Origin of the sequence: Massilia aurea (assembly GCF_024753205.1) — a bacterium.
Lineage (GTDB): Bacteria > Pseudomonadota > Gammaproteobacteria > Burkholderiales > Burkholderiaceae_D > Telluria > Telluria aurea.
Map to the genome: position 1 here is coordinate 917694 of NZ_JANUGZ010000003.1, position 57671 is coordinate 975364.

The 57671-nt window shown below is 64.3% G+C and carries 50 protein-coding genes (2 of these 50 cut by a window edge); 22 read left to right on the forward strand and 28 right to left on the reverse strand.

Features of this window, described 5'->3' with window-relative positions; translation table 11 throughout:
- Nucleotides 1-1049: the 5' portion of a tyrosine--tRNA ligase gene (gene tyrS, locus NX775_RS14690; protein WP_258836670.1), read on the reverse strand. It extends 181 nt beyond the left edge of the window; the window shows 1049 of its 1230 coding nt (coding positions 1-1049); the start codon lies at nt 1047-1049; its stop codon lies beyond the left edge, outside the window.
- Nucleotides 1050-1229: 180 nt separating this feature from the next.
- On the opposite strand from tyrS, the gene NX775_RS14695 reads away from it, so the two are divergent.
- Together NX775_RS14695 and NX775_RS14700 are read left to right on the forward strand one after the other, a co-directional pair.
- The gene (locus tag NX775_RS14695; RefSeq protein ID WP_258836671.1) at nt 1230-2594 is read left to right on the forward strand and encodes a M23 family metallopeptidase; all 1365 of its coding nucleotides are present in this window, start codon (nt 1230-1232) and stop codon (nt 2592-2594) included.
- Between the two features lie 89 nt (nt 2595-2683).
- Nucleotides 2684-3781, forward strand: a complete 1098-nt coding sequence (locus tag NX775_RS14700) for an anhydro-N-acetylmuramic acid kinase (protein ID WP_258836672.1) — start codon at nt 2684-2686, stop codon at nt 3779-3781.
- A 67-nt stretch (nt 3782-3848) separates the two neighbouring features.
- On the opposite strand, the gene erpA is transcribed toward NX775_RS14700, so the two are convergent.
- The 4 genes from erpA to rplM all read right to left on the reverse strand — a co-directional run bounded on the left by erpA (nt 3849) and on the right by rplM (nt 6481).
- Nucleotides 3849-4217: an iron-sulfur cluster insertion protein ErpA gene (gene erpA / locus NX775_RS14705; protein ID WP_183556750.1), complete on the reverse strand. Its 369-nt coding sequence runs from the start codon at nt 4215-4217 to the stop codon at nt 3849-3851.
- 229 nt (nt 4218-4446) lie between these two features.
- Entirely contained in the window at nt 4447-5484 is a 1038-nt protein-coding gene (gene argC / locus NX775_RS14710) for an N-acetyl-gamma-glutamyl-phosphate reductase (RefSeq protein WP_258836673.1), read from the reverse strand.
- A 166-nt stretch (nt 5485-5650) separates the two neighbouring features.
- On the reverse strand, nt 5651-6043 hold the full coding sequence (gene rpsI / locus NX775_RS14715; protein ID WP_183556746.1) for a 30S ribosomal protein S9: 393 nt from the start codon (nt 6041-6043) through the stop codon (nt 5651-5653).
- A gap of 9 nt (nt 6044-6052) precedes the next feature.
- Nucleotides 6053-6481, reverse strand: a complete 429-nt coding sequence (gene rplM / locus NX775_RS14720) for a 50S ribosomal protein L13 (RefSeq protein ID WP_183556744.1) — start codon at nt 6479-6481, stop codon at nt 6053-6055.
- Between the two features lie 262 nt (nt 6482-6743).
- Here rplM and NX775_RS14725 point away from each other — a divergent pair, with 262 nt between their 5' ends.
- The 4 genes from NX775_RS14725 to NX775_RS14740 are packed head-to-tail and all read left to right on the forward strand — an operon-like array spanning nt 6744 to nt 10587.
- A complete protein-coding gene (locus NX775_RS14725; RefSeq protein ID WP_258836674.1) occupies nt 6744-8183 on the forward strand; it encodes an alpha/beta fold hydrolase in 1440 nt (479 codons plus the stop codon).
- A 14-nt stretch (nt 8184-8197) separates the two neighbouring features.
- Nucleotides 8198-8929, forward strand: a complete 732-nt coding sequence (locus NX775_RS14730; RefSeq protein ID WP_258836675.1) for an ABC transporter ATP-binding protein — start codon at nt 8198-8200, stop codon at nt 8927-8929.
- Nucleotides 8926-10110 carry an ABC transporter permease gene (locus NX775_RS14735; RefSeq protein WP_258836676.1) on the forward strand — a complete coding sequence of 395 codons (1185 nt, stop codon included), beginning with the start codon at nt 8926-8928 and terminating at the stop codon, nt 10108-10110. Before NX775_RS14730 ends, NX775_RS14735 begins: the two co-directional genes overlap by 4 nt.
- Nucleotides 10111-10164: 54 nt before the next feature.
- Nucleotides 10165-10587, forward strand: a complete 423-nt coding sequence (locus NX775_RS14740; RefSeq protein ID WP_258836677.1) for an OsmC family protein — start codon at nt 10165-10167, stop codon at nt 10585-10587.
- Between the two features lie 9 nt (nt 10588-10596).
- Here NX775_RS14740 and coq7 read toward each other — a convergent pair whose 3' ends face one another.
- The gene (gene coq7, locus NX775_RS14745; RefSeq protein WP_258836678.1) at nt 10597-11241 is read right to left on the reverse strand and encodes a 2-polyprenyl-3-methyl-6-methoxy-1,4-benzoquinone monooxygenase; all 645 of its coding nucleotides are present in this window, start codon (nt 11239-11241) and stop codon (nt 10597-10599) included.
- Nucleotides 11242-11256: 15 nt separating this feature from the next.
- Entirely contained in the window at nt 11257-11688 is a 432-nt protein-coding gene (locus tag NX775_RS14750; protein ID WP_258836679.1) for a hypothetical protein, read from the reverse strand.
- 230 nt (nt 11689-11918) lie between these two features.
- On the opposite strand from NX775_RS14750, the gene NX775_RS14755 reads away from it, so the two are divergent.
- From NX775_RS14755 to NX775_RS14765, 3 genes are read left to right on the forward strand one after another with little or no spacing between them, the layout of a single operon-like run.
- Nucleotides 11919-12812 (forward strand): ABC transporter ATP-binding protein, encoded by an 894-nt coding sequence (locus NX775_RS14755; RefSeq protein ID WP_258836680.1) that lies wholly within the window; start codon nt 11919-11921, stop codon nt 12810-12812.
- Nucleotides 12813-12814: 2 nt separating this feature from the next.
- The gene (locus NX775_RS14760) at nt 12815-16420 is read left to right on the forward strand and encodes an ABC transporter permease/M1 family aminopeptidase (protein ID WP_258836681.1); all 3606 of its coding nucleotides are present in this window, start codon (nt 12815-12817) and stop codon (nt 16418-16420) included.
- A gap of 43 nt (nt 16421-16463) precedes the next feature.
- Nucleotides 16464-16670 (forward strand): addiction module protein, encoded by a 207-nt coding sequence (locus tag NX775_RS14765; RefSeq protein ID WP_183557532.1) that lies wholly within the window; start codon nt 16464-16466, stop codon nt 16668-16670.
- A gap of 70 nt (nt 16671-16740) precedes the next feature.
- Here NX775_RS14765 and NX775_RS14770 read toward each other — a convergent pair whose 3' ends face one another.
- The 4 genes from NX775_RS14770 to NX775_RS14785 form a co-directional block, all read right to left on the reverse strand.
- Nucleotides 16741-19410 (reverse strand): DNA topoisomerase III, encoded by a 2670-nt coding sequence (locus NX775_RS14770; protein WP_258836682.1) that lies wholly within the window; start codon nt 19408-19410, stop codon nt 16741-16743.
- 244 nt (nt 19411-19654) lie between these two features.
- The gene (locus tag NX775_RS14775; protein ID WP_258836683.1) at nt 19655-20113 is read right to left on the reverse strand and encodes a Smg family protein; all 459 of its coding nucleotides are present in this window, start codon (nt 20111-20113) and stop codon (nt 19655-19657) included.
- A 213-nt stretch (nt 20114-20326) separates the two neighbouring features.
- A complete protein-coding gene (gene dprA / locus NX775_RS14780) occupies nt 20327-21457 on the reverse strand; it encodes a DNA-processing protein DprA (protein WP_258836684.1) in 1131 nt (376 codons plus the stop codon).
- A 7-nt stretch (nt 21458-21464) separates the two neighbouring features.
- On the reverse strand, nt 21465-22586 hold the full coding sequence (locus NX775_RS14785; protein WP_258836685.1) for a LysM peptidoglycan-binding domain-containing protein: 1122 nt from the start codon (nt 22584-22586) through the stop codon (nt 21465-21467).
- A gap of 281 nt (nt 22587-22867) precedes the next feature.
- Between NX775_RS14785 and def the strand changes: the two genes are divergently transcribed.
- Entirely contained in the window at nt 22868-23407 is a 540-nt protein-coding gene (def, locus tag NX775_RS14790) for a peptide deformylase (protein ID WP_183556720.1), read from the forward strand.
- Nucleotides 23407-24354, forward strand: coding sequence for a methionyl-tRNA formyltransferase (gene fmt / locus NX775_RS14795; RefSeq protein ID WP_258836686.1), 948 nt, complete (start codon nt 23407-23409; stop codon nt 24352-24354). Before def ends, fmt begins: the two co-directional genes overlap by 1 nt.
- A gap of 96 nt (nt 24355-24450) precedes the next feature.
- Here the strand turns inward: fmt and NX775_RS24245 are convergent, their stop codons facing one another.
- Complete coding sequence (locus NX775_RS24245) at nt 24451-24681, reverse strand: BrnA antitoxin family protein (RefSeq protein ID WP_258836687.1); 231 nt, start codon at nt 24679-24681, stop codon at nt 24451-24453.
- Between the two features lie 236 nt (nt 24682-24917).
- On the opposite strand from NX775_RS24245, the gene metH reads away from it, so the two are divergent.
- Nucleotides 24918-28688, forward strand: a complete 3771-nt coding sequence (gene metH, locus NX775_RS14805) for a methionine synthase (RefSeq protein WP_258836688.1) — start codon at nt 24918-24920, stop codon at nt 28686-28688.
- Nucleotides 28689-28946: 258 nt separating this feature from the next.
- On the opposite strand, the gene NX775_RS14810 is transcribed toward metH, so the two are convergent.
- From NX775_RS14810 to rsmB, 8 genes are all read right to left on the reverse strand, one after another.
- Nucleotides 28947-30224, reverse strand: a complete 1278-nt coding sequence (locus NX775_RS14810; protein WP_258836689.1) for an EAL and HDOD domain-containing protein — start codon at nt 30222-30224, stop codon at nt 28947-28949.
- 97 nt (nt 30225-30321) lie between these two features.
- Complete coding sequence (locus tag NX775_RS14815) at nt 30322-31110, reverse strand: class II glutamine amidotransferase (RefSeq protein ID WP_258836690.1); 789 nt, start codon at nt 31108-31110, stop codon at nt 30322-30324.
- Between the two features lie 80 nt (nt 31111-31190).
- Nucleotides 31191-31448 carry a BTH_I0359 family protein gene (locus NX775_RS14820; RefSeq protein ID WP_183556710.1) on the reverse strand — a complete coding sequence of 86 codons (258 nt, stop codon included), beginning with the start codon at nt 31446-31448 and terminating at the stop codon, nt 31191-31193.
- A gap of 126 nt (nt 31449-31574) precedes the next feature.
- On the reverse strand, nt 31575-32039 hold the full coding sequence (locus NX775_RS14825) for a GTPase (RefSeq protein ID WP_258836691.1): 465 nt from the start codon (nt 32037-32039) through the stop codon (nt 31575-31577).
- On the reverse strand, nt 32039-32809 hold the full coding sequence (locus tag NX775_RS14830) for a response regulator (RefSeq protein ID WP_183556706.1): 771 nt from the start codon (nt 32807-32809) through the stop codon (nt 32039-32041). The genes NX775_RS14825 and NX775_RS14830 overlap by 1 nt, the downstream gene beginning before the upstream one ends.
- A 194-nt stretch (nt 32810-33003) precedes the next feature.
- Nucleotides 33004-35304 carry a sensor histidine kinase gene (locus NX775_RS14835; protein WP_258836774.1) on the reverse strand — a complete coding sequence of 767 codons (2301 nt, stop codon included), beginning with the start codon at nt 35302-35304 and terminating at the stop codon, nt 33004-33006.
- A 4-nt stretch (nt 35305-35308) separates the two neighbouring features.
- Nucleotides 35309-35884 carry a DUF4390 domain-containing protein gene (locus NX775_RS14840; RefSeq protein WP_258836692.1) on the reverse strand — a complete coding sequence of 192 codons (576 nt, stop codon included), beginning with the start codon at nt 35882-35884 and terminating at the stop codon, nt 35309-35311.
- Nucleotides 35885-35927: 43 nt separating this feature from the next.
- Nucleotides 35928-37523 carry a 16S rRNA (cytosine(967)-C(5))-methyltransferase RsmB gene (gene rsmB / locus NX775_RS14845; RefSeq protein ID WP_258836693.1) on the reverse strand — a complete coding sequence of 532 codons (1596 nt, stop codon included), beginning with the start codon at nt 37521-37523 and terminating at the stop codon, nt 35928-35930.
- A 209-nt stretch (nt 37524-37732) separates the two neighbouring features.
- On the opposite strand from rsmB, the gene argS reads away from it, so the two are divergent.
- The 7 genes from argS (at nt 37733) to NX775_RS14880 (ending at nt 44166) form a co-directional block, all read left to right on the forward strand.
- Nucleotides 37733-39445, forward strand: coding sequence for an arginine--tRNA ligase (argS, locus tag NX775_RS14850; RefSeq protein ID WP_258836694.1), 1713 nt, complete (start codon nt 37733-37735; stop codon nt 39443-39445).
- A 33-nt stretch (nt 39446-39478) separates the two neighbouring features.
- The gene (locus NX775_RS14855; protein ID WP_258836695.1) at nt 39479-40165 is read left to right on the forward strand and encodes an SPOR domain-containing protein; all 687 of its coding nucleotides are present in this window, start codon (nt 39479-39481) and stop codon (nt 40163-40165) included.
- A 6-nt stretch (nt 40166-40171) separates the two neighbouring features.
- Nucleotides 40172-40957, forward strand: coding sequence for an SDR family oxidoreductase (locus NX775_RS14860; RefSeq protein ID WP_258836696.1), 786 nt, complete (start codon nt 40172-40174; stop codon nt 40955-40957).
- On the forward strand, nt 40954-41718 hold the full coding sequence (locus NX775_RS14865; protein WP_258836697.1) for a biotin--[acetyl-CoA-carboxylase] ligase: 765 nt from the start codon (nt 40954-40956) through the stop codon (nt 41716-41718). The genes NX775_RS14860 and NX775_RS14865 overlap by 4 nt, the downstream gene beginning before the upstream one ends.
- Nucleotides 41715-42452: a type III pantothenate kinase gene (locus tag NX775_RS14870; protein ID WP_258836698.1), complete on the forward strand. Its 738-nt coding sequence runs from the start codon at nt 41715-41717 to the stop codon at nt 42450-42452. The genes NX775_RS14865 and NX775_RS14870 overlap by 4 nt, the downstream gene beginning before the upstream one ends.
- A complete protein-coding gene (locus NX775_RS14875) occupies nt 42446-43183 on the forward strand; it encodes an SPOR domain-containing protein (protein ID WP_258836699.1) in 738 nt (245 codons plus the stop codon). The genes NX775_RS14870 and NX775_RS14875 overlap by 7 nt, the downstream gene beginning before the upstream one ends.
- Before the next feature lie 206 nt (nt 43184-43389).
- Nucleotides 43390-44166: a PEP-CTERM sorting domain-containing protein gene (locus tag NX775_RS14880; protein WP_258836700.1), complete on the forward strand. Its 777-nt coding sequence runs from the start codon at nt 43390-43392 to the stop codon at nt 44164-44166.
- A 27-nt stretch (nt 44167-44193) separates the two neighbouring features.
- Here NX775_RS14880 and NX775_RS14885 read toward each other — a convergent pair whose 3' ends face one another.
- The 6 genes from NX775_RS14885 to NX775_RS14910 all read right to left on the reverse strand — a co-directional run bounded on the left by NX775_RS14885 (nt 44194) and on the right by NX775_RS14910 (nt 51206).
- Complete coding sequence (locus NX775_RS14885) at nt 44194-45240, reverse strand: septal ring lytic transglycosylase RlpA family protein (RefSeq protein WP_258836701.1); 1047 nt, start codon at nt 45238-45240, stop codon at nt 44194-44196.
- A gap of 18 nt (nt 45241-45258) precedes the next feature.
- Nucleotides 45259-46377 carry a rod shape-determining protein RodA gene (gene rodA / locus NX775_RS14890; protein ID WP_183556686.1) on the reverse strand — a complete coding sequence of 373 codons (1119 nt, stop codon included), beginning with the start codon at nt 46375-46377 and terminating at the stop codon, nt 45259-45261.
- Nucleotides 46378-46380: 3 nt separating this feature from the next.
- A complete protein-coding gene (gene mrdA, locus NX775_RS14895) occupies nt 46381-48369 on the reverse strand; it encodes a penicillin-binding protein 2 (protein ID WP_258836702.1) in 1989 nt (662 codons plus the stop codon).
- A gap of 35 nt (nt 48370-48404) precedes the next feature.
- Nucleotides 48405-48923 (reverse strand): rod shape-determining protein MreD, encoded by a 519-nt coding sequence (mreD, locus tag NX775_RS14900; RefSeq protein WP_183556682.1) that lies wholly within the window; start codon nt 48921-48923, stop codon nt 48405-48407.
- A gap of 6 nt (nt 48924-48929) precedes the next feature.
- Complete coding sequence (mreC, locus tag NX775_RS14905; protein WP_258836703.1) at nt 48930-50063, reverse strand: rod shape-determining protein MreC; 1134 nt, start codon at nt 50061-50063, stop codon at nt 48930-48932.
- A 99-nt stretch (nt 50064-50162) separates the two neighbouring features.
- Nucleotides 50163-51206: a rod shape-determining protein gene (locus tag NX775_RS14910; protein WP_183556678.1), complete on the reverse strand. Its 1044-nt coding sequence runs from the start codon at nt 51204-51206 to the stop codon at nt 50163-50165.
- 316 nt (nt 51207-51522) lie between these two features.
- Between NX775_RS14910 and gatC the strand changes: the two genes are divergently transcribed.
- Genes gatC through gatB form a run of 3 tightly spaced genes read left to right on the forward strand, consistent with a single transcriptional unit; the run spans nt 51523 to nt 54840 of the window.
- Nucleotides 51523-51822: an Asp-tRNA(Asn)/Glu-tRNA(Gln) amidotransferase subunit GatC gene (gene gatC, locus NX775_RS14915; protein WP_183556676.1), complete on the forward strand. Its 300-nt coding sequence runs from the start codon at nt 51523-51525 to the stop codon at nt 51820-51822.
- 49 nt (nt 51823-51871) lie between these two features.
- Entirely contained in the window at nt 51872-53347 is a 1476-nt protein-coding gene (gatA, locus tag NX775_RS14920; RefSeq protein WP_258836704.1) for an Asp-tRNA(Asn)/Glu-tRNA(Gln) amidotransferase subunit GatA, read from the forward strand.
- Between the two features lie 32 nt (nt 53348-53379).
- Nucleotides 53380-54840: an Asp-tRNA(Asn)/Glu-tRNA(Gln) amidotransferase subunit GatB gene (gene gatB, locus NX775_RS14925; protein WP_258836705.1), complete on the forward strand. Its 1461-nt coding sequence runs from the start codon at nt 53380-53382 to the stop codon at nt 54838-54840.
- Nucleotides 54841-55308: 468 nt separating this feature from the next.
- On the opposite strand, the gene pyrE is transcribed toward gatB, so the two are convergent.
- Both pyrE and NX775_RS14935 read right to left on the reverse strand, forming a co-directional pair.
- Nucleotides 55309-55980 (reverse strand): orotate phosphoribosyltransferase, encoded by a 672-nt coding sequence (pyrE, locus tag NX775_RS14930; RefSeq protein WP_258836706.1) that lies wholly within the window; start codon nt 55978-55980, stop codon nt 55309-55311.
- 32 nt (nt 55981-56012) lie between these two features.
- A protein-coding gene (locus tag NX775_RS14935; RefSeq protein ID WP_258836707.1) for a hybrid sensor histidine kinase/response regulator crosses the window boundary here: on the reverse strand, nt 56013-57671 show its 3' portion. The gene runs 303 nt beyond the window's last position; 1659 of the gene's 1962 nt are visible here — the last part of the coding sequence; its start codon lies off the right edge, out of view — the gene reads right to left on this strand; it ends in the stop codon at nt 56013-56015.

A 57671-nucleotide genomic window follows, 5' to 3' on the forward strand; every position in this document is an offset into this window, starting at 1 on the left:
ACGCCCATCGGGGCGCCTGACAGCGCCACTTCCGGCACGTCGTCGGGAATGCCACCTTTGGAACGGTTGACGAAGTCGGCCAGCGCATCGTCGGCCGCCTGGGCCGAATGGAAGCGCGTCACGATTTCCTTGCCCAGCGCCACCTTGGCGTCGCGCGGGTTGGCGCCGCCGTCGATCGTTGCCTTCAATTGGGCGATGTCGTCCAGCGAGCGGAACGACAGCAAATTGAAGTACTTCCACATCATGTCGTCCGAAATACTCATCAGCTTGCCGAACATGGTGTTCGGTGCTTCGGTGATGCCGATGTAGTTGTTTTTCGACTTGGACATCTTCTCGACGCCATCCAGGCCTTCGAGCAGCGGCATGGTCAGGATGCACTGCGGCTCCTGGCCGTAATCCTTTTGCAGTTCGCGGCCAACCAGCAAGTTGAATTTCTGGTCCGTTCCACCCAGCTCAAGGTCGGACTTCAACGCGACCGAATCGTAGCCCTGCATCAGCGGATACAGGAACTCATGCACGGCGATCGGTGTCCCACTCTTGTAGCGCTTGGTGAAATCGTCGCGCTCCATCATGCGCGCTACTGTATAGCGTGACGCCAGCTGAATCATGCCGCGCGCGCCGAGCGGGTCGCACCACTCCGAGTTGTAGCGCATCTCGGTGCGGCCGGCGTCCAGCACCAGCGATGCCTGACGGAAGTACGTCATTGCGTTTTCTTCGACCTGCTCGCGCGTCAGCGGCGGCCGGGTGGCGTTGCGCCCCGACGGGTCGCCAATCATCGACGTGAAGTCACCGATCAAAAAGATCACCTGGTGACCCAGATCTTGCAATTGACGCAACTTGTTCAGCACCACAGTGTGACCCAGATGCAGGTCTGGTGCCGTCGGGTCCAGACCCAGTTTGATGCGCAGCGGGGTGCCGGTTTGCTCCGACCGCGCCAGTTTTTGCGCAAAATCGGCCTCGACCAGCAACTCGTCGACACCCCTTTTCGCTATGGCGAGGGACTCGAGAACGCGGTCAGTCAGAGGAAGGCGCACAGGCGCATTTACCATGGAATTGCCGCCAGGAACTGCTGTTGAGGTCATAAATTCGTGTAGGAAATTGGCTAAAACGGTTGTAGGACCACATCTTTTGGTATAATTCACGATCCTGTTTTCGTTTCCCAAAGAAAACTTTGTTAAACGTCATGAACATGGCCCTTGAAAGTTCAGCCGCAAATTTTAACTGATTGCATGAACCCTATACAGAAAATTACCCGTCAGACACTGCTGCAGCTGGTGCCGAAGACCCGCAAAGCCCGCGTATTGAGCGCCGGCGCCGTCTTCCTGAGCATGTGCGCCTTTGGCGCAGTAGGTGTCGCCCCGATCGCCAACGATCCTTCCGACCTGCCCGTGACCTCGGTCGCGACGAACCTGGAATTGCCAAATCTGGCATCCCAGATCGCCGCGCTCCAGCAAGACGAGCAGCAATTCATCCACGAAGAACGCATCCGCCGCGGCGATTCGCTCGGCTCGCTCTTCACCCGCCTTGGCATCGAAGATGCACAGGCACAGAAATTCGTTCGTTCCGACAAGCTGGCACGTCGCCTGCTGTCGCTCCAGACCGGCAAGCGCATCCAGGCCGAGACCGATGAAAATGGCCTGCTGCTGTCGATGCGCGCCACCGTCATCGATGACAAGAACGGCAACGCACGCACGATCAGTGTCGAGCGCAAGGGCGAAGCTTTCGTCGCTCTCGAAGCGCCGGCCAAGCTCGAGCGTCGCGTCGAAATGCGCTCGCGTGACATTTCCTCGTCGCTGTATGCAGCCACCGACTCGAACGTCGATGGCGGCAGCCTGCCCGATTCGATCGTTGGCCAGATCATCGAGATGTTCTCGACCGATATCGACTTCCGCACCGACGTCAAGCGCGGTGACCGCTTCAATGTGGTCTACGAGACCTTCTGGCTCGACGGTGAACAAGTCAAGACCGGCCGCATCCTGGCTGGCGAGTTCGTCAACCGTGGCGTGGCGTACCAGTCGGTCTGGTATGAAGATCCGATCACCAAACAGGGCGGTTACTACACCCTGGACGGCAAGGCACTCAAGAAAGCCTTCCTGAAGTCGCCACTCGAGTACTCGCGTATTTCGTCGGGCTTTTCGATGCGCGTGCACCCGCTGTCGGGCAAATGGAAAGCGCACAAGGGCGTCGATTACGCAGCATCGACCGGCACCCCGATTCGCGCCGTGGCTGACGCCACCGTCGACTTCGCCGGCAACGGCAATGGTTACGGCAATATGGTCGTGCTCAAGCACTGGTCGGCGTACAGCACTGCCTATGCGCACATGAGCCGTATCGCGCCAGGTCTGCGCAAGGGCGCCAAGATCAACCAGGGCCAGGTCATTGGCTACGTCGGTTCCACCGGCTGGTCGACCGGCGCGCACCTGCACTACGAATTCCGTGTGGCAGGCGTGGCCAAGGATCCAAACCAGTACAAGTCGCTGGCACAGCAACCGCTGAACCAGGCCGAACTGGCACGTTTCCGCATGGCTGCAGCCGAGATGAATCACCGCTTCTCGCTGCTCGGTCCAAGCGGTTCGGCCATGGCCGCCCGCTAAGACAGCTTTACCCCTGTCCCGACGCCCTCCGTTGCATCTCGATGCCGGAGGGCGTTTTGCTTTGTATGGCCTGATTTTTTCATAACACCATGACCGAGACCCCTTCCCTTTTCATCGGCCTGATGTCTGGCACCAGCCTCGACGGCGTCGATGGCGTGCTGGCCGACTTTTCACAAGGCGCGATCCGCACGATTGCAGCCGCGTTCACGCCCTTCCCTGCCGACTTGCGCGATGAACTGATGGCGCTGCAGGCGGCCAGCCACAACGAACTCGAGCGCGAGGCGCTGGCCGCCAATGCACTGGCGCTGGCTTACGCCGACTGCGTACGTGCGCTGGTGCGGTCCAGCCCCGGCAAGGTCGCCGCGGTGGCCGTGCATGGCCAGACGATCCGCCATCGCCCCGAGCTGGGCTTCACGCGCCAGACCAACAATCCGGCGCTGCTGGCTGAACTGACCGGCCTGGACGTGATCGCGGACTTTCGCAGCCGCGATGTCGCTGCCGGCGGCCAGGGTGCGCCGCTGGTGCCGGCGTTCCATGCAGCCGCGTTCGGGGCGCCCGGCACCGCGCGCGTGGTCGTCAATATCGGTGGCATCGGCAATATCAGCGTGCTGCATGGCGATGGTCGCGTGACGGGCTTCGATACCGGTCCCGGCAATGTCTTGATGGATCTGTGGATTGCACGCCACCAGGGCCGCACTTACGACGAGGATGGCGCCTGGGCCACCAGCGGGACCGTCCACCAGCCATTGCTGGCAGCGTTGCTCGATGAGCCGTACTTCAGCCTGCCCGCGCCCAAGAGCACGGGGCGCGACCTGTTTCATGCCGCCTGGCTCGATGCCAGGCTGGCCGCTTTCCACGATGTCGCCCCGGCCGACGTCCAGGCCACGCTCACGCGCCTGACGGCCGTGACGATCGCACGCGCCATCCTTGATGAAGGCATCGCGCCGGACGCGGTATATATATGCGGTGGCGGTGCCTACAACGGCGCGCTGCTGCGCGCCATCAGCGCCGAGCTCGATGGCGTGACGGTGGCGTCAACGGCCGAACTGGGCGTGGCGCCGAACCGGGTCGAGGCGTTGGCTTTCGCGTGGCTGGGTTGGCGCTTCACGCAGCGCGAGCCGGGCAATCTGCCGGCGGTGACGGGTGCGCGGGGCCTGCGCGTCCTGGGCGCGCTGTACCCGGCGTGAACGTAAAAAGGCCCGCTTGAAGCGGGCCTTTTTGATCCCCGGCGGTTGCCGGGTCGTGCTGCGCTGCTTACGCCGAGAACGACGAACCGCAACCGCAGGTCGAGGTGGCGTTCGGGTTCTTGATCACGAACTGCGCGCCTTCGAGGTCATCCTTGTAATCGATCTCGGCGCCGACCAGATACTGGTAGCTCATCGAGTCGATCAACAGCTGGACACCTGCTTTTTCCATCGTCGTATCATCGTCGTTGATGATCTCGTCGAAGGTGAAGCCATACTGGAAGCCCGAGCAGCCGCCGCCCTGCACGAAAACGCGCAGCTTGAGGTCGGGGTTGCCTTCTTCTTCGATCAGCTGGGCCACTTTCTGTGCCGCGCTGTCGGTGAAGTTGATTGGTACGGGAATCGTGTCGAAATCTACTACTTCGGCGACTGCGGTCATGGAATGCTCCTGGATAATCAAACTCCGCCCATTATAGACGGTTGGGGGAACTCATGCTGCCGACCCTCAGGGAAAGTCGGCAGGATGAGACACCAGTTGTCACTCAGACAGGGTACCGTCCCTTGAAGATATCAAGAGGACATGATCCTTCTGCAAGAGCTGGTGCAGTAGGCTCGAATATGCGGCCAAGTAGCCGCAATTCAAGTCTGGCAGGCACCAGCGACGCCTGTTACGGCAACAGCGCGATCTGCTTCAGGCCAGTCGATTCGTCCAGCCCGAACATCAGGTTCATGCACTGCACGGCCTGGCCTGAGGCGCCCTTGACCAGATTGTCCTGCACCACCAGGATCACGACCGTGTCGCCGCCATCCGGGCGATGCAGCGCCAGGCGCAGCACGTTCGAGCCGCGGGTCGAGCGCGTCTCAGGGTGCGAACCGAACGGCATCACATCGACGAACTCGCTGTCCTTATAGGCATCTTCGAACAGCGCCTGCAGCGCCGCATCGTCGATCTCCTGCGTCAGGCGCGCATACAGCGTTGCGTGCATGCCGCGGATCATCGGCACCAGATGCGGCGTGAAGATCAGGCCGACCTTCTGATCGGTGAAGCGCGCCAGCTGGGCCGTCGTTTCCGGCGTGTGGCGGTGACCGCTCACACCATAGGCCTTGAAGTTGTCGCTCGACTCGGAGAACAGCGTGGCGATCTCGGCCTTGCGACCGGCGCCCGACACGCCCGACTTGCAGTCGGCAATCAGGTTGCCCGCGTCGATGATGCCGGCCTTGAGCAGCGGATAATAGCCAAGCTGCATCGTGGTCGGGTAGCAGCCCGGGTTGGCGATCAGGCGCGCGCCCTTGATGGCGTCGCGGTTCAGCTCAGCCAGGCCATACACGGCTTCTTCGAGCAGCTCGGGCGCCGTGTGGTCGATCTTGTACCACTTTTCAAACGTGGCCTGGTCTTTCAGGCGGAAGTCGGCCGCCAGGTCGATCACCTTCACGCCGGCTGCCAGCAGCTCAGGCGCCTGCGCCATCGCCACGCCGTGCGGGGTGGCGAAGAACACGACGTCGCAGCTTTTCAGGTCGGCTTTATCAGGGCTCGAGAACGCCAGATCGACGCGGCCGCGTAGCGACGGGAACATGTCGGCCACCGGCAGGCCGTCTTCCTTGCGAGACGTGATTGCCGTCAGTTGCACATCAGGGTGCACGGCCAACAGCCGCAGCAATTCCACGCCCGTGTATCCGGTGCCGCCAACGATGCCAACTTTGATCATGTTCTGTTCCTCGAGAATGGTAGATAAGCCCTGCTTTCAGGACGAAGGGTGCATTTTAACAGCCTGGGAAATGCGGGGCGTACCGCTCTGAAAAGCAAAAAAGCCGCCCAACCTTGCGGTGGACGGCTTTTTCGGCACAGCGCCCGAAGGCGCTGGCAACAGCGAATTAACGCTTCGAGAATTGCTTTGCGCGACGTGCTTTGCGCAGACCAACTTTTTTACGCTCGACTTCACGCGCATCGCGGGTGACGAAGCCAGCACGGGCCAGATCTGGCTTCAGTGCTGCGTCGTAGTCGATCAGAGCGCGGGTGATGCCGTGACGGACGGCGCCAGCCTGGCCCGACTCGCCGCCGCCGTGCACGTTGACTTTGATGTCAAAACGCTCGACGTTGCCGGTCAGTTCCAGCGGCTGGCGAATGACCATCAGGCCGGTTTCGCGCGAGAAGTATTCCGAGGCAGGCTTGCCGTTCACGATGATCAGGCCGGTGCCAGTTTTGATGAACACGCGAGCGACTGCACTCTTGCGACGGCCGGTGCCGTAGTTGTAGTTACCGATCATGTCAGTTCCTTAGAGGGTCAGTGCTTGTGGTTGCTGAGCAGCGTGTGGGTGCGAACCTTCCGCGTACACTTTCAGCTTCTTGATCATTGCGTAGCCGAGTGGGCCTTTAGGCAGCATGCCCTTGACCGCTTTCTCGAGTGCGCGACCTGGGAAACGCTGTTGCATTTTCAGGAAGTTCGTTTCGTAGATACCGCCCGGGTAGCCCGAGTGACGGTAGTACGTTTTTTCGGTGGCCTTGGTACCGGTCACACGCAGTTTGCCTGCATTGATCACAACGATGAAGTCACCGGTGTCGACGTGCGGGGTGAATTCCGGCTTGTGCTTGCCGCGCAGTCGGAGTGCCACTTCGCTGGCAACACGTCCGAGGACCAGGTCCGTCGCGTCAATGACAAACCAGTCGCGCTGGACTTCATGGCCCTTAGCGGAAAAAGTTTTCATGTTTATTCCAAAATAAAAAATTGCTCAAATGGTGGTTCCGCCCTGTACTTCAGCGGACTCGGCCTTGTTATCTTTTCCTGAGCAAACGGAAAGCCGACGATCATAACCTGCACCGGCATTGCCGTCAATCGCCATCTGGTGATTTTCAGGCCATCGCGGCCACAATCCCGACCCGGTCCGCATGCCTTGATGCATAGTTGAAACAATGGGTTGACCATAGAAACAACGCGAACTTATCATCGTTGCAACCTGAGGAGATGTCGTGACGATATTCAAGATTTTGCCCGCCCTGCTGGCGCTGCCGCTGCTGCTGGCTGCGGGTAGCGCCAGCGCCGCCGCACCGGCCATGACGGACCGCAGCTGCCACCTGCCCGGCGTGGTCGAGGCGCTGCGCTGCGTGAGCGTAACGGTGCCGCTCGACCATGCGAAGCCACAGGGGCCAACGCTGGCCCTCCACGTAACGGTGGCGCCGGCGTTCCGCCAGGGCAGCCGCACCGATCCGCTGTTCGTGCTGGCCGGCGGCCCGGGCCAGGCCGGCAGCGATGTGCTGGTGCTGCTCAAGGCCGCATTCGACCGCGTGCGCGCCACGCGCGACATCGTCTTCATCGACCAGCGCGGCACCGGCCGCTCGGGCAAGCTCGGCTGCGCCAGCAAGCCCGAACACGAAACCATGGGTGACGCCGAGCTGATGGCCGAACTGCGCGCCTGCATCGCGGCCAACACCTCGCCGCTGAGCGCGTACACGACCCTGGCCGCCGCGCGCGACCTCGAACGCGTGCGCCTTGCGCTGGGCTACGGCCAGGTCAATCTGTGGGGCGGCTCGTACGGCACGCGCCTGGCGCAAACCTATGCCCGCGCCTATCCATCCAGCGTGCGCGCGCTCGTGCTCGACGGCGTGGCTGCGCCTGACCAGGTGATCCCGGCCGGCGGCCGCGACTCGCAGACCGCGCTCGACGGCGTGTTTGCCGCCTGCGCCCGGGACGCCGCCTGCCACAAGGCGTACCCGAACCTGCGCGCCGAATTCGATGGCCTGGTCACCCGGCTCGAAGCGGGCGACCTGCGCCTGTCGCTGCCCAATCCGCGCACGGCCGAGCAGACCAGTTTCACGATGTCGTCCGACCGCTTCCTGGGCACCGTGCACAACATCCTGTATGCGCCAGCCGATGCGCGGCGCCTGCCATTCTTGATCCATAACGCGAGCCAAGGGCGCTGGCAGCCGTTCATCGCGCGCCAGAACCTGGCCGGTGACTTCGGTAACGACGCCAGCATGTCGATGCTGCTGCACTTCGCGGTGGTGTGCGCCGAAGACGTGCCCCGTTTCACGCCCGAGCTGATGAAAACTGACGCTGCCGTACTGGCGCGACCGCTGGCCGAGATGATGCCCAAGCTGTGCAAGGACGACATCAGGGTCCCGGTCGTGCCGTATGCAGAACCGACCCGCATCGATGCGCCGGCCCTGCTGCTCTCGGGCGCGCTCGATCCGGTCACGCCGCCACACCGCGCCGCGAGCGCCGCCAGGTCGATGGCGCACGCCCAGCAGATCGTGGTGACCAATGCCGGCCACGGCGTCTCGCAACTGGGCTGCGCGCCGCGCCTGCTGCGCGCTTTTCTCGACCATCCGCAGGCGAAACTCGACGCAGCCTGCATGGCCGAGATCCCGGCGCCCACCTTCCAGCTCGGCAGCGCCGGGCCGCAACCATAAGATCCGGACACGCCATGATCGAAGTTCACGATGTACGCAAGGCCTTCGGCGCCGTCCAGGCGCTGGGCGGCGTTTCCTTCACCGCGCGCGATGGCCAGATCACCGCGCTGCTCGGCCCCAACGGCGCCGGCAAGACCACCCTGCTGCGCACGCTCGTCGGCCTGCTCAAGCGCGACCACGGAAGCATCCTGATCGGCGGCGTCGACCCCGAACAGGACCCGATGGCGGTGCGCCGCAATATCGGTTTTCTTACCGACCAGTTCGGGCTGTACGAGCGCCTGACCACCCGCGAATACCTGCATTATTTCGGCGAACTCAATGACATGCAGGCCCCGGCGCTGCGCACGCGCATCGGCGAAGTGGCCGAACTGCTGGGCATGGAAGACATCCTGGATCGCCGGGCCAAGGGCTTCTCGCAGGGCCAGCGCATCAAGGTCGCGCTGGCGCGCACGCTGCTGCACCGCCCGCGCCACCTGCTGCTCGATGAACCGAGCCGCGGCCTGGACGTGATGAGCACGCGCGCGCTGCGCACGGCGCTGAACGCGCTGCGCGAGGACGGCAGCTGCGTGATCATGGCCACCCACGTGATGCAGGAAGTGACGCACCTGTGCGACGACGTCATCGTCATCGCCAAGGGCCATACCGTAGCCCAGGGCTCGCCCGAAGAACTGTGCCGGCGCACCGGCATCACCAACCTGGAAGACGCCTTCGTCAGCCTGGTCGGCACCGAAGAAGGTATCGCATGAAGTCCAAGATCCGGATCGTGTTTTTGAAAGAGCTGCGCGAGATGCTGCGCGAACGCCGCACGCTGATGTTCCTGCTGGCCGCCTCGCTGATGTACCCGGCCATCATCGGCCTGCTGCTGAACCAGATGATCGAGCGGAACACGCGCACCGAGCGTGAAGGCATCGAGATGGTCGTCATCGGCGGCGCCAAAGCGCCGACCCTGATGGCCCAGCTGCGCGAGCGCAGCGTGACCGTCACCGAGGCCGCGCCGATGAATGAGGACGCCATTGGCGAGCTGCTGCGCGCCAAAAAGACCGTTGCCGTGCTGCGCGTGACAGACGACTACGTCGCCAACTACCAGGCCATGCGCCCGGCGCGCCTGGAGCTGTGGTTCGATTCGTCCACCGAGAGCGGCCCGCAACGGCGCGACGTCGAAGACATCCTGCAGGCCTACAGCAGCAATATCGCCAGCGCGCGCCTGCTCGCGCACGGCGTCTCGCCCGCCACGCTCTCGCCCATCGAACTGCAGCGCCATGACACCGGTACCAACGCCTCGCGCTCGGCGATGGTCATCGGGGGCATCATCGGCATCCTGTTTTTGCCGGCGTTTTTCCTGAACCTGTCGGCAGCCGTCGACAGCACGGCGGGCGAACGCGAGCGGCGCTCGCTCGAAGTGCTGATGGCGCAGCCGGCCCGCAGCTGGGAACTGGTGGTCGGCAAATGGCTGGCCGCGAGCGTGCCGTCGCTGGTGGGCGTGACGCTGATCCTGTGCGTCGCGCACGCGATCCTGCGCTGGCTGCCGCTCGAGGAAATCGGCATGTCGTGGAACCTGGGCTGGGGTGAGCTGATGCTCGTGTGCCTGGTCACGGTGCCGCTGTCGCTGCTCTCGAGCGCCCTGTACATCGGCCTGGCCATGAACGCGAAGACCTTCAAGGAAGCCCAGACCACGGTCAGCTTCGTGACCATCCTGCCCGTGATTCCGGGCTTCGTGGTGTCGTTCATGGAACTCAAGACGGCGACCTGGATGTACCTGGTGCCGATGCTGTCGAACCAGACGCTGGTCAAGGAACTGGCCAAGACGGGCGACATCGGCCCGCTGCCGTTCGTGCTGACGTTTTCATGCGCGTTGCTCCCGGCGCTGCTGGTGGTGGCGTTTGCGAGCTGGCGCATGAAGAGCGAGAAATACGTGCTGGGTGTGTGATCCCGCCGTACAATCGAAGCCCCTTTTCAAGAACACAGCACAGCGGAGCAGAACATGGATGTAAAAGTCAGCTGGAACGGCCCGTCGGGCATGAGCTTCCGGGCCCAGACGGGCAGCGGCCACATGGTGGCGATGGATGGTGCGCCGGAAGGCGGCGGCCACAATCTGGCGCCGCGCCCGATGGAGATGGTATTGATCGGCACCGGCGGCTGCGCCGCGTATGACGTGGTGCTGATCCTCAAGCGCGGGCGCGAAGACGTGCGCGGGTGCGACGTGACGCTGCAGGCCGAGCGCGCCGAGACCGATCCGAAGGTCTTCACGAAGATTAACTTCCACTTCGTGGTCACGGGCCGCAACCTGAAGCCGGCGGCGGTCGAACGCGCGGTGCAGCTATCGCATGACAAGTACTGCTCGGCGTCGGCCATGCTGGCCAAGACCGCCGAGATCACGCACTCGATCGAGATCGTCGAAGGTTAAGACGGGGCCTCAGATGCGGTAGGCGGCGGTGGTCATGACCTTGGCCATCGCCCGCATCGCCATCTTGACCGGCATCGGCAACGGGGCTGCGCCCATCGCCTGGGCTGCGTTGGCGTGCGCGATTTCGTCGATACGCATCTGGTCGACGATCGCGCGCGATTTGGCGTCCTGCTGCGGCAGCAGTTCGAGGTGGCTGTTCAGGTGCGCCTCGACCTGGCGTTCGGTCTCCACCACGAAGCCCAGGCTGACCGGGTCGCCGATCCGGGCCGCCACGGCGCCCATCACATAGGCGCCCGCATACCACAGGGGATTGAGCACGCTCGGTTGCGAACCCAGTTCGTCCAGGCGCTGCGCGCACCAGGCCAGGTGGTCTTCTTCTTCCTGGCCGGCTTCTTCGAACTGCGCGCGCAGTTGCGGCGTGTGGGCGAAACTGGCCTGCGCATCGTACAGCGCCTGGGCGCACACTTCGCCGACATGATTCACGCGCATCAGGCCCGCGCTGTGACGGCGATCGGTATCGGACAGTTCGCTGTCCATGGCGTGCGTGGCCGGGTTCGGGCGCGACATGGCGGTCACGCCGCCGACGACGCGCAAGGCCTTGTCGACGCCGACAATCAGGTGGTCCAGGGGGCTGATGAAACGATTCGCGGTCATGGCTGGCTCGGTAATCTAGTCGCTGAGGCCTTCATTATATGCCTTAGTTCTCGCGATCCACTCTACCAGCGGCCCTTCGGGCTCAATGCCCGAGATGTTCTTGGCCACGCCCAGGTTCAGTTCGAGCAGGTACGGCACCGACACGATCGGCACGCCGGGACAGTGACGGGAAAAGGCGTCCAGAAAACGACTCGATTCCACGGTGGGCATGACCTTCTCGCCGCTCATGAACTGCAGCACGCTGGTGATCGTGTGGCCCTTGCCCAGCGTGTGATAGACGAAGCGGTTGAATTCGCGGTCGACCGTCTTGAAGTCGATTTCGTCCTTCGTCATCAGGCCGGCCAGATACACCAGGCCCAGGCCGACGCGGAACCAGTCGGTCGATTCGGCCCGACTACGCCCTTCGCGCATCAGGACCAGCAGTTTGTCTTGGGTGGCGGCATCCATGATTCCATTATCCATATTTTGAGCGGGCGTGGGCCGCGCATCCGTTGCGGGGAACAACAAATTTATAGAAAGAAACCCAGCATGCACCCTGTCACCGGATAATGCAGCCTGGGGCCCGCTTTGGCCCGTGTATCGCACCGCGCCTGCCCTCGCCGTGACGATTGAATACAATGCCAGTGTGAAAAAAGAGTAGCTGCGATGTAAATACATCACTGCGGCCAGGAGTTGTCATGCAATTAAAGATCCGCAATTTGTCCAAGACCTACGCCAACGGCGTGGTCGCGCTCGACCGTGTCACGCTGAATATCCCGGCCGGGATGTTCGGGCTGCTCGGGCCGAACGGTGCGGGCAAATCGACGCTGATGCGGATTCTCGCCACGCTGCAGGAATGCGACGCCGGCTCGGTGTTCCTCGACGATATCGACGTGCTGGACGAGAAAGACGCGGTGCGCCGCATGCTCGGCTACCTGCCGCAGGATTTCGGCGTCTACCCGAAGGTCACGGCGTACGACCTGCTCGACCATTTCGCGCAGCTCAAGGGCTTGTCGCACCGGACGCGCCGGCGCGAAGTCGTCGACGGCCTGCTGCAGCAGACCAATCTGTGGGATGTACGCGCGCAGCGCCTGGGCACCTTTTCGGGCGGCATGCGCCAGCGCTTCGGCATCGCCCAGGCCCTGCTGGGCGACCCGCGCCTGATCATCGTCGACGAACCCACGGCCGGCCTGGATCCGCAGGAACGCGTGCGCTTTCACAACCTGCTGTCGGACATCGGCGAAGAGCGCACCGTGCTGCTCTCGACCCACATCGTGTCCGACGTGGCCGACCTGTGCGCCAATATGGCGATCATCAACAAGGGCCAGGTACTGCTGTGCGGCGAGCCGCAAGAACTCATCTACGGCATCGAAGACTTCATCTGGGCGCGCTTCGTCACCAAGGCCGAACTGCCGGCGTTCCAGGCGCGCCACAGCGTGATCTCGAGCCGCCTGCTCAGTGGCCGCACGCTGATCCACGTGTATGCCGAGGACGATCCGGGCGACGGCTTCGAGCCGGCCCGCGCCAGCCTCGACGACGTGTACTTCGCCACCATCGCCGGCCGTCACAATCCCGCCGCCGGGGATTGCTGACCGTGCGCGCGCTGCTCGTCATTGCCCGCTTCGAGGCCAGGCAGCGCCTGCGGCTGCTGTCGACCTGGGTGTATTTTGGCGGCTTCCTGGCGCTCGGGATGCTGTGGATGGCGGCGTCGGGCGGCGCGTTTCGCGAGCTGTCGATCACGTTCGGCACCCGCATCGCGATCGACGGCCCGCGCCAGATCGCGCTGGCCACCGCGATGCTCGGCAGCCTCGGGGTTATTGTCGCCGCGGCTGTCATGGGCCGCGCGGTGCAGCAGGATTTCGAGCACGAGATGCACCACTTCTTCTTCAGCGCGCCACTGCGCAAGGCCGATTACGTGTTCGGGCGCTTCCTGGGCGCGTACGCCACGCTGGCCGTGATCTTCGCCGGCATCGTGCTCGGTCTGTGGCTGGGCACCTTCTTGCCGGGGATTTCATCCGATCGCATCGGCGCCGCGCCGCTGGCGGCCTGGCTCACGCCGTACCTGTTCACGCTCCTGCCCAACCTGTTCATCTTCGGCGCGATCTTCTTCGTGCTGGCCGCCCTCACCCGGCGCATGCTGCCGGTGTACGTGGCCAGCGTGATCATGACGCTCGGGTACACCATTGCACCGTCGCTGGCGCGCGACCTCGATTTCAAGACGCTGGCCGCGCTGATGGACCCGTTCGGCACCACGGCCCTGATTCGCCTGACCGAATACTGGCCGCTGGCCGAGCGCAACATGCGCCTGATCGCATTGACCGACGTGTACCTGGTCAACCGCGTGATCTGGATCGGTTTCTCGCTGCTTGTGCTGCTGCTTGGCTACTGGCGCTTCCAGGCCGTCGGCGAGACCGAGGGCCAGACGCGCGCGCGCCGCAAGCTGGCGCCCGAACTGCCGTCCGGACTGCCCTCCGGACTCACCTCTCCATTGTCGCGCACGGCGCGCGACACCAGCACGCCGCCCGATTTCGCGGCCCGCAGCCTGGCCGTGCTGCTCGTCAAATCGGGCTGGGGCGAGCTGCGCGAATCGACCCGCAACGCGTACTTCGTGGCGCTGGCCACGGCCGGCGTGCTCGCGCTGATCGCCAGCGCGCTCGACCTGGGCGCGATGTATGGCACGCCGACCTATCCCGTCACGTACATGATGCTGGAACTGATCCGCGATGTGACGGGTCTCTTCGTGATCATCACGACCATCTTCTATGCCGGTGAACTGGTCTGGCGCGAGCGCGAGATGCGCACCAGCCAGATCCTCGATGCCCTGCCCGTACCAAGCTGGCTGCCGCTGGCCAGCAAGACGCTGGCGCTGATCGGGCTGCAAGCCTGCCTGCTGCTCGTCGCCATGGTCACGGCCATGCTGATCCAGCTCTTCAAGGGGTATTTCCAGCTCGAACCGGGCCTGTACCTGCAGGCGCTGTTCTCGATCATGCTGCCGCACTACGTGCTGCTCGCGGTGCTGGCGATCGCCGTGCAAGTCATCGTCAACCACAAATACCTGGCCAACTTCGTCATGATCGGCTGGGTGCTGGCGGCGCTCGCCTTCAATGGTGCGGGCCTGGATCATCCGCTGGTCCTGTACGCGGTCTGGCCCGACCTGACCTATTCGGCGATGAACGGCTTTGGCCACTACCTGCTGCGCGAACGCTTCTACCTGCTGTACTGGAGCGGCGCAGCCCTGATGCTGCTGGGCGCGGCGCGCGCGCTGTGGCCGCGCGGCGTCGACAGCGGCTGGCGCGAGCGCCTGCACCTGGCGCGCCGCAGCTTGAGCCTCCCGGTGCTGGCTACAATCGGCGCCGGCGCCGTCGTGTTCGCGGGCAGCGGCGCCTTCATCGCGTGGGAAATGGCGCAGGGCGGCTACCTGAGCGCGCGCCAGACCGAACAGCTGCGCGCCGACTACGAACAACGCTACCACCGCACCGCCTTCCTGCCGCAGCCACGCATCACGGCAGTTACGCTCGACACGGCCATCCATCCGGCCGCGCGCGCGCTGCAGGTCAAGGGCCGTTATCAGCTCGAGAACCGCAATAGCAGGCCTTTGTCGGACGTGGTGCTGTACCAGCAGCGCGGCGCGCGCCTGAACGTGACGTTCACGCAGCCGGCAACGCTGGCGGCCAGTGATCCCGAGCGCGGTTTCTATCGCTACCGCCTGGCCGCGCCGATGGCGCCGGGCGCGCGCATGGCGCTGGACTTTACCGTCGACTACGCGCCGCGCGGCCTGCTGGGCCTGGGCAGCGAAACGCCGGTCGTGGCCAACGGTACGTTCTTCACGAATGATGTCATGCCGCGCATCGGCTACCAGCCGGCGGTGGAACTGCGCGACGAGCGCGATCGCCGCCGTTATGGCCTGGCCCCGCGTGCGCGCATGGCCGCGCGCGACGACCCTGCGGCGCGCGCCAACCACCTGCTGGGCGTGGACGCCGACTGGATCGACTTCGAGACCACCGTCAGCACCAGCGCCGACCAGATCGCGGTGGCGCCAGGCACGCTGGTGCGCGAATGGAGCCAGGACGGGCGGCGCTACTTCCGCTACAAGATGGACCGCCCGATGCTGAACAACTACGCCTTCCAGTCGGCGCGCTACGAAGTGCGCCACGAACGCTGGCAGGACGTAACGATCGACGTGTATTACCACCCGGGCCACGAAGCCAATGTGGAGCGCATGGTGCGCGGCGCCCAGGCGGGCCTCGACTACGGCGCGCGCAACTTCGGGCGCTATCCGCTGCGCGAACTGCGCATCGTCGAATTCCCCCGCTACAGCGATATGGCCGTTGCCTACCCGGGCGTGATCCCGTTCTCGGAAAGCGCCGGCTTCATTGCGCGCATCGATCCCGGCTCGCCGAAAGACCTCGACTACCCGTTCTACATCAGCGCGCACGAGACGGCGCACCAGTGGTGGGGCCACCAGCTCATCGGCGCCAACACGCGCGGCAGCACGGTGCTCAGCGAAGGGGTGTCCGAATACATGGCGCTGATGGTCATGCAGCGTGCCTATGGCGCGGGCAAGATGCGGCGCTTCCTGCGCTATGACCTCAGCGGTTACCTCAGGGGCCGCGCGAACGAGCAGCGCAAGGAAGCGCCGCTCGCGCTCAACGAGCAGCAGCCGTACCTCCAGTACCAGAAAGGTGCGCTGGCGCTGTACCTGATGCAGGACATGCTGGGCGAGGATGTCGTCAACGGCGTGCTGCGTAGGCTGTTGGAGCAATACAGCTACCAGGGCCCGCCCTACCCGACCGCATCAAGCCTGATCGACGGCCTGCGCGCCGTCACGCCACCGGCGAAGGCCTATCTGATCGACGACCTGTTCGAATCGATCGTGCTGTACGAGAACCGGGCCGACAGCGCCACGGCGCACCGGCGCGCCGATGGCAGGTACGACGTAACGATCCGCGCCAGCGCCGGCAAGATGCGCGCCACCGACCAGGGCGAAGAGCAGCCGATGCCGCTACACGACTTCATCGAATTCGGCGTGGACGACAGCGACGGCAATCCTCTGGTGCGCGAACGCCGCCTCGTCAGCCGGGCCGAACAGCAGATTACGCTGGTGGTCGACGGCATCCCGGCGCGTGCCGGCATCGATCCCGATAACAAGCTGATCGATCGAAAACCGCGTGACAATATGCGTGCAGTCGACAAGCCGTAGTTCTCGCGCTATGATCAAATCAAAATATGGGGGAGGAAGCGTCATGTCAAACCTGGTCACGGAGATTACCGAAAAAATCCAGATGCTGAACGCAACAGAAAAACAGCAACTGCTACACATGCTGCTGCAGGACATCGACGGGCCCGATCAGGACGCCGATGAAGCGTGGCGCAACGAAGTCGTGCGGCGCGTGCAAGCCATTCACAACGGCGAAGCTGCCATTCGCGCGTTGAAGGAATGGCAGGACTGACAGCGTTCAGTCCGTCTCACAAAGAAAAACCGCGGCATGCCGCGGTTTTTTTACGCCGGTGGGCGCTGTCTTATTTCGCCGCCGCCTTCTTGGCAGGCGCTTTCCTGGCCGCCGGCTTTTTGGCCACTGCCTTCTTGGCGGCAGGTGCTTTCTTCGCCGCTGGCTTGGCGGCCGCCTTGCGCGCGGCCTTCACCGGTGCGGCTGCACCGTCGACCGTTGCCTCGGCATCTGCGGCGCCATCGGCAGCGCCCGCCTTGACCTTGGCGCCCGGCTTGGCCTTGCGCTCTTCGAATTCGAAGCTGATCTTGTTGTCCTTGCCACGCACCAGGAACGCCTTGAACGCGCGCCGCGTGCGCTGCGACACAAAGCCCGGCAGCAGGTCGGTCTTGCCTTCATTGAGCAATTTGCTCATCTGTTCAGGCAGGATCTCTTGCTGCAGGATGATGCGGCCGCTGCGGAAGTCGCATGTCTTTGGCTTGGCCACGCTGTGTTCGCACACATAGGCCAATGGCATTTCGAACACGCCGCCGGTGCACTTCGGGCACGGACCCACTGGCGTCTGGCCAGTAAAGTCCACGCCTTCGCCGTCGGCGCCTTCATCGTCCTGGCCAAAATCGAACTCGAGCTTGAAGTTCTTGATCTCTTCGTCGCGCACGATGCGCAGGATCGCGGCAAACGGACGGCCCATTTTCGAGCGGAAGCCTTGCAGCGGGCCGATCGTGCGTTTTTCAAGCAGCTCTTCGACTTCGCTGATCTCGAACTGGCGGCTGCCCGGCGTCTTGCTCATCGAGAAATCGCACTTGGTGCAGGCAAAGCGGCGGTAGTTTTCCTTGACCACGTTCGCGCAATTCGGGCACGGGGTGGTGAGCGTCGCGTAGTCGCCCGGGATGGTGTCGTTGCTGTATTCCTTGGCGCGCTTGACGATGATCTGGGTCATCTGGGCAATTTCACGCATGAATTCTTCACGCGAGATCTTGCCCTTTTCCATTTGCGACAGCTTGAATTCCCATTCGCCGGTCAGTTCGGGTGCTGTCAGTTCATTCACACCCAGGCCGCGCAGCAAGGTCATCAGCTGCGATGCTTTGGCGGTCGGCATCAGCTCGCGGCCTTCGCGCAGCAGGTATTTCTCGGTCAGCAGACCCTCGATGATGGCGGCGCGCGTTGCCGGCGTGCCCAGGCCCTTGCCCGCCATCGCGTCGCGCAGCTCGTCCGAGTCGATCAGCTTGCCGGCGCCCTCCATGGCTGACAGCAGCGTCGCTTCGTTGTAGCGCGCCGGCGGTTTGGTGACCAGGCCGTTGGCCGTGATTTTTTCGGTCAGGACTTTCTCGCCCTTGGCCACCGGCACCAGGTTGGCGCCATCCTTGTCGTCGCCCAGGTCCTTGCCGTACACGGCCAGCCAGCCGGGATTGGTCATGACCTTGCCTTCGGTTTTGAACTGGTGGCCCGAGACTTCGGTAAAGCGCGTCGTGACCAGGAATTCGGCCGCCGGGAAGAACACGGCCAGGAAGCGGCGCGTGACCAGGTCGTACAGCTTCTGTTCCGGCTCGGACAGGTTTTTCGGCACGATGCCGGTCGGGATGATCGCGAAGTGATCCGAAATCTTGGTGTTGTCGAAAATGCGCTTGTTCGGCTTGACCCAGCCGCCCTTGGTCACTTGCTTGGCGAACTGATTGTAGTTATTGGTCTCGGCCAGCGCGACGAGCGTTTCCTTGACCGTGGCGATATAGTCTTCGGGCAAGTGGCGCGAATCGGTACGCGGGTAGGTCAGCACCTTGTGCTTTTCGTACAGCGCCTGGGCCAGGCCCAGCGTGTTCTTGGCCGAAAAACCAAAGCGGCCGTTGGCTTCGCGCTGCAGGCTGGTCAGGTCGAACAGCGCCGGCGCCATCGACGTGGTCGGCTTGGATTCTTCGGTGACGGCGCCCTGCTTGCCGCGGCAGGCGGCGGCGATCGAGTCGGCCGCGGTCTTGCTCCACAGGCGCTCAGCGCGTTTTTCGGGGTCGTTCTCGTCCTTCTTGAACTTCTGGTCGAGCCAGCGGCCTTCGTAGATACCGGCGGCGCACACGAACTCGGCGCGCACTTCCCAGTAGTCGCGCGGGACGAATTTCTTGATCTTTTCTTCACGCTCGACGACGATCGACAGCGTCGGCGTCTGTACGCGGCCAACGGTGGTCAGGTAGAAGCCGCCCTCTTTCGAGTTGAACGCCGTCATGGCGCGCGTGCCATTGATACCGATCAACCAATCGGCTTCGGAGCGGCAGCGCGCGGCGTCAGCCAGCGGCAGCATTTCTTCGTCGCTGCGCAGATTGGCGAAACCGTCGCGGATGGCGCCGGCCGTCATCGACTGCAGCCACAGGCGCTTGACCGGTTGCTTGGCCTTTGCGTTCTGCGCGATCAGGCGGAAGATCAGTTCACCCTCACGCCCGGCATCGCATGCGTTGATCAGGGTCGTCACATCCTTGCGCTTGATCAAACGATTCAACACCTTCAGGCGCGATTCGGTCTTGGCGATCGGATTGAGCGCGAAATACGGCGGGATCATCGGCAGGTGCGTGAAGCTCCACTTGCCGCGCTTGACGTCGTGCTCTTCGGGCACGGCGATTTCGAGCAGGTGGCCAACAGCCGACGAGAGCACGAATTCGTCCGATTCGAAGTACTCATCGTGCTTGGTGAAGCCGCCCAGCGTCTTGGCGATGTCGTTCGCGACCGACGGCTTCTCGGCGATGATGAGGGATTTGGTCATAGTGTTTCTCGTCGTACTGTCTATATAGTGTGGGGCTTGCGCATCATACATGCTCGGGCCGGCGCCGGTGAAATTCTGGCCATCATGCCAGTTTGGTAACGTCCTGAATGAAGCGGCCAATGATAAGCGGGTTTTCGCGCTTCCGGCAAGGGGCCGCCCCACGCTGGTGCATTCAGACAGACAGGCCGGAAATACAAAACGGGGCGCGCAGCCCCGTTCGTTTATTACCATTACTGCACCGAATTTAGTGCAATAAACGCGGCTCCTGCTCGTCGTCGTCGCTGAACAGATCGTCGAACATCAGCGCGTCGGATTCCTTGCCCTGACTCCACAGCACCATCAACACAATGATCTTGAGTTTGCTCAATGCAATGGGCGATTCGTCGCAGGCGAGCGCACGCTCGATGACGATTTCGCGCTGGATCGGGCCGAGCACCTTGGCGCTTTCGAGGAAGGCGATGAAGCCGATCGCTGCGCTGCCGAGCTCGATGTATTCTTCGTCGACGTAGTAACGGGTGCCCGTGGACGCATCGATCGTTTCGGGCAGCGGCGCGTCGGTCAACCCGCCCAGCCAGTCGAGCGCCTCCGTGATTTCGATGTCATCGAAACCAACGGCGGAGAGCTTGCGCGCCAGGGCTGCCGGCTCGGGGCAGGCGTCGGGACGGTAGTACGTCTCGTAGAGATAGACCAGGATGTCGAACATAGTGACGCTACTGTAGCAGCTAAACTTCGTGAGGCACAAGTGGAGCACGCCAGCCGCGCCGCACCACGGAAAAACCGTTGTATCCAAGCCTTGTTCAATAAGCCAGCTTATTAATAATGATTAAAAACAAGCACATACCATTCGCATAATACGGATCGGGAAGCATGACCCCGCTGTCATGGTCGGTCATAAATACGCCCTGCCACGGCGCTGTCAGCGCCAGATACGCTGTACCCGCCCACCCGGCAACTGGGTCACGAAACCGGCCAGTTCCAGCTTGAGCAGGCGTGCGCCAAGCATCCCCGGATCGAGCGCCAGGCGGGCCAGCAACTCGTCCAGCGCGACCGGTTCGTGACCCAGAGCGTCAAGCAGGATGGCGTCGTCCTCCGACGCAGGCGCGGCGGCATCGACCTGCGGCAACCCTGCCAGCGGCGACATCCGCATGGCCATCAACACATCGTCCACCGTCTCGACCAGTTGCGCGCCTTCGCGGATCAGGCGATGGCAGCCCTTGGTCAGCGCCGAATGGATGGAGCCGGGAAGTGCAAACACCTCACGGCCCTGCTCGGCTGCCAGCTGCGCCGTGATCAAGGAGCCGGACTGCGCTGCCGCCTCGATTACCAGCACGCCGGCTGCCAGGCCGCTGATGATGCGGTTGCGGCGCGGGAAGTTGGCGGCCAGCGGGGGCATACCCAGCGGATATTCGCTGACGATGCAGCCTTGCGCGGCGATCCGGTGCGCCAGCGCCCGGTTGCGCGCCGGATAGACGCGGTCCAGGCCCGTGCCGACGACGGCGATCGTCGAGCCGGCGCCGCGCAGCGCGCCTTCGTGCGCCGCCGTATCGATCCCCAGCGCCAGCCCTGACACCACGCACAGTCCGGCGCCGGACAGCGCGGCGGCAAACGACTCGGCATCCACCCGGCCCTGCACGCTGGCATTGCGGCTGCCCACGACCGCGATCAGCGGCTGCGCCAGCAATTCCACGCGGCCACTGACATATAACAGCAGCGGCGGATCGGGAATCTCTGCCAGCGCCGGCGGATAGCGTGGATCGTGGCACGTGACGAGATGGTGGTCAGGCGCGGCCAGCCAGGCCAGCGTGGCGTCGATGAGCGCCGCCAGCGCGGGCGTGACGGGGGCGCAGATGGCGCGTGCCTGGGCGGGCGTGACGTGGGCGCCCAGCGCTTGCGGACCGGCGCGCAGGATGGCGCCGGGGGTGCCGAACACGGCCAGCAGCGCGTGCACGCTGCGGCGCCCTACCCCATCGGCCTGTTCCAGGCGCAGCCAGTCGGCGATCGGGGTGGCGTGCTGGTCCGGCGTTGGGCGGGGGTCCGTGGCCTGCACGGCGGTGTTACTCCGGTGATTTGACCACGTCGCCGACTTGCACGGGCGCTGTCACCGTCATGATCAAGCCGTACGAGACGTTCTTGAACACGCGGAAGATGAACAGGCTGCCGTTTTGCTCGTCAGGCATTTTCAACTGGGCACGCCCCATGCCGAGGAAACCCCGGCTCGCCGGGTCGGCCACAGTCTTCCCGACATGATAGAGCTGCAGCACGGCGCCGACATCGAGTCCGTCAACCGCGCCCCGGTTGACAGTCACGACCTGGCTCTGGCCGGCGTAGGTCACGCCGGCGTAAATGGACATCACGCGCGCATCGACCGGTTGCAGCGGCGCATGCGGTACGTAATTACGTACCGGCGTGGGTGGCTGCGGCACCAGCAGGTCGCCCACGCCCATTTCACGCACGGTGTCGACGACCTGGAACGTATGCGCATCGACGCCCGGGCCGGCCGGGGTGACGAGCTTGACGCTGCCCAGGAAGGCTGCTTCGTGCGCCATCACCTTGCCGGTCTGCGGATCGCGCAGCACGGTGCCGGGGCGGAACACCTGGTACACCGTGTCGCTCGTGAGCGCGCCATGCACGTACACGCGGTCGCCCTTGCCAAGATAGAAGCGGCCTTCCTGCGAGGCAACGATGCGCGGCGCGCCGGCCAGCTCATCGGCTTCGACCACCAGCGGCTGGGTCAGATACGGTTCGATGGCCCCGGCGGGGATCGACGGCACCGCACCCTGGCCCGTGCCTTCGCTGCGCACCTGCGGCGACAGGCGCGTCAGCGGTAGCTGGCCACGGCCATCGCCGTCCTCGCCAGGCCGGTTGAACGACAGGCGGCCGCGCGCGCGGTCGAACCAGATCACCTGGCCCGGATAGATCCAATGCGGGTTGCGAATTTCATCACGGTTCATGCCCCAGACCTGGGGCCAGCACCATGGGTTGCGCAAGAACTTGCCGGAAATGTCCCAGAGGGTGTCGCGCTTGACGACGACGTGCTTGTCGGGGGCGTCGGGGCGGAACGCGCAGGCCGCCGACGGGGTGGCAGTATCCGTCTGGGCCACGGCGGCGCCGCTCGCGGCGCAGGCCAGCAAGGCCACCGCTGCAGCATGGGCCATGACTGTGCTAAAATTTTTCATTGAAGACGTCCGTTAAGTCCGGCGTTAAGACAGCGTAAATCCGAATACGATTGCAGGCCGCGCGCGCAGTGCGCCCGGCCGCGGCGCCAGAAGCATCACGACGTACCGCTCCCCGCCCACGGAAGGGTTGCTGTATAGAATCAAATTCTGCACACAATTGCCTGAACTAGCAAGACAAACCGGCGTTTGTCCTGCGGGGCGTGTGGCGCATTTGCTGTCTGAAATTGCCCGCGCTCCAGCACCCCGTCAACCGCACCCACCTCTCGAAATCCGAACTGATCATGGCCCTACTCGACATCCTTCGCTATCCCGATCCACGCCTGCACAAGATTGCCACGCCCGTGACCGAATTCGGCACCGAGCGCCTGCGCACGCTGGTTGCCGACATGGCCGACACCATGTATGACGCGCCCGGCGTTGGCCTGGCCGCGAGCCAGGTGGACGTACACGAGCAAGTCGTCACGATCGACGTCACCGAAGCGCAGGACGATCTGATGGTCTTTATCAATCCTGAAATCACCTGGTCGAGCGACGAACGCGCCGTGTACGACGAGGGCTGCCTGTCGGTGCCGGGCGTGTACGACGGCGTCGAGCGGCCATCGCGCGTCAAGGTGCGCGCCTTCGATCTCGAGGGCAAGGAGTTCACGGTCGACGCCGATGGCCTGCTGGCCGTCTGCATCCAGCACGAGATGGATCACCTTAAGGGAAAGGTGTTTGTCGAATACCTGTCGCCGCTGAAACGCAACCGCATCAAGGCCAAGCTGCAGAAAGAAGAGCGCGGCCTGGCGCGCGAAGCGGCCCAGCGCGGCGCGCGTCGTTGATGAAGGTCGTCTTTGCCGGCACGCCGGAGTTTGCCGCCGTCGCCCTGCGTGCGATCCACGAAGCCGGTTTCACCGTGCCCCTGGTCCTGACCCAGCCCGACCGCCCGGCCGGGCGAGGGATGCAGTTGCAGGCTTCCAGCGTCAAGCAATACGCGCTGGCGCATGGCATGCCGGTGGCGCAGCCGCTGTCGCTGCGCACCGACAGCAATGATCCGGAGCGCGCCGAACAGGCACGCGCAGCCCATGCGCAGCTGCTGGCGCTGGACTACGACGTGATGGTGGTGGCGGCCTACGGCCTGATTCTGCCGCGCAGCACGCTCGACATCCGTCCCTGCATCAATATTCACGGCTCGCTGCTGCCGCGCTGGCGGGGCGCGGCGCCGATCCACCGCGCAATCGAGGCGGGCGATATTGACGCTGGCGTGACCATCATGGAAATGGAAGAAGGCCTCGACACCGGCCCCATGCTGCTGATGGAAGGCTTGCCGATCGAGGCCACTGACACCACCGGCACGCTGCACGACAAGGTGGCGGCGCTGGGCGCGCGCATGATCGTCGAGGCGCTGCACAAGATGGCCGCCGGCGAGCTGGTGGCCACACCGCAGCCGGAGGCCGGCGTGACCTACGCGGCCAAGATCAAGAAAGAAGAAGCCAAGCTCGATTTCACGCTGCCGGCGGACGTCCTGGCGCGCAAGATCCGTGCGTTCAATCCGTTCCCCGGTGCGAATGGCGTGGTCGACGGCGTGGCAGTCAAGATCTGGCATGCCGACGCCGTTGATGGCAACGGTACGCCGGGCCAGGTGCTGCAGGCGGATGCAAGCGGGATCGTGGTGGCATGCGGTGCAGGCGCACTGCGCCTGACCGAGCTGCAGAAACCGGGCGGCAAACGCCTGGCGGCGGCGGAATTCCTGAAAGGGTTCGCGCTGGCGGGCTTGACCTTCAGCTGAGCCGCCACGGGCTCCGCATACGACAAGGCAGCCCGCGGGCTGCCGTTTTTGTCTTCACGCCGTGAAAAAGGCGCCTCGCCGGCGCCTTGCAACTGCTTACTCTGCCTGCGAATTACGCTGGGCATCCATATGTTCACGCAGAACCTGGTTGATGCGGGTCTGATAGCCAGGACCTGCAGTCTTGAACCATTCGAGCATATCCACATCCAGGCGGATCGTGACAATCTGTTTCACACCATTGCTGGCAACTTGCGGCTTCGACGATGCTGCTGACTCCGGGTTGCTGTCAATTGGCTGATCCCAATCCGGTCGGTATTCTTTGTTCATGCGTAATCCCATCTGTTCACGCCACTCGCGGTGGCTTGACTTCATTGTCGTCTCACCATGTAACGTAAAGATTGCTGCTAAGTCGCGAATTGTAACGCCATGTAACACATACCATGTTACATACAAAAGGATACATACATGGGTCCGACTTTCAGCGATATCAACGGCTTGGCGTATAATCGTAGACCGCCCAACAGGCTCCATCTGTCAAGCCGCCCTCCTCGAAAGACCTCACCATGAACGCCCGCTCCAACGCCATCTCGCCGATCGAAACCCAGCTGCGTGACATCCTCACGCGCCGTATCATGATCCTGGATGGCGCGATGGGCACGATCATCCAGCAGTACAAGCTCGATGAAGCGGCGTACCGGGGCGAACGGTTTGCCACCTTTGCCGCGCCCGAAGGCAGCGGCGCGCGCGAACTGTTCGTCAAGGGTAATAACGAGCTGCTGACGCTGACGCAGCCGCAGATCATCCAGGAAATCCACGAGCGTTATCTGGCCGCCGGCGCCGACCTGCTCGAGACGAACACGTTCGGGGCCACCGGCGTGGCGCAGGACGACTATCACATGGCCCACCTGGCCTACGAGATGAATGTGCAGGCTGCCAAACTGGCGCGCGCTGCCTGCGACAAGTACTCGACGCCGGACAAGCCGCGTTTTGTCGCCGGCGCGCTCGGCCCGACGCCCAAGACCGCCTCGATTTCTCCCGACGTGAACGACCCGGCGGCGCGCAACGTGACCTTCGACCAGCTGGTCGCGTCGTACCATGAGCAGGTGCGCGGGCTGGTCGACGGCGGCGCCGACGTGCTGCTGGTCGAGACGATCTTCGATACCCTGAACTGCAAGGCGGCGCTGTTTGCCATCGACCTGTACTTCGACGAACACCCGGACGTGCCGCGCCTGCCACTGATGATCTCGGGCACCGTGACCGATGCGTCGGGCCGCATCCTGTCGGGCCAGACCGTGCCGGCCTTCTGGAACTCGGTGCGCCACGCAAAACCGCTGACCATTGGCCTGAACTGCGCACTGGGCGCTGCCCTGATGCGCCCATACGCACAAGAACTGTCGAACATCGCCGACACCTTCGTCTGCATCTACCCGAACGCCGGCCTGCCCAACCCGATGAGCGATACGGGCTTTGACGAACTGCCCGCAGACACGTCCGCGCTGCTGCGCGAATTCGCCGACGCGGGCTTCATCAATATCGCCGGCGGCTGCTGCGGCACGACGCCGGAACACATCAACGCGATCGCGACCATCCTCGAGCAGCACGCGCCGCGTAAGATTCCCGAGATCCCGGTCGCGATGCGCCTGTCGGGCCTGGAGCCGTTCACGATCGACGAGTCGTCGCTGTTCGTGAACGTCGGCGAGCGCACCAATGTGACGGGCTCGAAAGCGTTTGCACGCATGATCCTCAACGAGCAGTTCGACGAGGCGCTGTCGGTCGCGCGCCAGCAGGTCGAGAACGGCGCCCAGGTCATCGACATCAATATGGACGAAGCGATGCTCGACTCGCAGGCGGCCATGACGCGCTTTTTGAATCTGATCGCGTCGGAACCCGATATCTCGCGCGTGCCGGTGATGATCGACTCGTCGAAGTGGTCGGTGATCGAGGCGGGCCTGAAATGCGTGCAGGGCAAGGCGATCGTCAACTCGATCTCGATGAAGGAAGGCGAAGAAGAATTCATTCGCCAGGCGGTCCTGTGCCGCCGCTACGGTGCGGCCGTGATCGTGATGGCGTTCGACGAACAGGGCCAGGCCGACACCTTCGCGCGCAAGACCGAGATCTGCGCGCGTGCCTACAAGGTGCTGACCGAGCAGGTGGGCTTCCCGCCCGAAGACATCATCTTCGACCCGAACATTTTCGCGATCGCCACCGGCATCGAAGAACACGACAACTACGCGAACGACTTCATTGAAGCGTGCCAGTGGATCCGCGATAACCTGCCGTACGCGAAGATCTCGGGCGGCGTGTCGAACGTGTCGTTCAGCTTCCGCGGCAACGATCCGGCGCGTGAAGCGATCCACACCGTGTTCCTGTACCACGCGATCAAGGCGGGCCTGACGATGGGCATCGTCAACGCCGGCATGGTCGGCGTCTACGACAACCTGGCACCTGAACTGCGCGAGCGCGTCGAGGACGTCGTGCTCAATCGCCGCAAGGACGCCACCGAACGCATGATCGAGATCGCCGGCACCCTGAAGGCCGGCGGCAACAAGCAGGAACAGAATCTGGAGTGGCGTGAAGCGACGGTGGAGAAGCGCCTGGCGCACGCGCTGGTGCACGGCATCACGCAGTGGATCGTCGAGGACACCGAAGAAATGCGCCAGCAGGTGCTGGCGGCGAACGGCCGCCCGATCCACGTGATCGAAGGCCCGCTGATGGATGGTATGAACATCGTCGGTGACCTGTTCGGCCAGGGCAAGATGTTCCTGCCGCAGGTGGTGAAATCAGCGCGCGTGATGAAGCAGGCCGTGGCCCACCTGGTGCCGTTCATCGAAGAAGAAAAGGCGCTCGAAGAAGCGCGCACCGGCATCGTCTCCAAGCCGAAGGGCAAGATGGTAATCGCCACCGTCAAGGGCGACGTGCACGACATCGGCAAGAACATCGTCTCGGTGGTCATGCAGTGCAATAACTTCGAGATCGTCAATATGGGGGTGATGGTGCCGTGCGCCGACATCCTCGCGCGTGCGAAGGAAGAAAACGCGGACATGGTGGGCCTGTCGGGCCTGATCACGCCATCGTTAGAGGAAATGGCGCACGTGGCGCGCGAGATGCAGCGCGATCCATACTTCCGCGACCGCAAGATGCCGCTCCTGATCGGCGGCGCGACCACCAGCCGCGCCCACACGGCCGTGAAGATCGCACCGTTCTACGACGGTCCGGTCGTGTATGTGCCGGATGCATCGCGCTCGGTCTCGGTCGGCCAGTCGCTGGTCACGGACGACACGCGCGACGCCTACATCATCGAACTGGCGCAGGACTACGAACGCATCCGCATCCAGCATGCCAGCAAGAAGGCGCTGCCGATGCTCACGCTGGAGCAGGCCCGCGCCAACAAGGCGCGCCTCGACTTCGCACCGGTGAAACCAAAGTTCATTGGCCGCCGCATCTTCAAGAACGTCGACCTGGGCATGATCGCGCGCTACATCGACTGGGGCCCGTTCTTCCAGACATGGGACCTGGCCGGCCCGTTCCCCGGCATCCTCACCGACGCCGTGGTGGGCGACGCCGCGAGCAAGGTGTTTGCCGAAGGCCAGGCGATGCTCAAGCGGATCATCGAAGGCCGCTGGCTGTCGGCCAACGGCGTCATCGCGCTGCTGCCGGCGAACACGGTGCATGACGACGACATCGAAATCTACACCGACGAATCGCGCTCGCAAGTGGCGCTGACCTGGTACGGCCTGCGCCAGCAGGGCGTCAAGCCCATGGTGAACGGCGAGCAGCGCCCGAACCAGTGCATCGCCGATTTCATCGCGCCAAAGGACAGCGGCGTCGCCGACTACATCGGCATGTTCGCCGTGACGGCCGGCCTGGGCATCGAAAAGCACGAGCAGCGTTTCGAAGCAGCGCACGACGACTACTCGTCGATCATGCTCAAGTCGCTGGCCGATCGCCTGGCCGAGGCCTTCGCCGAATACCTGCACGAGCGCGTGCGCACCGACCTGTGGGGTTACGCCGTCGGCGAAGACCTGAGCAACGAAGCGCTGATCGCCGAAAAATACCTGGGCATCCGCCCCGCCCCGGGCTACCCGGCCTGCCCCGAGCACACAGTCAAAGCCGACATGTTCGCCACGCTGCAAGCTGAAGAAATCGGCATGCAACTGACCGAGTCCTACGCCATGTACCCCGGCGCCGCCGTCTCCGGCTTCTACCTGGCCCACCCCGACTCAAAGTACTTCGTCGTGGGCAAGATCGGCAACGACCAGGTCGACGACATGGCCACCCGCCGCAACATGGACAAACAAGAAGTCGAACGCCACCTGGCCCCCAACCTCTCCTGAACCCCAATTAGGGTCAGAGTAGAATTAATTAGTAATTTTTCCGAAAATCACGCTTTTTAATTAGGGTCAGAGTCGAATTATTGAGCAATTGCTCTCGCCAATAACGGGCTCGTCCATTCGAGGCCGTGCAAATTGGAAAAGTTGTCAAACAATTCGACTCTGACCCTCATTGTTGGGTAATTGCTTTCTATGGCGGGATGCGAAACGGGCCGGCAGTTTGTCCTGGCGGCCCGTTTCGGGGTGGTGTCGCTGGTGACGTCAGATCGCGTAGCGTACGACCTTGTCGCTCCATTCGAATGCGGCTACTTCGAGCTCGGCCAGGTCGTCGCCGTCGAAGGCCAGTGACTTGAGGCCGGCGAGCATGTCGTCCTGCTCGTCGTCCATGCGCTCGATCGATTCAGCCAGCTTGAGCAGCTCGCCAAAGAAGCCCGTGCGGTTCAGGAGCGCGGCGCGCACTTCGTCGATCACGGGGATCTGTTCGACGATGTCGCGCATCGGAATGCAGAACAGCGTATCCATCAGCGACATCATGCCGACCGTAAACGCGATGTCGGCGACGTTGCGCTGCGCCGGGCGCATGCGCTGGGCCAGCAGCTCCATCAGGCGCGCGCGGGTCGTGGCCAGCATCAGGAGCGGGCTCTGACTGTGGCCGCGCACATCAGGCTCGGCAAACAGCAGGATCTGCAGCCAACGCTGCAACTGGCGCCGGCCCAGCAGATTCAAGGCCTGGCTGATCGATTCGATGCGGCGCCCTGCCCCGACTGCCGGCGTGTTCACCAGGCGCAGCAGGTTGAGGCCAATCGTCACTTCGCGTTTGACCACTTGCTCGATCTCGGCATTGTCGGCATCCGACGTGATCAGGTTCATCAGGTCGAGCACCGTTGTCTGCGACGGCGACAGCTTGCGCCCTGCGATGACCGATGGCTTGGCAAAGTAATAGCCCTGGAAATAGTCGAAGCCGACGTCCAGGCAAGTCCGGTATTCGGTGAGGTTCTCGACCTTCGCCGCCACCAGCCGCTTGCCGGTGTTGCGCAGGCACGGTGCGAGCGACAGCATCGTCACGAGCGGCAGCGCGCGCAGGTCCATCTTGACGAAGTCGATCACCGGCAAGAAGCGCGACAGCGCCGGGCCATGGGCCGAGGCTTCGGCAGCAAAACGAAAGCCGTGCGACGCCAGGTGCGTCATGCGTTCGATGACGTCGGCATCGGGCTCGACCGAGCTGACGATGTCCAGTACCGTGCGCTCGCGCGGCATGAACGCAAACATATCGCTCATCAATGCGTCCTTGTCGACATTGATGAACGCCGTCGCATCGCCAATCGCGCGTGGCAAGCCGAGCTGGGAAGCATGGTGGATGACGCTGGCGCTGGCCGACAGCCCGGACTCGAACTCCGCCGGCCCCTGGGCACTGCCGCGGAATAGCAATTCGTAGCCATACAATGCCTGGTTACGGTCCAGCACCGGCTGGCGCGCCAAGAAAAAATTGCGCATGCGCAGTGGCTGGGATGCCTCGTCGAGGCGGGCTGTATCGGTCATATCATTCTCAATATCGCGGCAACCGATCTACTTTACCGCATCCCAATGACAGTTGGGTTTCCTAGCATAAATTTTTTGTGAGAATGTTGGGGAACGATCAACCCGCTGACAAGGTCGCCACATCCTGCGGCAAGCCATCGACGAACACCTTCAGTTCACCCGGCGCGAAATGAGTCCATGCCTCGTTCGTCGTCAGCGGTTCAGTCACGATGATCGCGACCCGGTCATTGGGCGTCGTCACCTGCGAAAAGTCGACCGACAGGTCTTCATCCGACAGGCAGGCCGTCACGAACGGATGCTTGCGCACGACGTAGCACAGCTTGGTGGAGCAATGCGTGTACAGCGCGGTGCCATCGGACAGCATCATGTTGAAGGTGCCATGGGCGGCGATGCCGGGAATGATGCGCTCGAGTGCGCCAGCGAGCGCGGCGCGCGTGGGCGCGGTATCGCCGAATTCGCGGCGCAGGCTTTGCAGCAGGAAGCAGAACGCCAGTTCGCTGTCGGTCGTGCCAACGGGCCGGAATGTGCCATCGAGCACGGGCGCGAACGCCTTGAGGTCGCCATTATGGGCGAACACCCAATAGCGGCCCCACAATTCACGCACGAACGGATGGCAGTTTTCCAGCGCCACCTGGCCGATGGTGGCCTTGCGGATATGGGCAATGACGTTGGTAGACTTGATCGGGTAACGCTTGATCAGCTCGGCGATCGGCGAGGCGACTGCCGCCTGGTGATCGACGAAGTGGCGTACGCCGGTCCCTTCGAAGAACGCGATCCCCCAGCCATCGTGGTGGGTATCGGTGTGGCCGCCGCGGTGAGCGAAGCCGGTAAAAGAAAAGACAATGTCAGTGGGGACATTGCAGTTCATTCCAAGTAACTGGCACATGGGTACAGCTTCGTATGCTACTGAAATGAGAGCGCCATCACCTTGGCTGGCGATGGCGCGGCAGGTACTTCACCAGCGGCTTAATGCAGCACCACCGGTTGGCTCATCAGGGTGTCGTACTCGCCCAGGAACTCGTCGATTTCTTCCATCGTTGGTTCGCTGGCGATCAGGTTGTTGACATCGCGCCGGAACGATTGCGCGAGTCGGCCGCCGATGAACGCTTCGCGCCGGCCGGCCTTGTCGACGATCTCGAAGCCACCAAAGCGCAGTGCTTCGAGTTCGCGGTCGACGCCGAATTCGACGACGCTGTACTGTTCACTGTTATAGATCATGTTCATGTTGACTCCTTCGATCAGAAAGTTGGTGCCAACCTGCCGGATGGATGGCGGCGAATGGCAGGCTGTTCACTTCGATAAAGAGGTGGGGCTGGCCAGCTGGATTTCAAGTGAACGCACCCGTAAAACTCAGGCGTGTACGGTCAGTTCCAGGGCCAACAGCTGATCGTATGGCGGTGCTGCAAGCCACGATCGCAACTGATCAAGGTGTTCGCTGCTCGCCAGACCGATGAACAGGCGCCGAGGGCGTTGGCGCAGCAGACGATTCAATGTTACACGCAAAACCAGATTGCCGTCGCAGCACAGGCAGCCCGGCGCGATGCGCATGACCTGCAGGCCGGGACCCGTTTCAAGGGGTGTGGCCGCCACGCCCAGGCCTTCGAGAATGACAGCGTCGAACGGGATGGCGGGCGCCGGCAGGCGGCTTGCGGGAGAGGTCACTCCGTCAGCAGCGAGACTGCTGACGGACGCAAGAGATACGGACGCAGGAGATGCAGACGCTGCATCGAATGGCGCGGCCAGGAGCGCCGCAATGGCCGCTTCGCGCGCCGCCGCCGTCGGACCGGTAACGAGACTGGTGGCCGCGTGGGCCATCAGCCCCCTTTCTTGGCCAGCTTGCCCGGCTCGACGCCCAGCTGCTTGAGCTTGCGGTACAAGTGGGTGCGCTCCAGGCCCGTCTTTTCAGCCACGCGCGTCATGCTGCCGCCTTCGCGGCCCAGGTGGTGCTCGAAGTACATGCGCTCGAACGCGTCGCGTGCCTCGCGCAGCGGCAGGTCGAACGACAGCGTGTAACCGGTACCCTCGCCCTGCGACATCGCATGCACCATGCGCGCGCCATTGCCAAGGGCCGCGCCGGCGCCCGGCTGCGTATTGGCCGATGCGAACATCGGCGCCGATGGCGAGGCCGATGCGGATGCCGCGCCGCCGCCATCGAGCGCCATGCTTGGCACGCTCGGTGCGATCGGCCGCGGTGGCGCCATCGGTGCACGCGCGACTTCCTGCGCGCGGCTCAGACCCTGCTGCACGGCCTTGAGCAGCTTTTGCAGCGCGATCGGTTTCTCGAGGAAGTTCAGCGCGCCGATGCGCGTTGCTTCGACTGCGGTGTCGATGGTCGCGTGACCGGACATCATGATGACCGGCATGGTCAACAGGCCGTCGCGCTGCCATTCCTTGAGCAGCGTGACGCCATCGGTGTCAGGCATCCAGATATCGAGCAGCACGAGATCCGGGGCGCCGGCCGCGCGCGCCTCACGCGCTTGCTGCGCGTTTTCGGCCAGGGTGATGGCATGACCTTCGTCACCGAGAATCTCGGAGAGCAGCTCCCGGATTCCCATTTCATCGTCAACTACCAGTATGTTCGCCATCTCTTCTACCTTCCTGATCTTCTACCCGACGTGTGTGCAATTTTATAAGTTTTTTGCACTGAAGGGGAGTTCGAAAAACCATTACGAGCGGAGCCACGATCGGCCGGAAAACGCACTGTACTGACAAACGCGGCGCAGTGTACTGCCAGGCGGTGCGATTGGCAGGCAACACGCAGCGGCTTGTTCAGTTGTCCTTAAGCCAAGCTTGCTTCGGGAGCTAACTTTAACAGCAAAATCGACACTGCTGCGCCAGTTCCATCGCTGCGGTTCCCGACATCGATCCGGCCACCGTGTTCGTCGATGATTTTCTTGACCATCGGGAGGCCAAGACCCGTGCCGCGCGCCTTGGTCGTCACGTACGGCTCGAACGCGCGCGCCAGGATGCGGGGCGCGAAACCGGGCCCATTGTCGACGATCGCCAGGCGCACCGCGGTGCCGGCAAAGCCACCGGTGCCCGTGTACTGGATCGCCTCGGTTGTGATGTCCACGCGCGGCGCCGGCGCATCCGGTCCGCGCTCGACCAGCGCATCCTGCGCGTTCTGGACCAGGTTGTGAATCACCTGGCGCAACTGGGTCGCGTCGCCCATCACGCGCGGCAGGTCCGGCGCGAGGTTCGCATGAATGATGTCGCTGCTGTCGTCGGCCAGGTACAGACTGAGGATCTCGGCGATCAGGCCATTCAGGTCGAGCTGGTCGAGCATCGCCGGCGGCGTGCGCGCATAGTCGCGGAAGTCGTCGACCATGCGCTTCATTGCGTCGACCTGGTTGACGATCGTGGTCGTGCCGCGCTGGAGCAGGTCGGCCTGCGCTTGCGGCAGGTGTTCGGCCAGCTTCATCTGCATGCGCTCGGCCGCCAGCTGGATCGGCGTGAGCGGATTCTTGATTTCGTGCGCCAGGCGGCGCGCCACCTCGCCCCAGGCCACCGAGCGCTGGGCCGTGATCACGTCCGAGATATCGTCGAACACGACGATAAAGCCGCTGTCGGCGCCCACCGGCAGGCGCGAACCGCGCGCCAGCAGCACGATGTCGTGCTCGTGTTCGTCGGCGGCGCCGGTCTTGCGCTGGGCGTCGCGCGGGATCTCGATCTGCTGCTGCCAGTGCGCGCGCTTGCGGCGCTCGGCCGCCACGTGGGCGCTTTGCGCCGAAAACGACCGTGCGACCGTGTTCGAAAAATGTTCGAGGCCGGCGATGCGGTTCAGCGGCCCCGCCATCGCGCCCGGTTCGATCTGCAGGATGCGGTAGGCGGCATCGTTCGAGTTGACCACGATGCCCTCGGCATCGAGCACGATCACGCCGGCCGACATGTTCGCCAGCACCGATTCCAGGTGGGCCTTGGCGCTTTGCAGCGCGGCGCGGTTGCGCTCCACGGCGCTCCTGGCTTCGAATAACTGGCCCGTCATCGCATTGAAGGATCGGGTCAAGGTGCCCAGTTCATCGTTGGTCTCGACGATCGGGCGCGGCGACAGGTCGCCCTCGGCCACCGCCTGCGTGCCTTCGGCCAGCACCAGCAGCGGCTGCGCCAGATTGCCGGCAATGAGGAAGGCGCTGCCGATCGCCCCGAAGATCGCCAGCAGCAGCGTCAGGGTCAAGGTCACGATGTACATCTTGCGCAGGCCCGTGCGCGCTTCGAGGCGCAGCCGGTATTCGGTGGAGGCCGAGCGCAGGACCTCGGCGTTCGAGGCCAGGCCCACCGGCACCGCCTGCAGCAGTTGCAGGTAGCGCTGCTGCACGCCCGGTGGTTCGGGCACGGCCATCACGACGCGCAGGCGCAGGCCGGTCACGGCATCGAGCGCGTTCGAGGCGCCGTCTGCGGCCTCGTCGCCCGCATCGGCAGGGCCGACGCCGCCCTCGGCCTGGGCATACCCGCCCGGCATCCCGGCGCTGCGCAGCATGCGTTCATTGGGTGCGTCGGCCGCCAGGTTGGCGCCGCGGTCTTCGGTGGCGGCTGACAGCACGGCGCCGTTGGCGTCGACCAGCATCACGCTTTGCAGACCGCTGGTGTCAGCCAGCAGGCGCGCCAGCACGGGTTGCGCGGTCATGTCGCTCTGCCCTGCCAGCGTGGCGGCCGCGGTCTGCGCAGTGGCGCCCAGCTCGGACAACGATTCGTCAAGTGCGGCGCGGCCCAGGTTCAGGCCCGATTCGATCGCCGATTCGATCTTGACGTCAAACCACGAGTCAATGGAGTGCGACACGAACTGCACCGACACGATGAAGATCACGAGACCAGGCAGGATGCCGATGCCCGCAAACAGCAGCACCAGCCGCGCCATGAGCCGGGAGCCGAACTTGCCGGCCTTGTAGCGGGAATACAAGCGCCAGAGCGCCACGACCACGACGATCAGGAGCAGGAACGCCATCGCGGCGGTCAGGCCCAGTAGCCAGCTGTAGTAGCGGCCGAAGAAGCCCGAATTGTCGGATGCGCCGGCCAGCAGGAACAGCAGGATCGAGACGATGGCGCCGCCAACGATCAGCGCGTAGCGCACCCCACCGCTGATCACTTCACTCCGCACGGTAGTTGAAGGTCTTGCGGCTGGAGGTCAGGCGCCAGTCCGAGTCGTTGAAGGCATTGACCTGCAACGGTTTTTGCAGGTACTCGCGGTCCATGTACATGCGCAGCGAGACTTCATAGACTTCGCCGGCCTTGAGCGCGCCCTTGGGCGCGATCAGCCAGCGCGTCGGGCGCCGGATCATGAACATCGCGTCCTCGAAGGTCTGGAAGCGTTCCTGGAACGAGCCCACCACGACCACGTAATACTGGCGCGTGAGCACGTCGTACGAAATGCGGATGGTGCGTTTTTCCGAGACCGCCTTTTCATCGCGCCAGTACCAGCGCGGGCGCGTGAGTTCGATCTCGGTGGTGAAGTGCAGCTGGACCCCGTGCTGGATCGCGTCCTTCAGGCCGTGGTTCAGCTCGAAGTTGTAGGCCGTGTTGAGGCGGTAGCCATCGTCGCTCGCTTCGATGGTTGCGCGGGTGATGTCGATGTCGTCGGCCGCCTGCGCCGGCGTGCCCATGGCAACGCACGCAATCGCCAGCAGCAACTGACAGGCGAGAAGGCGGAAAAATCGTAACGTCACGGGGGAGCCGGGGCCTTAAATAATGCGCGTAGTGAAAAGAACTTCACGCCGCTTTCTTCTGGAACAGGGCGTAGAACAAACCGTCATGATCCTGTCCGGCGCCACCGACGGGCAGCAGTTGGCCCGGCGCATCGAGGCGGACCGCGTCGTGGCGGGCCGCGAAGGCAGCCGCCTGCGCCTCCGATTCCTGGGGCCAGAGCGAACATGTCACGAATAGCAATTTACCATTCGGCAGCAGCATCTGCCAAAGGTTGTCGAGTATTTTGGCTGAAAGTGTTGCAAGTTGGGATGTATCCGACTTGCGGCGCAACCAGCGGATATCCGGGTGGCGGCGCACGATGCCCGACGCCGTGCACGGCACGTCGGCCAGGATGCGGTCGTATTGACGGCCATCCCACCAGTCGGTCGCGCCGGCGTCGGCCGTCACGAGTTGCGCGGCCAGGCCCAGGCGGCCGAGGTTGTCGCCCACCCGGCCAAGGCGCAGCGCATCGGTGTCGACGGCGGTGAGTTCGACGTTTGCCGTCTCGAGGATATGGCCGCTCTTGCCGCCGGGAGCTGCGCACGCGTCGAGCACGCGCATGCCGTCCTGCAGGTCGAGCAGTGGCGCGGCCAGCTGGGCGCCGGCATCCTGCACCGACACGACGCCCTCGGCAAAGCCGGGGATCTGACTCACATTGATCGCCTGTGCCAGGCGCACCGCGTACGGCCCCACCTGCTCGGCATCCAGGCCGGCATCCTGCAGCGACTGCAGGTAGGCGGCGACCTCTTGCCGGCGGCGGTTCACGCGCAGCGTCAGTGGCGGATGCGCGTTGCCGGCAGCAAGCACCGCTTCCCAGTCGCGTGGGTACGCGGCGCGCGCCGTGTCGATCCACCACTGCGGATAATTCCAGCGCGCCAGTGGCGTGCGCAGCGCTTCTTCGACGAGCGATTCACGCTCGCGCAGGAAGCGGCGCAGTACCGCATTGACCATCGCCTTGGCATGCGCAAAATCGGGATGCGCCGCCGCGCCGGTGACGGCCTGGTCGACCACGGTGAACGCTTCGTACGGCGCCGGCGTGCCGTCGGGCGGGTCGAGCAGCGACAGCGCCGCGCACAACAGCGCGCCCAGCATCGGCGGCTCGGGCGCCTTGCTCGTCATCAGGCCCAGCAGCGTTTCGCTGCGGCCCAGCTGGCGCATCGTGCGGTAGGCGATGTCCTGGATCGCGCCGCGCGTTTGCGGCGTGACGTCATAGGCGCCGAACACGATCGACAGCGCCTGCGGCAGCGCCATGCCGCCCTGCACGCGGGCGACGGCGCTGGCCGCGCCCAGCAGCGCAAGGGCCAACGAGTCGGATTTGAGGTCGGGCTTGTAGTCGCGCTGCGGCGCGACCTTCACTTCATGACTGGCGCGCAGGCGCGGTTCTTCGCGCTGCGGACGCGCCACGTGGTGCTTCAACTGATAGCCGGACGCCGATGCCGGCTGGGCCGGTGCGCGTTCGCCCTGCGCCTGACTGCCCTGCCCCTGCCCCTGCCCCTGTGCGCGTGGTTGCCCGCGCTCAGCGGCCTGGGCCGGCTTGCGGCCTGCCGCGCCGGTGCCGCGCCGGTCGGCTGCCGGCTTGGCCTTGGGTTTCAGGGAGAGCGTTGGACGCTTGTCAGTCATGGCGAATAAAATGTTGCGAAAATGGGCTCCCATTGTAACGGTTATGCCTTTGACGACGCTTAATATAGTGGCCGCTGTGGTTATCCTGATAGTGGGTGATACGCCGGCCGCTGGCGCCGCAGCCCGCCAAAGCGGCCCGTCAAGCTAGTATAATGTGCACTGTTTGCCTGACCTCCAGGCGCCGCCTCATTACATTTTCGACCATTCCCATGCTCGCCCAACAAAAACAACAAATCGTTGCCCTGTTCCAGGCCGCCCTCGCGCCGATCGTTGCCGGTACCGATCTCACCCCGAACGTGGTGCTCGAACGGCCACGCGATCCGTCGCACGGCGACATCGCCTGCAATATCGCGATGCAGCTGGCCAAGCCACTCAAGACCAACCCGCGCGAACTGGCCACGCGCCTGGTCGCCGCACTGCTGGCCGAACCTGGCGCAGAAGGCCTGATCGACGCCGCCGACATCGCCGGTCCCGGTTTCATCAACCTGCGCGTGGCGGCCAGCGCCAAGCAATCGGTCGCGCGCAGCGTGCTCGAACAGGGCGCAGCATTCGGTAGCAGCACCAGCGGCGCCGGCCACCACGTGATCATCGAATTCGTCTCGGCCAACCCGACCGGCCCGCTGCACGTCGGTCACGGCCGCCAGGCCGCGCTGGGTGACGCGATGGCGTCGCTGTTCCTGTCGCAGGGCCATGACGTCACGCGCGAGTTCTATTACAACGATGCGGGCGTGCAGATTGCCACGCTGGCGAACTCGGTGCAGGCGCGCGCGCGCGGCTTCAAGCCGGGCGACGCCGAATGGCCCGAATCCGCCTACAACGGCGACTACATCGCCGAGATCGCCGCCGACTTCCTGGCCAAAAAAACCGTCTCGGCCAGCGATGGCGAACCGGCCACCGCCAGCGGCGACGTCGACGATCTCGAATCGATCCGCCGCTTCGCCGTGACCTACCTGCGCAATGAGCAGGACCAGGATCTGCAGGCCTTCGGCGTCAAGTTCGACAACTACTACCTCGAGTCGTCGCTGTACGCCGACGGCAAGGTCGACACCGCCGTCAAGACGCTGGTCGACTCGGGCAAGACCTATGAAGACGGCGGCGCGCTGTGGCTCAAGACCACCGACTACGGCGACGACAAGGACCGCGTGATGCGCAAGTCCGACGGCACCTATACGTACTTCGTGCCGGACGTGGCGTACCACATCCAGAAATTCCGCCGCGGCTTCGACCAGGCGATCAATATCCAGGGCAGTGACCACCACGGCACGATCGCGCGCGTGCGCGCCGGCCTGCAGGCGGTCGATATCGGCATCCCGCAAGGCTATCCCGACTACGTGCTGCACAAGATGGTCACCGTGATGAAGGATGGCGAAGAGGTCAAGATTTCCAAGCGCGCCGGCTCGTATGTCACCGTGCGCGACCTGATCGACTGGTCGGGCGCGGGCGACGTCACGCGTGGCCGCGACGCGGTGCGCTTCTTCCTCATCTCGCGCAAGGCCGATACCGAGTTCGTGTTCGACGTGAACGTCGCGCTCGAAACGAGCGACGAGAACCCGGTGTACTACGTCCAGTACGCGCACGCGCGCATCTGCTCGGCGCTGGCCAACTGGGGCGGCGATGTCGCTTCGCTCGCCAGCGTCGATTTGTCGCCGCTCACCTCGCCGAAGGAATTCGAACTGCTGGCCAAGCTGGCGTCGTACCCTGAAGTGCTCGAGCGCGCCTTGGCCGAACTGGGCCCGCACCAGGTCGCGTTCTACCTGCGCGAACTGGCCGGCGACCTGCACAGCTACTACTTCGCGCACAAGTGGCTGCTGGACGACGACGAGCCGCTCAAGCTGGCCCGCCTCGCGCTGGCCGCGGCCACGCGCCAGGTGCTGCGCAACGGCCTCGCGCTGATCGGCGTGTCGGCGCCGGACAAAATGTAATCACTGCATCCCACTGCCCAACCAGAAAGCGTCATGACCGCCATTCGATCCTTCTCGCCCCTCCGCCAGCGCGGCAGTACCCTGACGGGCATCATCATCGGCCTGATCATCGGGTTGGGCATCGCAGTGGCGGTCGCCCTCGTGATCACCAAGGGCGCCTCGCCCTTCACCGACCGCTCCAACAAGATGGGACGCCCGGCCGACCTCGAGCCGAGCCAGGCCAACGATCCGAACAAGCCGCTGTACGGTACCCGCACGCCAGTGCGCGAGACGCCCAAGCCGGCGCCGAGTGCACCGGCTGCCGCACCGGCAGTACCAGCCACACCCGCCGCCCCCGCCGCGCCAGCTGCAGCGCCCGCAGACGCCGATCCACTGGGCGCCGCGATCGCCGGCATGCAGGCGCCGCGCCGCGCCGCAACGCCGGCGTCATCGCCGGCGCCCGTCAACACGGTCGCGGCGCCGGCGGCTGCCGCCGTCACCGACGGCTACATCTATTACCTGCAAGCGGGCGCGTTCCGCGAAATGTCGGACGCTGAAAACACCCGCGCCAAGCTGGCGCTGCTGGGCTTCGAAGCCGCGATCACCGACCGCAGCACCGACAGCGGCGTGCTGCACCGCGTGCGCGTTGGCCCGTTCACGCAGGTCGAAGGCGTCAACCGCGCGCGCGCCAAGCTGCTCGACAGCGGCATCGACGTCGCCATCGTGCGCAACCAGCGCTGATCCGGCATGTCGCTGCCGGGCCAGCGCGTCTTCATCACCGGCGCCTCGAGCGGCATTGGCGCCGCGCTGGCGCGCGAATATGCCGCGCGCGGCGCTGTGCTGGGCCTCCTGGGCCGACGGCGCGACGCGCTCGACCAACTGCGGCAATCGCTCCCTGATCCCTCGCGCCACCAGGTGTATGCGGTCGATGTGCTCGATCGCGCGGCCCTTGCCACCGCAGCGCAGGACTTCATCGCCGTGAACGGTGGCGCCGATATCGTCATCGCCTGCGCCGGCATTTCGCAGGGCACGCTGACCGAACAAGCCGACGACCTGGCCGTGTTCGACGCCGTCTTTGCCACCAATGTGAACGCCACGGTGGCGACGTTCGCACCGTTCATCGCCCCCATGAAAACCCAGTCGACGCCGTGCCGCCTGGTCGGCATCGGCAGCGTGGCCGGCATTCGCGGCATGCGCGGCGCCGGCGCGTACTGCGCCAGCAAGGCCGCGCTGCACAGCTATTGCGAAGCGCTGCGCGTGGAACTGCGGCCGTCAAATATTCGCGTCGTGACCATCGCGCCCGGCTACATCGATACCCCCATGACCCGTGCCAACCGCTTCCCCATGCCCTTTTTGATGCGCCCCGAACGTTTTGCCACGCGGGCTGTCGCGGCGATCGCGCGCGGTGACAGTTACCGCGTGCTGCCGTGGCAGATGGGCATCGTCGCCAAGCTGCTGCGCCTGATGCCCGACGCCCTCTTCGACCGTCTCTTTGCGCGCGCGCCGACCAAGCCGCGCCGGGAGCAGCCATGAACGCCGCCGCCATTGCCGCCCTGTCGCGCGCAGGCGTCGCCGTTGAAGTCGTCGCGCAGACCGGGTCGACCAATGCCGATCTGCTCGCGCGCGCCAGCACGCTTGCCGCCCCGTTGCTGCTGATAGCCGAACATCAAAGCGCCGGCCGCGGGCGCGCCGGGCGCAGCTGGCTGTCGTCGCCCGAAGGCTCGCTGACGTTTTCGCTGGCCTGGCGCTTCGACGGCGGGCCGCAGGCGCTGCTTGGCCTGCCGCTGGCGGTGGGTGTGGCGCTGGCCGACACGCTTGGCACGCTGGGCCAGCAGGTACAGCTGAAGTGGCCGAACGATGTGCTCAAGGATGGCGACAAACTGGCCGGCATCCTGATCGAAACCCAGTCCGCCCCTGGCGGCGGCACCTGGTGCGTGATCGGCATCGGCCTGAACCTGTTGATGCCGGATGAGATGGAAGCGCAGCTGGGTCGCAGCGCGGCCGGCATGCCGTGGCTGGCGCGCATGGACCGCGACGCGTTGATGGCGGCGCTGCTCGACGGCCTGGCCGACTGCCTGCGCGAATTTACCGCGCGCGGGTTTGCCGCCTTCAGCGCGCGCTGGAATCTGCGCCATGCGTGGCAGGGCGAGACCGTCGTCCTGCTCGATGGCGGTGTCGTGCGGCACGAAGGGCGCGCGGCCGGTGTCGACGATAGCGGGCGCTTGCTGCTCGATACAGATGAAGGCCGCATCACCGTGATGGCCGGCGACGTCTCGCTGCGGGTGAAAGCATGATGCTGCTGATCGATGCCGGCAATACCCGCGTCAAGTGGGCATTGGCAGAGGACGGCGCGGCGCCTGGCGCCTGGTCGGCCACTGGCGCGGTGGCGCATGCCGAGCTGGATCCATTGGCGTCCGACTGGGCCGGCGCCACGCGCGTACTGGTCTCGAACGTGGCGGGGCCTGCGCTGGCCGAACGCATCGCGGCCCTGCTGCCGGCGCATGCGCAGGTCGAGTGGTTCGCGTCCACGCCGCAGCGCGCAGGCATCACCAACGGCTATCGCGAGCCGGCGCGGCTCGGGTGCGACCGATTTGCCGCTGCCATCGGCGCGCGCGCGCTGGCCCCCGGCCAGGACCTGATCGTGGCCACCTGCGGCACCGCGACCACGGTCGACGCGGTACGCGCCGACGGCCACTTCATCGGCGGCATGATCCTGCCCGGCCTGGCCCTGATGGCCGCCAGCCTGGCGCGCAACACGGCGCAACTGCCGCAGGTCGATGCCGGCGCGCTGCCGCCGCTGTTTGGCGACAACACGCAGGATGCAATCCTGTCCGGTCTGCTCTCGGCGCAGGCGGGCGCGATCGAGCGTGCGGTGGCTGGCCTGGGCGGCGCCTTCTGCATCGTCTCGGGCGGCGCCGGGCCCCATATCGCGCCGGCCCTCAAGGTTGCGCACCAGGTGGTCGATAACATCGTACTGGTCGGCCTGCATGCAGCAGCCACCGGCTCGACGGGAGATATGCGGTGCTGAAATTCGTGTTCTGGGCGCTGCTGGGCGCCAATGGGGTCTTGCTGGCGTATGGCCAGGGCCTGCTCGGCCAGCCGGGTGATGGGGCGCGCGAGCCGGCGCGCCTGAAGAACCAGCTCGCGCCCGAACGCATGCAGCAGCTCACGCCAACGCAGGCCAGGCAGGCAGCGGCGGCGGCAAGCGCTGCACCGGCGCCGCAAGCCGAGGTGGCTGCGCTTCTGCCCGAACCTGCGCCAGCACCAGCACCAGCGCCAGTTAGCCGTGATCTGGTCGCGTGCGTGCAGGCCGGTCCGTTCAGCACGGCCGATGCGCGCCGCTTCGAGGCCCGTGTCGCCCGGCTTGGCCTCACGCCGCGCCAGTCGCGCATCGAGATGCCGTATCAGGAAGTGACGAGCCGCCTGGTCTACCTGCCACCGAACGGGGGCCGGGAAGGCGCCCAGCGCCGCGTCGCCGAGCTCAGGGAGCGCGGCGTGACCAACTTCTTCATCATGCAGAACGACACGTCGCCACTACGCTATGCGATTTCGCTGGGGGTGTTCAAATCCGACGGCACGGCGCAAAAACTTGTGGCCGATCTGCAGCGCCAGGGCGTACGCGGCGTGCGTATTCTGCCGCGCGGACCGCAAGTGACGCGCGCCGGCTACCAGTATCGCCAGATCGACGCTGCCGAGCGCGACCGCTTGACGGGCATCGCCGACGACTACAACGGCGTCGACCTCACCCGCTGCAGCTAAATCTCTTAAGGATCCATCGACAGCGCACCTGTGGGTGCGCTTTTTTTCGTCCCTACGTGTTGCGCGGACGCTAAAACCTGTCGAATTTCTTTACACTAAATTCTTTTAAGAAAATAAGATTGTTTATAATCAATAGGTTGCTGCGCTGGCATAAGTATTGCTATATACAAATTATTGTTTCTTAAATTCAAAACTAGGGGTTTGCCATGAAAAAACTGATCACCACCGCTCTGTTGACCGCACTCTGCACCATCTCCGCTTCAGCCCTGGCCACGCCAATCGCCATGACCGGCGCGTTCGCCTCGAGCGACATGGCAAACAACAATTACAGCGCCGTGTTCAGTGGCAAATCCTTCCTGCCGGCCGACTACACGGTCAACAGCCTGACGTTCTCGTTCTCGTTCCGCGACGATGGCACCGATATGTTCACGACGTCGGCGCCAGTCTCTACCGGCAGCAACATGACGGGCTGGATGCCCCACACGTCGATCAGCTATGCACGCTATCTGACCAATTACGCGACGGTAGAGCGCACGGGCCAGCAGGAAAGCGCGGCCCTGTCGATCGGCGGCGTTGCTCTCGGTACGGGCAGCACGTCATTGCTTGAGTCGAGCACGACCGCATCGAGCCCGCTTCAGGTCAAGTACGAAGGCATGGGCTGCTCTTACTACCAGTGCTACGACTTCTACACGAAGAGCTGGACCGACACCACGACCGTCACCCGCGACTACACCGGCGCCTTCACCATCAGCGGCATCATCTCGAATCAGTCGATCATCGACGAACTGCTGCGCAGCGACCAGTTGACGGTGAACCTGCAGGTCGCGGGTGACCTGATCCTGACCAATTCGCAGCTGCTGCTGGATTACACGAAAGTCGTGGCGTCTGCCGAAGTGCCGGAGCCATCGAGCATCCTGCTGGCGCTTGCCGGTCTGGCCGGCCTGGGCGCCGTGCGTCGCCGCAGCAAGCGCGTGGCGGCATAACGCAGTTTCAGAAAGACTGGCGAGGCGTCAGCGCCGCACGACGATCGGCTTCAACCCCAACGAAGCCGGCAGCGCGTCCATCGCCTCGATCGCCTCGGCACGGGTCGGATACGGCCCGCCATACAGGCGATTGAATGCCCCCACCTTCACCACTTCGAGCGTGCCCACGTCCACACCGGCGCGCGCGATCTGCTCGCTGATCGCTTCGGCGGTACCGGTGCGGCCATACGCGCCAAGCTGGATGTAATACTCGCCCGTCGTGGCGCGCGGCGCCGGCGCCTCTGGTGCTGCTGGTGCCGCCGGTGTCGCCGGCTCCACCAGGCGCACGACAGCGCCGCTGTCCGACCGCACCCGGTCTTCGAGCATCAGCGCGGCGATCTCGGGCGGCGCCGATTGCGCCTGCGATGTCGCTTCACGCCGCGCGGCGGCAATCTGCGCCGGATTGACGATCGGATCGCCCGGGAACAGGCGCTCGATCTCGACCTCGTGGCTGCCGTTGCCGAGCAGGCCCAGTTTCAGCGCAGCCGTGTACGACACGTCGATGATGCGCGTGGAATGGAACGGGCCGCGATCGTTGATGCGCACGACCACCGACTGGCCGCTTTCCAGACTGGTCACGCGCACGTACGACGGAATCGGCAGCGTCGGGTGTGCACCCGTCATCTTGTACATGTCGTAGAGCTCACCGGAAGCCGTGCGCTGGCCATGGAACTTCTTGCCATACCAGGTGCTGATGCCGCGCTGGGTCCACCGTTCATCGTTGCCCAGCGGCGTGTAGGTCTTGCCCAGCACCGTGTAGGGACGGCTGGTGAACTTGTTGAACGGTTCGGCCACGACGACCGCGTCGGGCGTCTCGAGCAGCCCGTCGGGCGGATTCTCGCCCGGGCCGTCGTCCTTGTAGTAGCCGCCCCGTCCCGAATTGGCGGCCGGCAGCTTGGGCGCCGGGCCATGCTTGGCGGTGGGCTTGTGCGGCCACGGAAATGGCGACAAGCGCTTGTGTTCACCGGTACTGCTGCACGCCGTGACAAGAAAGGCAACCGCTACGACCGCCGGGATGTTTTTGCGAACGCCCATTGGCAGTCCTCCTGCTAGTTAAGTCTTCACCAGTTTACGGTGTCTTTGAATACTCATCAATATGCCGGCGCCAAGGCCGAGTGTGATAAAGGCAGTACCGCCATAGCTCATGAAGGGCAGCGGCACCCCGACCACGGGCAAAATGCCCGCCACCATGCCCATGTTGACAAAGGCATAGGTAAAGAAAATCATCGAGATCGACCCGGCCAGCAGGCGCCCGAAGGTATTGGCCGCATTGGCCGCGATCATCAGGCCGCGCCCGATCAGCAGCAGGTACACGAACAGCAGGAACAGGTTGCCGATCAGGCCAAATTCTTCCGAATACACCGAGAACACGAAGTCGGTGGTCCGCTCGGGCACGAATTCCAGGTAACCCTGCGTGCCCTTCATATAGCCCTTGCCGCTCACGCCACCGGAGCCGATCGCGATGATCGACTGGATGATGTGGAAGCCCTTGCCCAGCGGGTCCGAGGTCGGATCGATCAGCGTCATCACCCGCTCGCGCTGGTAATCGTGCATCATCGACCAGCCGACCGGCAGGCTGGCCAGCCCCAGTACCGACACGGCGGCGATGGCCTTCCACGACAGGCCGGCCAGGAAGATCACGTACAGCCCCGACGATGCCACCAGCAGCGACGTGCCAAGGTCGGGCTGCTTCATGATGAACGCCACCGGAATCATCAGGAGCGCCCCGGCGGCCAGGTAATTCTTCCAGCCCGCGACTTGGGCCCTGGTCTGAAAATACCAGGCCAGCATCAGGGGCACGCCGATCTTCATGATCTCGGACGGCTGGATGTCGATCACGCCGATGTGCAGCCAGCGCCGCGCGCCCTTCTTGATCAGGCCAAACATGGCCACTGCGACCAGCAGCGCCACGCCGATGGTGTAGATCGGCACGGCCAGGCGCATCAGCGTTTGCGGCGCGATGTTCGCGGCGATCCACATCACGGCAAACGATAGCAGGAAGTTACGGATCTGGTGCTCGACCCGGTCCGGGAAGTCGGCGCCGGCCGATGACATGGTGATCATGCTGATCGTGACCAGGACCGCGAGGATCAGCGTGAGCGGCAGGTCGAACACCGTGAAATAGGGGCGCAGGCGCCGCCGCAGCGAACGCCGTTCTGGGATATGGGCCATGATTTACTCGGTTCGGGTGACGGCGGGTGCGCTGGCCGTCTGGAGCGGTGCGGTCACGGGCGCTGGCGTCGGTGCTGGCGCTGGTGCGATCTTCTTGACGGTGACGGGACGCTCGGCCTTTTTGGGTTCGGCCGGCGGCGCCGGGCGCTTGCCCAGGATGGCGTAATCGAGCACCTTGCGCGCGATCGGCGCGGCGATAGCACCGCCAAAGCCGGCATTTTCAACGACCATCGCCAGCGCGATGCGCGGCTGCTCGGCCGGCGCAAACACGGTAAACAATGCATTGTCGCGGTGGCGTTCATCGATTGCGTTGGCATTGTATTTCTTGCCGCGCAAGCCGATCACCTGGGCGGTGCCGGTCTTGCCGCCGGCCGTGTACAGGGCGCCGGCAAAGGCTTTCTGGCCGGTGCCTTCGCGGATCACGCCCGCCATCGCATCCTTGATGAAGGCGATGTGTTCGGGCTTCATGGCCAGGCGCCGGGTTTCCTTCGGCACGGTGAGCGTGCGCTCGCGGGTGGCGCCGTCCTCGATCATCTTGACCAGGTGCGGCTTCATCACCACGCCGTTGTTGGCCAGGATGGCGGTGGCATGCGCCAGCTGCAGCATCGTGTAGTTGTTGAAGCCCTGGCCGATCGCGACCGAAATGGTGTCACCGCCGACCCACTTCTGGGCCGCGGGGTTGCGCTTGAAGCGCTCGGCCTTCCACTCTTTTGAGGGCAGCACGCCGGTCTTTTCGTAATCGAGGTCGATCCCGGTCGGCTGGCCAAAGCCGAATTCACGCATGAACTTCGAGATGTTATCGATGCCCATCTCGTTGGACAGCTGATAGTAATAGGTATCGCAAGAGTGGGCGATCGAGGTGTACATATTGACGATGCCGTGCCCGCCCGGCTTGTCATCGTTGAAGCGGTGCCCGCCCAGCATGAAGAAGCCGGGATCGCGGATCGCATCCTGCGGGCGGCGGAACCCCATCTCGAGCGCTGCCAGCGACATGAACGGCTTGAAGGTCGAGCCAGGCGGATAGGTGCCCGACAGCGGCCGGTTCATCAGCGGCTTGTCGAGCGAGGTATTGAGTTCGTTCCAGCTCTGGGTATCGATGCCGTCGACGAACAGGTTCGGATCGAACCCGGGGCGCGACACATACGCCAGCACGTCGCCGGTGGCCGGCTCGATCGCCACCAGGGCGCCGCGCTGGTCACCGAACGCTTCTTCGGCGATCTTCTGCAGTTCGATGTCGATCGACAGGATCAGGTTACTGCCGGGCGTGGGCGCCGTGCGGCGCAGCGTGCGGATGGCGCGGCCACCGGCGGAGCGCTCGACCTGCTCGTAGCCGGTCTGGCCGTGCAGCTGGCGCTCGTAGCGCTTCTCGACGCCTTCCTTGCCCATGTGGTCGGTGCCGTTGTAGTTGGCGGCGTCGTCGCCCTCTTCCAGCGCGTCGGCTTCCTTCTGGTTGATGCGGCCGATGTAGCCGATCACGTGCGAGGCCACCTCGCCCATCGGATACTGGCGAAACAGGCGCGCCTGCACTTCAACGCCGGGAAAACGGAAGCGCTGCGCGGTGAAGCGCGCCACTTCGTCATCGGTCAGGCGCGTGCGCAGCGGGACGCTGGCAAAGCTGCGCGACTCTTCGAGCAAGCGCTTGAAGCGGCGCCGGTCGCGTGGCTCGATCTGCACCAGCTTGGCCAGTTCGTCGATCACCGATTCCATGTTCGCCTGCAGCTTCGAGGGCGTCAGTTCGAGCGTATAGGCCGAATAGTTACGCGCCAGGACCACGCCGTTGCGGTCGACGATCAACCCGCGGTTGGGCACGATCGGCACCAGCGCGATGCGGTTGTCCTCGGCCTGGGCCGCGTACTGGTCGTGGTGCAGCACCTGCAGCCACACGACGCGCGCGACCAGGAGGCCAAAGCAAATGAAGACCAGGGCGATCAGCACCGTCAGGCGCATCCGGAACTGGTGGATCTCGCGATCGCTGTCTTTGAATTCGGTCATGCGCTTATTGGTCGATTCGGGTCGATTCAGGTCGGTCAGATCGGACGGGTGTGGTCGCGGTCGACCGCGCGGCGCTGGGGCGCCAGCAGCAGCCAGGTGATCACGGGCCACAGGATCACCGCCACCACGCTCTCAATGAATTGCAGCAGGCCAGGAAAGCGCCCGGAGACGATGAAATGCACGATCAGCTGGATCGCCTGCGCCATCAGGAGCAGCGGGAACACGTGCATGGCCTGGGTGAGCGTCGGGAACCACAGCACGCGGCGGTGGATCATGATGGCGAAGTACGACAGCAGCGTATAGGCCAGCGCGTTCTCGCCCAGGAGGCTCGCATCGTGCACGTCCATCAGGAGGCCCATGCAGAAGGCGACGCCGATGCCGACCTTGCGCGGCTGGTGGATGCCCCAGAAGACCAGCACCAGTGCGACGAAATCGGGCGCGCCAAGCCAGCGGCCCCACGGCATCAGGTTGAGCATGAAGGCGCACACCAGGCTGAACGTGATGAACAGCGGGCTGACGGGCAGCAGGATGTAATGCGGGCGGTTACCTGGCATGGTCGCTTATCGGGTTGGTGACGGTGCTGACGGCGCAGGTACGACTGGCGTCGGTGCAGGCTGCGCCCGGACCGCCGGCGTAGTAGCGGCGCGTGTCGTTGTAGCCGGCACAGGTGTGGTCAGCGTCGTCGTTGGTGCGGCGCCCGGGGTGACCGGCGCCGCTGGCGCAACCGGCGACTGCACGGCCGCCGGCGCGCCAGCGGCCGGCAATGGCGACGCGGGCAACGGTGGCGTCGGCACCGGCGCCATCGCCGGCAGCTTGCGGCGGTTGCCGGATGGCGGTGTTTCCTGCGGCGGGCGCGCCGGCAAGGCATGGTTCGACATGATCACCAGCACCTGGCGGTTGCGGTCGATGCCGGCCAGCGGCAGGCCAACGACACGGCCGAACGAGCCGGTCGCCTTTTCGACCTGCGTCACGCGCGCGACGGCCAGGCCGGCCGGGTACATGCCGTCCAGGCCCGACGTGACCAGCACGTCGCCGACCTGAATGTCGGCGTCCTGGGCCACGAAGCGCAGATCGAGCTGACCGGAATGACCGCGGCCGTACACGATGCTGCGCAAGCCGCTGCGCAGCACCTGCACGGGAATGGCCTGGTCCTTGTCGGTCAGGAGCGTGACTTCGGATGTGAACGGAAACACGCGCGTGACCTGCCCCACCACGCCGGCATGGTCGATCACCGGCAGGCCGGGCGTCACGTCGTCGCGCGAGCCGCGATTGATGACGATGCGGCGCGTCGACGGATCGCGCGCGTCGTACAGGATTTCGGCCATCTGCGATTGCACGGGCAGTTGCTGCTTGCCGTCCATCAGGCGCCGCAGGTGGATGTTCTCGGCCATCTGGAACTGCGCCTGCTGCAGCAGGCGGGCCTGGGCCAGCTCCTGGTTCTTCAGCGCCTGGACCTGCTTTTGCAGCGTGGAGACCGACGAGAAATAGACGCCCATATTGCCCACCGCATCGCGTGGCAGCATGGCGGCCATCTGCATCGGGTACAGCACGGTCGCGGCGACCGTACGCACGCCGGCCAGAAGCCCCATGCGGGCGTCGACCACCAGCAGAACGATCGCGATCAGCGCGAACACCGTCACCTTGACACGCGCGGGCGCGCCTTGTTTGAACAGCGGCGGAGGACTATATTCCATGAGCTCTGGTGGTGGTAACGCGGGAGTTCATATCAAGACGGGCAGTTGCGCGCAGCTTGTGACCGCACGCCCTGCCCGTCCTGGAAGACCACGTGCGGCTTATTCGTACGAGAAGATGGAACCGAGTTTGTCCATCCGTTCCAGCGCCATGCCCGAGCCGCGCACCACGCAGGTCAGCGGGTCTTCGGCCACCAGCACCGGCAGGCCGGTTTCTTCCATCAGCAGACGATCCAGGTCGCGCAGCAGCGCGCCGCCGCCGGTGAGCATCATGCCCTTTTCGGCGATGTCGGCGCCCAGCTCTGGCGGGGCCTGTTCCAGCGCGTTCTTCACGGCCGAGACGATCTGGTTCAGCGGGTCGGTCAGCGCTTCGAGGATCTCGTTGCTCGAAATGGTAAACGAGCGCGGAATGCCTTCGGACAGGTTGCGGCCCTTGACTTCCATCTCCTTGACTTCCGAACCCGGAAACGCCGAGCCGATCGCCTTCTTGATCGCTTCGGCGGTCTGTTCGCCGATCAGCATGCCGTAGTTGCGGCGGATATAGTTGACGATGGCTTCGTCGAACTTGTCGCCGCCCACGCGCACCGAGCCCTTGTAGACCATGCCGCCCAGCGAGATGATGCCCACTTCGGTGGTGCCCCCGCCGATGTCGACCACCATCGAGCCGGTTGCTTCCGACACCGGCAGGCCGGCGCCGATGGCCGCAGCCATCGGCTCTTCGATCAGATACACCTGCGAGGCGCCGGCGCCAAGCGCCGATTCACGGATCGCGCGGCGCTCGACCTGGGTCGAACCGCATGGCACGCAGATGATGATGCGTGGCGACGGGCGGAAGAATTTGGACTCGTGCACCATGCGGATGAACTGCTTGAGCATCTGTTCGGTGACGGTGAAGTCGGCGATCACGCCATCCTTCATCGGGCGGATCGCCTCGATATTGCCCGGCACCTTGCCCAGCATCTGCTTGGCTTCCTTGCCAACCGCCTGAATCGTCTTCTTGCCATTTGGCCCGCCCTGCTGGCGGATCGCGACGACCGACGGCTCGTCCAGCACGATACCCAGGCCACGCACGTAAATCAGCGTGTTGGCGGTACCGAGGTCAATGGCGAGGTCGTTCGAGAAATAGCTGCGTAAAAAACCAAACATGGGTGTCCTGATGCGCATCAATGTGCGCCTAAACATTGATCGGGGATTCTGTGCCGCACCTGCCAACCGAGGGCACCGCGGACTTTCATTGCGCGGGAGCCATAGCTTTCGGCACGACAACGCATTAGCCCGCCATTCTACCTTATAATTTGTCGTTTACATGCCCAATACAGGTGGATTTCCCCACCGAATTGCAAGCGGTTTGCGCGATATTTGAAGGGTTTTATCAACTTTAAAATGCTGTTCGCTGACAACTTGCTAACATTCTTTATTCGCCTAATCACATTCTGCGTAGCCTTGGCCGCGCCACCTTGCCATGTCCTTGACCCTATCTGACGTAAAACGCATTGCCAACCTGGCCCAGCTCGAAATGAACGAGGCCGATGCCGAAATCGCGCTGACCGAGCTGAACGGCATTTTCGCGCTGGCCGAGCAGATGCAGGCGGTCGACACCACCGGCGTGGCGCCACTGGCCCAGCCGCTGTCGGCGATCCTCGCCCTGCCGCTGCGCCTGCGCGACGACGTGGTGACCGAACAGAACCACCGCGACGATTACCAGGCGCCGGCCCCGAAAGCGCAGGACGGCCTGTATCTGGTGCCGAAGGTCATCGAGTAATCCCGGCTTTTGAATCGCTCACGAATCCGCTTTTAGAATCGACACGCACATGCATAACAAGACCCTCAAGGAGCTGTCCGCGCTCCTGCACTCGAAGCAGATCTCGAGCACGGAACTGACGCGCCACTACCTCGGCCGCATCGACGCCAGCGAACATAACGCCTTCCTGCACGTGGACCACGCGCGCTCGCTGGCCCAGGCCGCCGAAGCCGACGTGCGCTTCGCCGACGGCACGGCCGGCCCGCTGACCGGCGTGCCGATCGCGCACAAGGATATTTTCGTCACGCGCGACTGGCGCACGACGGCCGGCTCGAAGATGCTGGAGGGCTACGTCAGCCCGTTCGATGCCACCGTGGTCGAGCGCTTCCGCAATGCCGGCATGGTCACGCTGGGCAAGGTCAACCTCGATGAATTCGCGATGGGCTCGGCCAATGAAAACTCGGCCTACGGCGCAGTGAAGAATCCTTGGGATACGACGGCGGTGCCGGGCGGCTCCTCGGGCGGCTCGGCGGCGGCGATCGCTGCGCGCCTGGCGCCGGCGGCCACCGCCACCGACACCGGCGGCTCGATCCGCCAACCGGCCGCGTTCTGCGGCGTCACCGGCATCAAGCCAACGTACGGGCGCGTATCGCGCTTCGGCATGATCGCGTTTGCCTCGTCGCTCGACCAGGGCGGCCCGATCGCCCAGAGCGCCGAGGATTGCGCGTTGCTGCTCAATGAAATGATCGGCTTCGACGAGCGCGATTCGACCAGCCTCACGGTCGACCAGGGCAACGTCGCGGAAGACTACACACGCGCGCTGGAGCACCCGTTGACCGGGCTGCGCATCGGCGTGCCGGCCGAGTATTTCGGCGAAGGCCTGGCGAGCGACGTCGAAGCCGCCGTGCGCGCGGCGCTCGAACAGTTCGTGAAACTGGGCGCGACGCTGGTGGACATCTCGCTGCCAAAGACCGCGCTGTCGATCCCGACCTATTACATCATCGCGCCAGCCGAAGCCTCGTCGAACCTGTCGCGCTTTGACGGTGTGCGCTACGGCCACCGCGCCAGCGAGTACAAGGATTTGCAGGACATGTACCGCAAAACCCGCGCCGAAGGTTTCGGCACGGAGGTCAAGCGCCGCATCCTGGTGGGCACCTATGTGCTGTGCCACGGCTACTACGATGCGTATTACGTGCAGGCGCAGAAGATCCGGCGTTTGATCGCCGACGACTTCCAGGCTGCGTTTGCCGACAAGTGCGACGTGATCATGGGCCCGGTCGCGCCGACCGTGGCGTGGGATCTGGGCGCCAAGTCGAACGATCCGGTGGCGAACTACCTGGCCGACATCTACACGCTCTCGACCAGCCTGGCGGGCCTGCCCGGCATGTCGATCCCGTGTGGCTTCGGCGCCGGCGAGAAGAATGGCAAGCGGCCGGTCGGCCTGCAAATCATCGGCAACTACTTCGCCGAAGCCAAGCTGCTCAACATCGCGCACCAGTACCAGCTCGCGACCGATTGGCATACGCGCACGCCGGACGGCGTTTGATTCGCGCCGACACAGAACAAAGAGAGAACACTATGCAATGGGAAGTCGTCATCGGTCTTGAGAACCACGTGCAGCTCACGACCCAATCGAAAATCTTCAGCGGCAGCGCGATCCGTTTCGGCGCCGAGCCGAACACGCAGGCCAGCCCGGTCGACCTGGCGCTGCCAGGCGTGCTGCCGGTGCTGAACCGCGGCGCGGTCGAACGCGCGATCCGTTTCGGCCTGGCGGTCGGCGGCACCATCGCGCCGGAGTCGGTCTTCGCGCGCAAGAACTACTTTTATCCCGACCTGCCGAAGGGTTACCAGATCAGCCAGTTCGCCGATCCGGTGGTCCAGGGCGGCACGCTGTCCTTCGCCTACGAAAAAGACGGCAAGCTCGAAATGAAGACGGTCAACCTGACCCGCGCCCACCTCGAGGAAGACGCGGGCAAGTCGCTGCACGAAGACTATGCGGGCATGAGCGGGATCGACCTGAACCGCGCCGGTACGCCGCTGCTGGAAATCGTGTCCGAACCTGAAATGCGCAGCGCCGCCGAAGCGGTGGCGTATGCCAAGGCGATGCACTCGCTGGTGATGTGGCTGGGTGTGTGCGACGGCAATATGCAGGAGGGTTCGTTCCGCTGCGACGTCAACGTCTCGGTGCGCCCGGTCGGCCAGCAGGAATTCGGCACGCGCTGCGAAATCAAGAATCTGAACTCGTTCCGCTTCATGGAAGAAGCGATCCACTACGAAGTGCGGCGCCAGATCGAACTGATCGAAGACGGCGGCAAGGTGATCCAGGCCACGCGCCTGTGGGACCCGGACCGCAAGGAAACGCGCTCGATGCGGACAAAAGAAGACGCGCAGGATTACCGCTACTTCCCCGACCCTGACCTGCCGCCGCTGGCGATCGGCCAGGACTGGATCGAGCGCGTCAAAGCGGAGATGCCGGAACTGCCAGGCGCCATGCGCGCCCGCTTCACGGGCGAATACGGCCTGCCGGAATACGACAGCCTGGTGCTCACGTCGTCGCAGACGATGGCGACGTACTATGAAGCGGTGGTGGCAAAAGCCGGCAAGGAAAACGCGAAATCGGCCGCCAACTGGATGATGGGCGACGTGTCGTCGACACTGAACCGCGAAGGCGTCGAGCTGCAGGCTTCGCCAGTGAGCGCCGCGCAACTGGCGCTGCTGCTCAAGCGCATCGCCGACGGCACGATCTCGAACAAGGCCGCAAAAGAAGTCTTCGCCGCAATGTGGGACGCCAAATTGGACGAAGAGGGATTGGCCGACACGGTCATCGACCAAAAGGGGCTGAAACAGATCTCGGATACGGGCGCACTGGAAGCGATCGTCGACGAGGTCCTGGCCGCCAACGCCAAATCCGTCGAACAATACCGCGCCGGCAAAGAAGCAGCGATCAACGCGCTGATCGGCCAGGCAATGAAAGCCTCCAAAGGCAAAGCCAACCCAGCGCAAGTCACCGAACTGCTGAAGAAAAAGCTGACCAGCTAACCCTTCCTCCCAATTAGGGTCAGAGTCGAATTATTGAGCAATTGCCCACAATTGCCAGCAATGCGACGCTGACCCTGATTCATTTTTACCCGCGGTAATTGCCCAGCCTAGTGACTCTGTCCCCACTTATCGGGCAACCGCGAGCAATTGCCCAATAATTCGACTCTGACCCTATTTGTTTGGCTGGCCCAAACTGTCCGCAAAGCAGGAAAGCTGGTCCGATTCCTGTTTAAGTGATCAAATTGATTAGCGATATTCCAAGCGGAAAATAAATCGATTCCTGCAAGCACATAAACAATGAGGGTCAGAGTCGAATTGTTTGACAACATTGGGTAATTGCCCAATAAGTCGACTCTGACCCTCATTAATTTACAAGAGTTTCCGCCAATCTAAATTAGGGTCAGAGTCGAATTGTTTGACAACATTGGGTAATTGCCCAACAAATCTACTCTGACCCTAATTGTTGGGCTATTGCTTTTGGATGCCGTAGCGGGTGCGGTAAGCGGAGACGGCGTCTTTGTGTTGCGCCAGGCGGGGGTCGGCGGTGTGGGTGTCGAGGTAGGTGAAGAGGTCGGCGAGGTTGGCGATCGAGATCACCGGGATGTTGAATTCGCGCGAGACTTCTTGTACGGCTGACTGCTCGGAGAGTGCGTCGTCGGCGCCCGAGCGCTCCATGCGGTCCAGTGCGATCAACACAGCGGCTGGCTCGGCGCCGGCGGCGCGGATCATGGCAACCGATTCGCGCACCGACGTGCCGGCGCTGATCACGTCGTCGATGATCACGACCTTGCCCTGCAGCTTGGCGCCGACGATGGTGCCGCCTTCGCCGTGGTCCTTCGCTTCCTTGCGGTTGTACGCGTACGACGTGTCGCGGCCTTTCGCGGCCAGGGCCACTGCCGTCGCGGAGGCCAGCGTGATGCCTTTGTAGGCCGGGCCGAACAGCATGTCGAATTCGACGCCCGAGTCAAGCAGCGTCTGTGCGTAGAACTGGGCGAGCTTGCCCAGCGTGGCGCCGTCGTGGAACAGGCCGGCGTTGAAGAAGTATGGCGACAGGCGCCCGGCCTTGGTCGTGAATTGGCCGAACTTCAATACTTCGGCCTCGACCGAAAACCCGATGAATTGCTGGCGCAGATCAGTCATGTACTTCTCCCTGGATGTCGAAAGCGGCTATTTTAATCGCTCACGGCCTTGCCGGCGACGACCCGTAGCGCTTCGGCCCCGCTGATCGGCTTGACCATGTGCGCCGCGAAGCCGCTGGCCTGACTGCGCGCGCGGTCCGTGGCCTGGCCGTATCCGGTCAGTGCGACCAGCCGGCACAGGCGCCCTGCCGGCAGCGCGTGGATCCGCGCGGCGAGCTGGTAGCCGTTGAGCACCGGCAGGCCGATGTCGAGCAGCGCGACGTCGGGCCGGAAGCGTTCAACCTCTGCCAGCGCCGCTACCGGATCGTGATACACCTCGACCGTGTGCCCGTGCGCCGTCAGCAGGCGCGCCAGCGTATTGGCGCCGTCGGCATTGTCGTCCACCACCAGCACGCGCTGCGGCGCGCTGTCGGTGGCCGGCGCGGCCACAACGGCCACCGGTACGGCCAGCCCTGCCACGCCGTGCAGCGGCAGGCGCACCACGAACTTGCTGCCCAGGCCCCGCCCTGCGCTGCGCGCTTCGACAGTGCCGCCATGCAGCTCGACGATGTTCCTGACCAGCGCCAGCCCGATTCCGAGCCCGCCCTCGGCGCGGTCGATGCTGCGTTTGCCCTGGAAGAACAGCTCGAACACCTGCTCGCGCATCTCGGGCGCCAGGCCGATGCCCGTGTCGCGCACGCTGATCTCGACCATGTCCGCGCTGTCGCGCCGTGCGCGTAGCCAGATCCGGCCGCCCGGTTCCGTGTAGCGTGCGGCATTGGTCAAGAGGTTCGACACCACCTGCACCAGCCGCGCCGGATCGCCTTCCCACACCAGGCCCGGCTCGACGTCGACCTCGAGATGGTGACCGCGCTGCTCGACCAGCAGGCTCGCCATCTCGAGCGCGCGGCCCGTCACCTGCGCCATCTCGACCTGCTCGACCTTCAGTTCGATCTTGCCGCGCGTGACGCGCGAGACGTCGAGCAGGTCGTCCACCAGCCGCACCAGATGGTCGACCTGGCGCTGGATGATCTCGCCCTCGCGGCCGTACGCACCGTCGCCCCGCATGCGCATCAGTTGCAGCGCGGTGACGATTGGCGAGAGCGGATTGCGCAGCTCGTGGCCCAGCATCGCCAGGAATTCATCCTTGGCCTGGCTGGCCGCGCCCAGGTCGACCAGCAGCTGCTCGCGCTCGCGGGCCGCGTGCTCGATTGCCAGGCGGTTGCGTACGTGCTCGGTCACGTCGACCGCAACCACGATCACGCCTTCTGGCCGGCCGTCCAGGTCCAGCAGCGGCTCCAGGCTGAACTTGAAGAAGCGCTCGACCGGTTGGCCATCTGCATCCAGGCGCGTGACTGACAGCTCCTCGGCCTGGTACGACACGCCGCTGGCATACACGCGGGCGACCGCCTCCGCCACACCGGCGCCGCCCAGATGCGGGAACGCTTCGTCGAAGGTCTGGCCCAGCATGCTGCTGGTGTCGATCAGGTCGCGGTAGCGGTTGTTCACCAGCCGGAAGCGCAGCTCGGGTCCCATCAACAGCGCCGCCGCGACCGGTGCGGCCATCAGCATGGCGTCGCGCTGCGCCAGCGCCTGGTCGCGCTCGTGGCGTTCGGACGCGTCGCGCGTGAAGCAGCGCGTGTAGCGCAGCTGGCCGTCGACGAAATGCCCGTTCGAGTGGATCAGCACGTGCTTGATCGAGCCATCCTTGCA

Coding starts and splice junctions, on each gene's coding strand:
- NX775_RS14870 (WP_258836698.1), top strand. CDS start 41,715: ATGATGCTGCTGATCGATGCCGGCAATACCCGCGTCAAGTGGGCATTG.
- pyrE (WP_258836706.1), bottom strand. CDS start 55,980: ATGACTGATCTGCGCCAGCAATTCATCGGGTTTTCGGTCGAGGCCGAA.
- rsmB (WP_258836693.1), bottom strand. CDS start 37,523: ATGACTGACAAGCGTCCAACGCTCTCCCTGAAACCCAAGGCCAAGCCG.
- NX775_RS14880 (WP_258836700.1), top strand. CDS start 43,390: ATGAAAAAACTGATCACCACCGCTCTGTTGACCGCACTCTGCACCATC.
- NX775_RS14735 (WP_258836676.1), top strand. CDS start 8,926: ATGAAGTCCAAGATCCGGATCGTGTTTTTGAAAGAGCTGCGCGAGATG.
- mrdA (WP_258836702.1), bottom strand. CDS start 48,369: ATGACCGAATTCAAAGACAGCGATCGCGAGATCCACCAGTTCCGGATG.
- gatC (WP_183556676.1), top strand. CDS start 51,523: ATGTCCTTGACCCTATCTGACGTAAAACGCATTGCCAACCTGGCCCAG.
- NX775_RS24245 (WP_258836687.1), bottom strand. CDS start 24,681: ATGAACAAAGAATACCGACCGGATTGGGATCAGCCAATTGACAGCAAC.
- metH (WP_258836688.1), top strand. CDS start 24,918: ATGAACGCCCGCTCCAACGCCATCTCGCCGATCGAAACCCAGCTGCGT.
- NX775_RS14910 (WP_183556678.1), bottom strand. CDS start 51,206: ATGTTTGGTTTTTTACGCAGCTATTTCTCGAACGACCTCGCCATTGAC.
- NX775_RS14695 (WP_258836671.1), top strand. CDS start 1,230: ATGAACCCTATACAGAAAATTACCCGTCAGACACTGCTGCAGCTGGTG.
- mreC (WP_258836703.1), bottom strand. CDS start 50,063: ATGGAATATAGTCCTCCGCCGCTGTTCAAACAAGGCGCGCCCGCGCGT.
- NX775_RS14830 (WP_183556706.1), bottom strand. CDS start 32,809: ATGGCGAACATACTGGTAGTTGACGATGAAATGGGAATCCGGGAGCTG.
- rodA (WP_183556686.1), bottom strand. CDS start 46,377: ATGGCCCATATCCCAGAACGGCGTTCGCTGCGGCGGCGCCTGCGCCCC.
- NX775_RS14700 (WP_258836672.1), top strand. CDS start 2,684: ATGACCGAGACCCCTTCCCTTTTCATCGGCCTGATGTCTGGCACCAGC.
- NX775_RS14755 (WP_258836680.1), top strand. CDS start 11,919: ATGCAATTAAAGATCCGCAATTTGTCCAAGACCTACGCCAACGGCGTG.
- erpA (WP_183556750.1), bottom strand. CDS start 4,217: ATGACCGCAGTCGCCGAAGTAGTAGATTTCGACACGATTCCCGTACCA.
- NX775_RS14740 (WP_258836677.1), top strand. CDS start 10,165: ATGGATGTAAAAGTCAGCTGGAACGGCCCGTCGGGCATGAGCTTCCGG.
- gatB (WP_258836705.1), top strand. CDS start 53,380: ATGCAATGGGAAGTCGTCATCGGTCTTGAGAACCACGTGCAGCTCACG.
- NX775_RS14770 (WP_258836682.1), bottom strand. CDS start 19,410: ATGACCAAATCCCTCATCATCGCCGAGAAGCCGTCGGTCGCGAACGAC.
- argS (WP_258836694.1), top strand. CDS start 37,733: ATGCTCGCCCAACAAAAACAACAAATCGTTGCCCTGTTCCAGGCCGCC.
- rplM (WP_183556744.1), bottom strand. CDS start 6,481: ATGAAAACTTTTTCCGCTAAGGGCCATGAAGTCCAGCGCGACTGGTTT.
- NX775_RS14750 (WP_258836679.1), bottom strand. CDS start 11,688: ATGGATGCCGCCACCCAAGACAAACTGCTGGTCCTGATGCGCGAAGGG.
- NX775_RS14820 (WP_183556710.1), bottom strand. CDS start 31,448: ATGAACATGATCTATAACAGTGAACAGTACAGCGTCGTCGAATTCGGC.
- argC (WP_258836673.1), bottom strand. CDS start 5,484: ATGATCAAAGTTGGCATCGTTGGCGGCACCGGATACACGGGCGTGGAA.
- coq7 (WP_258836678.1), bottom strand. CDS start 11,241: ATGACCGCGAATCGTTTCATCAGCCCCCTGGACCACCTGATTGTCGGC.
- mreD (WP_183556682.1), bottom strand. CDS start 48,923: ATGCCAGGTAACCGCCCGCATTACATCCTGCTGCCCGTCAGCCCGCTG.
- NX775_RS14810 (WP_258836689.1), bottom strand. CDS start 30,224: ATGACCGATACAGCCCGCCTCGACGAGGCATCCCAGCCACTGCGCATG.
- fmt (WP_258836686.1), top strand. CDS start 23,407: ATGAAGGTCGTCTTTGCCGGCACGCCGGAGTTTGCCGCCGTCGCCCTG.
- NX775_RS14785 (WP_258836685.1), bottom strand. CDS start 22,586: ATGAAAAATTTTAGCACAGTCATGGCCCATGCTGCAGCGGTGGCCTTG.
- def (WP_183556720.1), top strand. CDS start 22,868: ATGGCCCTACTCGACATCCTTCGCTATCCCGATCCACGCCTGCACAAG.
- NX775_RS14855 (WP_258836695.1), top strand. CDS start 39,479: ATGACCGCCATTCGATCCTTCTCGCCCCTCCGCCAGCGCGGCAGTACC.
- gatA (WP_258836704.1), top strand. CDS start 51,872: ATGCATAACAAGACCCTCAAGGAGCTGTCCGCGCTCCTGCACTCGAAG.
- NX775_RS14765 (WP_183557532.1), top strand. CDS start 16,464: ATGTCAAACCTGGTCACGGAGATTACCGAAAAAATCCAGATGCTGAAC.
- NX775_RS14825 (WP_258836691.1), bottom strand. CDS start 32,039: ATGGCCCACGCGGCCACCAGTCTCGTTACCGGTCCGACGGCGGCGGCG.
- NX775_RS14865 (WP_258836697.1), top strand. CDS start 40,954: ATGAACGCCGCCGCCATTGCCGCCCTGTCGCGCGCAGGCGTCGCCGTT.
- NX775_RS14730 (WP_258836675.1), top strand. CDS start 8,198: ATGATCGAAGTTCACGATGTACGCAAGGCCTTCGGCGCCGTCCAGGCG.
- NX775_RS14885 (WP_258836701.1), bottom strand. CDS start 45,240: ATGGGCGTTCGCAAAAACATCCCGGCGGTCGTAGCGGTTGCCTTTCTT.
- rpsI (WP_183556746.1), bottom strand. CDS start 6,043: ATGATCGGTAACTACAACTACGGCACCGGCCGTCGCAAGAGTGCAGTC.
- NX775_RS14775 (WP_258836683.1), bottom strand. CDS start 20,113: ATGTTCGACATCCTGGTCTATCTCTACGAGACGTACTACCGTCCCGAC.
- NX775_RS14815 (WP_258836690.1), bottom strand. CDS start 31,110: ATGTGCCAGTTACTTGGAATGAACTGCAATGTCCCCACTGACATTGTC.
- NX775_RS14860 (WP_258836696.1), top strand. CDS start 40,172: ATGTCGCTGCCGGGCCAGCGCGTCTTCATCACCGGCGCCTCGAGCGGC.